Source organism: Flavobacterium sp. MR2016-29 (assembly GCF_015350695.1).
GTDB lineage: Bacteria > Bacteroidota > Bacteroidia > Flavobacteriales > Flavobacteriaceae > Flavobacterium.
On the sequence record NZ_JADKPU010000005.1, the window covers coordinates 173015 to 230685 of the forward strand.

51 protein-coding genes (1 of these 51 cut by a window edge) are annotated in these 57671 nt (G+C 33.1%); 22 read left to right on the plus strand and 29 right to left on the minus strand.

Annotated elements, in window-relative coordinates; translation table 11 throughout:
• The 3 genes from IR010_RS13130 to IR010_RS13140 form a co-directional block, all read right to left on the minus strand.
• Positions 1-574: the 5' portion of a RagB/SusD family nutrient uptake outer membrane protein gene (locus IR010_RS13130; protein WP_029272755.1), read on the minus strand. It extends 1025 nt beyond the left edge of the window; the window shows 574 of its 1599 coding nt (coding positions 1-574); its start codon is at positions 572-574; its stop codon lies off the left edge, out of view.
• An 11-nt stretch (positions 575-585) separates the two neighbouring features.
• A complete protein-coding gene (locus IR010_RS13135; RefSeq protein WP_194569998.1) occupies positions 586-3783 on the minus strand; it encodes a SusC/RagA family TonB-linked outer membrane protein in 3198 nt (1065 codons plus the stop codon).
• A 311-nt stretch (positions 3784-4094) separates the two neighbouring features.
• Positions 4095-4973 carry an AraC family transcriptional regulator gene (locus IR010_RS13140; RefSeq protein WP_029272753.1) on the minus strand — a complete coding sequence of 293 codons (879 nt, stop codon included), beginning with the start codon at positions 4971-4973 and terminating at the stop codon, positions 4095-4097.
• 306 nt (positions 4974-5279) lie between these two features.
• Here IR010_RS13140 and IR010_RS13145 point away from each other — a divergent pair, with 306 nt between their 5' ends.
• From IR010_RS13145 to IR010_RS13170, 6 genes are all read left to right on the plus strand, one after another.
• The gene (locus tag IR010_RS13145; RefSeq protein WP_194604434.1) at positions 5280-6416 is read left to right on the plus strand and encodes a glycoside hydrolase family 26 protein; all 1137 of its coding nucleotides are present in this window, start codon (positions 5280-5282) and stop codon (positions 6414-6416) included.
• A 35-nt stretch (positions 6417-6451) separates the two neighbouring features.
• Entirely contained in the window at positions 6452-7843 is a 1392-nt protein-coding gene (locus IR010_RS13150; protein WP_194604437.1) for an MFS transporter, read from the plus strand.
• A gap of 29 nt (positions 7844-7872) precedes the next feature.
• Positions 7873-9063, plus strand: a complete 1191-nt coding sequence (locus tag IR010_RS13155) for a glycosidase (RefSeq protein WP_029272749.1) — start codon at positions 7873-7875, stop codon at positions 9061-9063.
• Between the two features lie 5 nt (positions 9064-9068).
• Positions 9069-10265: an AGE family epimerase/isomerase gene (locus tag IR010_RS13160; protein WP_317174462.1), complete on the plus strand. Its 1197-nt coding sequence runs from the start codon at positions 9069-9071 to the stop codon at positions 10263-10265.
• Positions 10266-10283: 18 nt separating this feature from the next.
• Positions 10284-11570: a glycoside hydrolase 5 family protein gene (locus tag IR010_RS13165; protein WP_194604440.1), complete on the plus strand. Its 1287-nt coding sequence runs from the start codon at positions 10284-10286 to the stop codon at positions 11568-11570.
• A gap of 74 nt (positions 11571-11644) precedes the next feature.
• Positions 11645-13627 (plus strand): glycoside hydrolase family 97 protein, encoded by a 1983-nt coding sequence (locus IR010_RS13170; protein ID WP_194604443.1) that lies wholly within the window; start codon positions 11645-11647, stop codon positions 13625-13627.
• A gap of 41 nt (positions 13628-13668) precedes the next feature.
• Here the strand turns inward: IR010_RS13170 and IR010_RS13175 are convergent, their stop codons facing one another.
• The 5 genes from IR010_RS13175 to IR010_RS13195 form a co-directional block, all read right to left on the minus strand.
• Positions 13669-14214: a hypothetical protein gene (locus IR010_RS13175; RefSeq protein ID WP_194604446.1), complete on the minus strand. Its 546-nt coding sequence runs from the start codon at positions 14212-14214 to the stop codon at positions 13669-13671.
• 11 nt (positions 14215-14225) lie between these two features.
• Complete coding sequence (locus IR010_RS13180; protein ID WP_194604449.1) at positions 14226-15182, minus strand: aldo/keto reductase; 957 nt, start codon at positions 15180-15182, stop codon at positions 14226-14228.
• Positions 15183-15378: 196 nt separating this feature from the next.
• Positions 15379-17676, minus strand: coding sequence for a beta-glucosidase BglX (gene bglX / locus IR010_RS13185; RefSeq protein ID WP_194604452.1), 2298 nt, complete (start codon positions 17674-17676; stop codon positions 15379-15381).
• Between the two features lie 392 nt (positions 17677-18068).
• A complete protein-coding gene (locus tag IR010_RS13190) occupies positions 18069-19451 on the minus strand; it encodes a sialate O-acetylesterase (RefSeq protein WP_194604455.1) in 1383 nt (460 codons plus the stop codon).
• Complete coding sequence (locus IR010_RS13195) at positions 19441-20535, minus strand: SGNH/GDSL hydrolase family protein (RefSeq protein WP_194604458.1); 1095 nt, start codon at positions 20533-20535, stop codon at positions 19441-19443. Before IR010_RS13195 ends, IR010_RS13190 begins: the two co-directional genes overlap by 11 nt.
• A 221-nt stretch (positions 20536-20756) precedes the next feature.
• Between IR010_RS13195 and IR010_RS13200 the strand changes: the two genes are divergently transcribed.
• Positions 20757-21266: a C40 family peptidase gene (locus tag IR010_RS13200; protein ID WP_194570018.1), complete on the plus strand. Its 510-nt coding sequence runs from the start codon at positions 20757-20759 to the stop codon at positions 21264-21266.
• Positions 21267-21394: 128 nt separating this feature from the next.
• Here the strand turns inward: IR010_RS13200 and IR010_RS13205 are convergent, their stop codons facing one another.
• Both IR010_RS13205 and IR010_RS13210 read right to left on the minus strand, forming a co-directional pair.
• Entirely contained in the window at positions 21395-22972 is a 1578-nt protein-coding gene (locus IR010_RS13205) for a murein L,D-transpeptidase (protein ID WP_194604462.1), read from the minus strand.
• A gap of 177 nt (positions 22973-23149) precedes the next feature.
• Positions 23150-23557, minus strand: coding sequence for a DUF1573 domain-containing protein (locus IR010_RS13210; protein ID WP_194570022.1), 408 nt, complete (start codon positions 23555-23557; stop codon positions 23150-23152).
• Between the two features lie 164 nt (positions 23558-23721).
• On the opposite strand from IR010_RS13210, the gene IR010_RS13215 reads away from it, so the two are divergent.
• From IR010_RS13215 to IR010_RS13230, 4 genes are all read left to right on the plus strand, one after another.
• Entirely contained in the window at positions 23722-24984 is a 1263-nt protein-coding gene (locus tag IR010_RS13215) for a sensor histidine kinase (protein WP_194570024.1), read from the plus strand.
• A complete protein-coding gene (locus tag IR010_RS13220) occupies positions 24981-25667 on the plus strand; it encodes a response regulator transcription factor (protein ID WP_194604464.1) in 687 nt (228 codons plus the stop codon). The genes IR010_RS13215 and IR010_RS13220 overlap by 4 nt, the downstream gene beginning before the upstream one ends.
• A 111-nt stretch (positions 25668-25778) precedes the next feature.
• The gene (locus IR010_RS13225) at positions 25779-26543 is read left to right on the plus strand and encodes an MBL fold metallo-hydrolase (RefSeq protein WP_194604466.1); all 765 of its coding nucleotides are present in this window, start codon (positions 25779-25781) and stop codon (positions 26541-26543) included.
• Between the two features lie 84 nt (positions 26544-26627).
• On the plus strand, positions 26628-27164 hold the full coding sequence (locus tag IR010_RS13230; protein WP_194570027.1) for a hypothetical protein: 537 nt from the start codon (positions 26628-26630) through the stop codon (positions 27162-27164).
• Positions 27165-27178: 14 nt separating this feature from the next.
• On the opposite strand, the gene IR010_RS13235 is transcribed toward IR010_RS13230, so the two are convergent.
• Together IR010_RS13235 and IR010_RS13240 are read right to left on the minus strand one after the other, a co-directional pair.
• Complete coding sequence (locus IR010_RS13235) at positions 27179-29383, minus strand: B12-binding domain-containing radical SAM protein (protein ID WP_194604469.1); 2205 nt, start codon at positions 29381-29383, stop codon at positions 27179-27181.
• Between the two features lie 230 nt (positions 29384-29613).
• Positions 29614-30891: an MFS transporter gene (locus IR010_RS13240; protein WP_029272733.1), complete on the minus strand. Its 1278-nt coding sequence runs from the start codon at positions 30889-30891 to the stop codon at positions 29614-29616.
• Positions 30892-31162: 271 nt separating this feature from the next.
• On the opposite strand from IR010_RS13240, the gene bshC reads away from it, so the two are divergent.
• From bshC to IR010_RS13255, 3 genes are all read left to right on the plus strand, one after another.
• Positions 31163-32752, plus strand: coding sequence for a bacillithiol biosynthesis cysteine-adding enzyme BshC (gene bshC / locus IR010_RS13245; RefSeq protein ID WP_194604472.1), 1590 nt, complete (start codon positions 31163-31165; stop codon positions 32750-32752).
• Positions 32753-32921: 169 nt separating this feature from the next.
• Positions 32922-34193 carry an acyltransferase family protein gene (locus tag IR010_RS13250; protein WP_194604475.1) on the plus strand — a complete coding sequence of 424 codons (1272 nt, stop codon included), beginning with the start codon at positions 32922-32924 and terminating at the stop codon, positions 34191-34193.
• 219 nt (positions 34194-34412) lie between these two features.
• On the plus strand, positions 34413-34832 hold the full coding sequence (locus IR010_RS13255) for a nucleoside-diphosphate kinase (RefSeq protein WP_026984871.1): 420 nt from the start codon (positions 34413-34415) through the stop codon (positions 34830-34832).
• Positions 34833-34954: 122 nt separating this feature from the next.
• Here IR010_RS13255 and IR010_RS13260 read toward each other — a convergent pair whose 3' ends face one another.
• Together IR010_RS13260 and IR010_RS13265 are read right to left on the minus strand one after the other, a co-directional pair.
• Positions 34955-35251 carry a DUF721 domain-containing protein gene (locus IR010_RS13260; RefSeq protein WP_029272730.1) on the minus strand — a complete coding sequence of 99 codons (297 nt, stop codon included), beginning with the start codon at positions 35249-35251 and terminating at the stop codon, positions 34955-34957.
• Positions 35232-35672 carry a hypothetical protein gene (locus tag IR010_RS13265; protein ID WP_029272729.1) on the minus strand — a complete coding sequence of 147 codons (441 nt, stop codon included), beginning with the start codon at positions 35670-35672 and terminating at the stop codon, positions 35232-35234. Before IR010_RS13265 ends, IR010_RS13260 begins: the two co-directional genes overlap by 20 nt.
• A 316-nt stretch (positions 35673-35988) precedes the next feature.
• On the opposite strand from IR010_RS13265, the gene IR010_RS13270 reads away from it, so the two are divergent.
• Together IR010_RS13270 and IR010_RS13275 are read left to right on the plus strand one after the other, a co-directional pair.
• Positions 35989-36498, plus strand: coding sequence for a hypothetical protein (locus IR010_RS13270; protein WP_194570039.1), 510 nt, complete (start codon positions 35989-35991; stop codon positions 36496-36498).
• A gap of 86 nt (positions 36499-36584) precedes the next feature.
• Positions 36585-37646 carry a serine hydrolase domain-containing protein gene (locus IR010_RS13275; RefSeq protein WP_194604479.1) on the plus strand — a complete coding sequence of 354 codons (1062 nt, stop codon included), beginning with the start codon at positions 36585-36587 and terminating at the stop codon, positions 37644-37646.
• A gap of 189 nt (positions 37647-37835) precedes the next feature.
• On the opposite strand, the gene IR010_RS13280 is transcribed toward IR010_RS13275, so the two are convergent.
• The 13 genes from IR010_RS13280 to IR010_RS13340 all read right to left on the minus strand — a co-directional run bounded on the left by IR010_RS13280 (position 37836) and on the right by IR010_RS13340 (position 48921).
• Positions 37836-38015 (minus strand): hypothetical protein, encoded by a 180-nt coding sequence (locus IR010_RS13280; protein ID WP_194604482.1) that lies wholly within the window; start codon positions 38013-38015, stop codon positions 37836-37838.
• 6 nt (positions 38016-38021) lie between these two features.
• Positions 38022-38975: a signal recognition particle-docking protein FtsY gene (ftsY, locus tag IR010_RS13285; RefSeq protein WP_029272725.1), complete on the minus strand. Its 954-nt coding sequence runs from the start codon at positions 38973-38975 to the stop codon at positions 38022-38024.
• A 270-nt stretch (positions 38976-39245) separates the two neighbouring features.
• Complete coding sequence (locus tag IR010_RS13290; protein ID WP_071634818.1) at positions 39246-39398, minus strand: DUF4295 domain-containing protein; 153 nt, start codon at positions 39396-39398, stop codon at positions 39246-39248.
• A gap of 74 nt (positions 39399-39472) precedes the next feature.
• Positions 39473-39655 carry a 50S ribosomal protein L33 gene (gene rpmG, locus IR010_RS13295; RefSeq protein ID WP_008253902.1) on the minus strand — a complete coding sequence of 61 codons (183 nt, stop codon included), beginning with the start codon at positions 39653-39655 and terminating at the stop codon, positions 39473-39475.
• 27 nt (positions 39656-39682) lie between these two features.
• Positions 39683-39919, minus strand: a complete 237-nt coding sequence (gene rpmB, locus IR010_RS13300) for a 50S ribosomal protein L28 (protein WP_008468080.1) — start codon at positions 39917-39919, stop codon at positions 39683-39685.
• 71 nt (positions 39920-39990) lie between these two features.
• On the minus strand, positions 39991-41244 hold the full coding sequence (locus tag IR010_RS13305; RefSeq protein WP_029272723.1) for a CinA family nicotinamide mononucleotide deamidase-related protein: 1254 nt from the start codon (positions 41242-41244) through the stop codon (positions 39991-39993).
• A gap of 196 nt (positions 41245-41440) precedes the next feature.
• Positions 41441-41785, minus strand: coding sequence for an Hpt domain-containing protein (locus tag IR010_RS13310; protein WP_029272722.1), 345 nt, complete (start codon positions 41783-41785; stop codon positions 41441-41443).
• Positions 41785-42396 carry a fumarylacetoacetate hydrolase family protein gene (locus IR010_RS13315; protein ID WP_029272721.1) on the minus strand — a complete coding sequence of 204 codons (612 nt, stop codon included), beginning with the start codon at positions 42394-42396 and terminating at the stop codon, positions 41785-41787. Before IR010_RS13315 ends, IR010_RS13310 begins: the two co-directional genes overlap by 1 nt.
• 91 nt (positions 42397-42487) lie before the next feature.
• On the minus strand, positions 42488-43258 hold the full coding sequence (locus tag IR010_RS13320; RefSeq protein ID WP_029272720.1) for a 3'-5' exonuclease: 771 nt from the start codon (positions 43256-43258) through the stop codon (positions 42488-42490).
• A 214-nt stretch (positions 43259-43472) separates the two neighbouring features.
• Positions 43473-44819 carry a dihydrolipoamide acetyltransferase family protein gene (locus tag IR010_RS13325; RefSeq protein ID WP_194604485.1) on the minus strand — a complete coding sequence of 449 codons (1347 nt, stop codon included), beginning with the start codon at positions 44817-44819 and terminating at the stop codon, positions 43473-43475.
• An 84-nt stretch (positions 44820-44903) separates the two neighbouring features.
• Positions 44904-46067 (minus strand): glycosyltransferase family 2 protein, encoded by a 1164-nt coding sequence (locus IR010_RS13330; protein WP_194604489.1) that lies wholly within the window; start codon positions 46065-46067, stop codon positions 44904-44906.
• A 30-nt stretch (positions 46068-46097) separates the two neighbouring features.
• Entirely contained in the window at positions 46098-47279 is a 1182-nt protein-coding gene (locus IR010_RS13335; RefSeq protein WP_228515163.1) for a hypothetical protein, read from the minus strand.
• A 451-nt stretch (positions 47280-47730) separates the two neighbouring features.
• Positions 47731-48921 carry a DUF5009 domain-containing protein gene (locus IR010_RS13340; protein WP_194604491.1) on the minus strand — a complete coding sequence of 397 codons (1191 nt, stop codon included), beginning with the start codon at positions 48919-48921 and terminating at the stop codon, positions 47731-47733.
• A gap of 138 nt (positions 48922-49059) precedes the next feature.
• Here IR010_RS13340 and IR010_RS13345 point away from each other — a divergent pair, with 138 nt between their 5' ends.
• The 5 genes from IR010_RS13345 to IR010_RS13365 all read left to right on the plus strand — a co-directional run bounded on the left by IR010_RS13345 (position 49060) and on the right by IR010_RS13365 (position 54140).
• A complete protein-coding gene (locus tag IR010_RS13345) occupies positions 49060-49797 on the plus strand; it encodes a tyrosine-protein phosphatase (RefSeq protein ID WP_194604494.1) in 738 nt (245 codons plus the stop codon).
• A 17-nt stretch (positions 49798-49814) separates the two neighbouring features.
• Complete coding sequence (locus IR010_RS13350) at positions 49815-50780, plus strand: T9SS C-terminal target domain-containing protein (RefSeq protein ID WP_194604497.1); 966 nt, start codon at positions 49815-49817, stop codon at positions 50778-50780.
• Positions 50781-50872: 92 nt separating this feature from the next.
• On the plus strand, positions 50873-52735 hold the full coding sequence (locus IR010_RS13355) for an ABC-F family ATP-binding cassette domain-containing protein (protein ID WP_029272713.1): 1863 nt from the start codon (positions 50873-50875) through the stop codon (positions 52733-52735).
• Positions 52736-52890: 155 nt separating this feature from the next.
• Positions 52891-53364, plus strand: a complete 474-nt coding sequence (locus IR010_RS13360) for an FKBP-type peptidyl-prolyl cis-trans isomerase (RefSeq protein ID WP_194604500.1) — start codon at positions 52891-52893, stop codon at positions 53362-53364.
• A gap of 233 nt (positions 53365-53597) precedes the next feature.
• The gene (locus IR010_RS13365; RefSeq protein ID WP_051662775.1) at positions 53598-54140 is read left to right on the plus strand and encodes a hypothetical protein; all 543 of its coding nucleotides are present in this window, start codon (positions 53598-53600) and stop codon (positions 54138-54140) included.
• A 106-nt stretch (positions 54141-54246) separates the two neighbouring features.
• On the opposite strand, the gene IR010_RS13370 is transcribed toward IR010_RS13365, so the two are convergent.
• A complete protein-coding gene (locus tag IR010_RS13370) occupies positions 54247-55797 on the minus strand; it encodes an SDR family oxidoreductase (protein ID WP_194604622.1) in 1551 nt (516 codons plus the stop codon).
• Positions 55798-55947: 150 nt separating this feature from the next.
• Between IR010_RS13370 and IR010_RS13375 the strand changes: the two genes are divergently transcribed.
• Positions 55948-56739 (plus strand): O-methyltransferase, encoded by a 792-nt coding sequence (locus IR010_RS13375; protein WP_194604503.1) that lies wholly within the window; start codon positions 55948-55950, stop codon positions 56737-56739.
• A 50-nt stretch (positions 56740-56789) separates the two neighbouring features.
• Here IR010_RS13375 and IR010_RS13380 read toward each other — a convergent pair whose 3' ends face one another.
• Positions 56790-57449 carry a DUF6565 domain-containing protein gene (locus IR010_RS13380; RefSeq protein ID WP_029272707.1) on the minus strand — a complete coding sequence of 220 codons (660 nt, stop codon included), beginning with the start codon at positions 57447-57449 and terminating at the stop codon, positions 56790-56792.
• Between the last annotated feature and the right edge of the window lie 222 nt (positions 57450-57671).

Genomic DNA, 57671 nt, shown 5'->3' on the forward strand with positions numbered 1-57671 from the left:
AGTCATTTTCTATAAACTTATAAACATCTTCAGTAGGATTACTTGGAATAACAAAGTTTTTAGAATAATCAGCATTGTTTTCGATGATTGGCACATTTCCCCATAATCTTACCAAAAAGAAATATGAAAAAGCTCTAATGAAATGCGATTCTCCCAAAGCATTATTCAAAGCTTCCTTGCTAACATTTGGACCAACACTTTGCGGCAAATTATTAATATAAGCATTAGAATTTGCAATAGCTCCAAAACAAGATCTCCAAGCGTCAGAAATAAAAGCTTGTGAATTAGTAAAACTTAAATCGGTAAATTTCCCGAAATCATTGTATTGACTGGCATACATATTACCAGAAATTACATCTGTAATACCATAAAAAGCCGATTTATTCATATTAAACCATACAATACCGTATAATCCGTTACTGGCGTTATCCAATTTTGTATCTGAATCGTAATAATTACCAATGGTAGGCGCTCCTTCCGCAGGCACTTCGATAAAATCCTGAGAACAAGATGATGAGATTAACAGCAGCATTGCCATAGCAACAACACCGTTTATTTTTAGTATATTTTTCATATTAATTCGTATTAAAATTCAACATTAAAACCAAACGTTATTTGTCTAGGCGTTGGGTAACGTCCGTTATCGACACCAGACAGTAATGCGTCTTGGTTAAAAGAACCTACTTCAGGATCATAACCTGTGTATTTTGTAAACGTAAATAGGTTTTGTCCAGAAGCATAAAGTCTCAATCTTGATAATTTTAGTTTTGAAATCATATCAGATGGCAATGAATACCCTAAAGTGACATTTTGAATTCTCAAATAAGATCCGTCCTCAATATTGCGTGTTGATATCGCATTGTTGATATTATCATAAGTTGATGGTCTTGGCAAAGATGCATCTAGATTTGAAGGCGAATAAAAATCTGCTGCTTCTGTCAGATAGTTTGTTCCCAAGTTGCTGTTCATTGTTCCAGACAAACGAGTTAAATTCATTAACTTATTTCCAGCTGTTCCTTGAATAAAAATAGACAAATCGACATTTTTATATTTGAAATTATTTGTAAATCCATAAGTAAATTTAGGGTTTGGATTTCCAATGGCAACTAAATCTTTTAAGTCGATAATACCATCATTATTTTGATCTTTATAAATAACATCTCCTTTTTGAAAGCTTGGCAATAATGAATTGGTTCCGTTTTTCAAAACTACTTTAGTGCCTGTAGCATCTGAATGCCCATAAGTTAACAAATCATCATCTGTTCTATAAATTCCTAAAGCTTGATAACCTATAAAAGAACCAATTGGCAAACCTTCTTGGGTTCTTGAAACTGTTACTGTATTATAAGCAAGTGTATTCATTGTTTTTACAATGTTTAATCCTGCCATATTAGTAACTTCATTTTCGTATTTCGTAAAGTTTAAATTAGCATTCCAAGAAAAATTTTCTGTGAATTTCTCTGTGTATCCAAGTGTAATCTCAATACCTTTATTTTGCATGCTTCCAAGGTTAAAGTACGGCGGATTTACTCCTCCCTCGTAATCGCCACCACCAGAAAGGTAGTTTGGCAATGGCACTTGGTACAAGAAATTTTTTGAAACTTTTTTATACAAATCTACAGAAGCAGAAAGTTTAGATTTAAATAATGTAAAATCCAATCCAATGTTGGTTTGATCCTGAGTTTCCCATTTCAGATCTTTATTTGGCGTGTTCGATGGCAAATAAGAAGTTCCCATTGTACTGTTAACCAAATGCAGATTAGAATCATATAAATTATTACCAATTTGATTGTTTCCTGTTTGTCCCCAGCCAAATCTAAGTTTAATACCATCAACATATTTTTTAGTGTCTTCCATAAAACTCTCATTCGAAAGTTTCCAAGAACCGCCAACTGAACTAAAAACGCCCCATTTATTTCCAACAAAGAATTTTGAAGATCCATCTGTTCTTACGGCAGCTGAAACGGAATATTTATCAGCATAATCGTAAACAACCCTTCCTAAATAAGAAGCTAAGGTTTGAGTTCCAGAATATACACCGCTGGTAACTGCTTTAGACAAATCTGAAGCGGCAAGTGATTTATCATTATTATCTTTATATCCGTAACCTGTTATAGAATAACCTTCCCAATGTGCTCTGTTAGATTCTTGCACAGCCAAAACTGTAAAATTATGTTTACCGATAGTATTTCTATAGGTAAGCATGTTTTTTAAGTTCCAAGAGTTACCGCTAGATGGTCTGTAATATAAATTCGCATAACTTTTTACTGCATTTCCTAAAGAATACATAGGATCAAATTGCTGTCCTAAATTGTCATATATATAACCGCCAGCCTCAAAACGATAATCTAAACCTTTAAATAAATCAATTTGAGTATAGAAATTTCCAGAATAGTTTTTTCTGACTAATGTATTTGAACCTAGTAAAGAAGTAGCAACCGGATTTACAAATGAAGTCGCACCACCAGCAGGAGGTCCGGCGAAAGCACCTGATAATTCTCTAACTGCAACATCTGGTGTCGCTAATAATGAAGTAGCAACAACTCCGTTAAACTGGCCGTTTAATGTTAATTTTTCATCTGTAATAGCGCCACTGATATTAACACCTACTTTGATGAAGTTATTAACCTTTGCATCAATATTTGTTCTAAAATTATATCTCTTAAAACCAGATTCTATCACAATACCTTCTTGATTTAAGACACCGCCAGATACGTAATAATTTACACCTTCTTTACCTCCAGAAAAAGACAATTGGTTTGAAGTCATAATTCCTGTTTCATAAATAGCATCTTGCCAGTCTGTTCCCTCTCCTAAAAGTTCAGGATGAGCAAATTCAGGACGTTTAGATGTAGGATCATAAACATCTGATAAAGCATTTTGATGTATTGCATATTGTTGCAAATTCATAGAATGCAATTTTTTAGGCAGATTACTTATTGAGTAAGAATTTTCGAAAGATAATTTCCCTGTACCTTTTTTACCAGATTTTGTAGTTACTATTACAACACCATTTGCACCGCGAGAACCATAAATTGCTGTTGCAGAGGCATCTTTTAAAATGTCAATCGATTCAATATCACTTGGGTTAATTAGTGATAAAGGGCTTTGTGTAATATTACCAGCATTAGAAAAATTAGAATTTCCTGATGCATTTCGTCCAGATGTAGATGAATTTCTTGCATCACCAGAAATTGGCACACCATCAATTACATACAAAGGTTCATTTGTTCCTGTTAAAGAAGAAACACCTCTAATTTTTACAGAAACGTTACTTCCTGGCTCACCAGAATTACTGCTTACGACAACTCCCGCAGCTTTACCCTGCATCATTTGGTCAAAAGAAACTACTTTTAAATTTTCAATATCTTTTGAGCTGATACTAGAAATCGCGCTGTTTACATCTTTTCTTTTTTGAGTTCCGTAACCAATTACAACTACATCTTTTAAGTCTTCAGCATTTGTTTTTAAAACTACATTTATAGTTTTTTTTCCTCCCACAGGTATTTTCTCTGTAATAAATCCAATAAATGTGAACACTAGAGTAGCATTTGCAGGAGCGTCAATTGTATATTTTCCGTCAAAATCAGTCGAAACAGTTGTTTTTGAACCTTCAATCGAAATATTCGCACCCGGAATAGAGAGTCCTCTTTCATCAGAGACTACTCCTGATACTTTTACTTGAGCAGCAATAAAATTACTAGTCAGCAACAAGAATAAGATCAAAGGAATTGCTCTGTGGTTAGCATTCCAATGAATAAAGTTAGTCATTAGTTTTTTCATAATAAATGTTTGGTTGGTTTAAATTTGTTTACTTATAATCAAGTAATAAAGGGTATTATTTATTTTCTAAATTATTTAACAAATCTATAACAGAACAAAACATTAAATCGATAGTATTATATCATTTAATGATAATATTTTTACTATATCATCTTAAAAAAACACATATGAAAATAAAATACATGAAAAATTACACATTTCGCAATAGCACTCCCCTAAATCATCAAGAATTATAAATAAAAATTAATGAATTCACTAAAAATCAAACGATTTCGTTAAAAATAATATTTGTTTATGCAAAAAAAGTATCACTATAAGATCCTCTTTAATCCAGAAAAATCTTCTCTATATTGACTCGGAGTACAATTTTTAATAGCTTTAAAACTACGATTGAAGTTTGCAATATTATTAAAGCCTGATTTAAATGCAACTTCAGAAACACTCATATCTTTTTCTACAAGCCAGCGCGCCGCATATCCAATTCGGATGTCATTTATATAATTGACAAAAGTTTTACCGGTTCGTTTTTTAATAAATCTGTTAAATGAAATTATTGACATACTCGCCACATTCGCGACATCTTCTAAAGTGATTTTTTCTGCAAAATGTTTTTGCACATATTCATATACTAATTTCATTTTATCATAATCATCAAACGTATCATAATCTACTGTATAAGTCGAAAGCAATCGCTGATTTCTCGAATTTGCAAGATCATACAATAAGGAAGTGATTTCTAAAAAATAATCCATACCATCTAATTTAGAAAGCCTTACAAGTCTTGGAGTTAATTCTTCGGCTACTTTTTTAGAAAATAAAATTCCGTGAATAGAGCGATTAAACATATCTCGAATTGGGTTCATAATTCGTCTCGAAAGAAGAGATTCATGAAATAAATCATTATGAAACTGAATGGTAATTTCATGAATTTTTTTGCTTGTACATTTATTCAATTCCCAGCCATGGTATAAATTTGGTCCAATTAAAACCAATTCAACATTATCGATTTCTTCAATATTATCTCCAACAACACGCTTTACTCCTTTTCCATTTAAAATAAAATTAATTTCAAATTCTGGATGATAATGAACCGGAAAATCAAAACTATCTTTAACCCTGTCGAAAACCAAAAAACTGTCTCCAGCTGCAAGCGGTGCGATTTCTCTATAAAAATTTTTAGAACTGCTCATCTTATAAAAGTGTATTATGAAAGTGATATTTAGATTTTTTATTTGCAATAATATGATATATAATTGATAAAATAATATTAAATACACGATAAACATCCGATTATCTTTGAAAAATAGAATTATCATTTTTACAAAAAGAATATTAATAATAAACATTAATCATTTTTAATACAATATCTTTTTAGAGTTTTAATAATTTTAGCGTAAAAACAGTACTGAATTACAGATCAGAAATTTTACATCAAAACACTGGCTTCTAACTTTGTGAATTTGCAGTTATGTGACTTAAAAACAATAAAAATCCTAATGAAAAAAAACATACTATCCCTCTTCATAACAGTATTTATAGGAACTTCATGTTCCTCTCAAGGTATTGTTGCTAATACTAATTTGTCATTATCAGATAAAAAAGCAACAGCTGAAACCGTTTCTCTTTATAAAAAACTAAACCAATTAACGCAAAAAGGATATTTATTTGGTCATCAGGATGATCTTGCATACGGCGTAAACTGGAAATATGAAAACGGCCGAAGCGATATAAAAGATGTTGTTGGCGATTATCCTGCAGTTTATGGCTGGGATATCGCAGGTTTAGAAAAAGATGACAAAAAAAATATCGATGGGATTCCGTTTGACAAAATGAAACAATATATCGAAGAAGCCAATGAGAGAGGCGGAATATGCACAATAAGCTGGCATTTTGATAATCCTGCAACCGGAAAAAATGCATGGGACAACACGCCAAATGCCATAAAAACGGTTTTGCTAGGCGGTCAAAATCACGCAAAATTCATTTCTTGGCTCGATAAAGCCTCAAATTATCTTCTTTCTTTAAAAGATAAAAAAGGAAAAAACATTCCGATTCTTTTCAGGCCTTATCACGAACTTACCGGAGGCTGGTTTTGGTGGGGAAAAGGAAATGCTACGCCAGAAGACTTTAAAGCTTTATGGAAATTTACTTTTGAATACCTTCAGAAAAAAGGTGTCCATAATTTAATATACATTTACAACACCAGCAGTTTCAACTCAAAAGAAGATTTTTTAGCCAATTATCCGGGTGATAATTTTGCCGATATTTTAAGTTTTGATTCGTATCAGAACAATGACGACAAAGAAGGCAAAAAATTTATTAATGAAGTGCAGAATCAACTTAAAATTTTAAACGAAATTGCCATAGAAAAACACAAGTTATTTGCTGTTGCAGAAGCAGGTTATGAGGCTGTTCCCGACCCAAAATGGTGGACAGGAACTTTGACCCAAGCAATTGGTGATTATAAAATATCTTATGTTCTGCTATGGAGAAACCATGGATGGCAGGAAAAAGAACAAAAAATGCATTATTACGCTCCGTTTTCAGGCCAAGTGAGTGAAAAAGATTTTGTTGATTTTTATAATCTCGACAAAACATTATTTGAAAAAGACATTAAAAAAGTATTAAAATAATAAGCAAACTAAATTAAAACCTTAAAAAAAACCCAATGCACGACAAAATTAGTTTAAAAGAAAAAATAGGTTATGGTCTTGGAGATGCTGCATCTTCGATGTTCTGGAAAATTTTCAGCATGTACCTTTTATTTTTCTATACCGATGTTTTCGGATTGGCACCTGCTGTTGTAGGAACCATGTTTTTAATTACTAGAATCTGGGATTCCTGCTTTGATCCGATCGTTGGAATTATTGCTGACCGAACAAAAAGCAAATGGGGAAAATTTAGACCTTATTTACTTTGGGTTGCCGTGCCTTTTGCCGTAATTGGAGTTTTAACTTTCTATACACCTGACTTTGACGAAAAAGGAAAAATAATTTATGCGTATGTAACCTATTCCGCCATGATGATGATTTATTCCTTAATCAATGTGCCGTATGCATCGCTTTTGGGCGTCATGTCATCTGACAGAAAAGAAAGAAATACGTTGTCATCATACCGAATGGTTTTCGCCTTCGGAGGAAGTTTATTGGCACTTTGGCTTATTGAACCTTTGGTAAATTACTTCGGCGGAAGCCTAAATTCTAAATCGGGCTGGTTAACCACAATTGCGGTTTTTGGAGTTATTACTACTGCTTTTTTCTGGGGCTGTTTTTTCTTTACAAAAGAAAGAGTAAAACCAATCTCTGATGAACAGTCAAATTTAAAAGAAGATTTAAGAGACTTATTAAAAAATAAACCTTGGTGGATTTTACTGGGTGCTGGAATTGGCGCTTTGGTATTTAACTCGATCCGTGATGGTGCTGCAGTTTATTATTTTAAATATTTTGTAAGCAGCAGTATAAACTTTGATTTTTCGCTTTTCGGAACTGATTTTCACATGACGCCAACTTCAATTTATTTGGTTTTAGGCCAGGCCGCAAACATCATCGGGGTTATTATTGCCACGCCAATTGCAAATAAAATTGGCAAAAAGAAAACCTTTTTTGGTGCGATGGCATTAGCCGCAATTTTGAGCTTAATTTTCTATTTTTTCGGAAAAGAAGATATTTTCTTAATTCTGAGTTTTCAGGTTTTAATCAGCATTTGCGCGGGTTGTATTTTCCCTTTAATCTGGTCGATGTACGCTGACAGCGCGGATTATTCAGAATGGAAACAAGGTAGAAGAGCTACTGGATTAGTTTTCTCCGCTTCTTCTATGTCACAAAAATTTGGATGGACTATCGGAGGAGCTGGAGCCGGATGGCTTTTAGGATATTATGGTTTTCAAGCCAATGTCGAACAGACTGCTGTTGCGCAAAACGGAATTCAATTAATGCTAAGTATTCTCCCGGCCGCAGCCGCTTTAATATCAGTAATTTTTATCCTATTTTATCCCTTATCTGAAGAAAAACTTCAAATAATTGAACAGGATTTAAATGAAAAAAGAGACCAGACAAATTAAAAAATATACAGATACAGAAATCGATGAATATGACAACAATAGCCACTTCAACTACATTTCAGGATAGAAAAGTAGCATTAGAGAAAGAACATAAAACACTGATAGAGCAAAAAAATGCTCCAGAAGAAAATGCTGGAAACGGTATCTATCAACGCTATAAAAACCCCGTAGTTACAGCATCTCATATCCCCTTAAACTGGCGTTTTGATTTGAACGAAAAAACAAATCCGTTTTTGCAGGAAAGAATTGGCATGAACGCCGCATTTAACGCTGGCGCAATGAAATGGAACGGAAAATACCTTCTTGCTGTACGTGTTGAAGGAATTGACAGAAAGTCTTTTTTCGCTATTGCGGAAAGTCCAAACGGAGTTGACAACTTTAAGTTTTGGGAAAAGCCATGCGTAATTCCTCAAACCGAAGAACCGGACACAAACGTGTACGACATGCGTTTGATTAACCACGAAGATGGCTGGGTTTACGGAATTTTTTGTACAGAAAGAAAAGATCCAAAAGCTCCAAAAGGAGACACAAGTTCTGCTGTAGCCAATGCAGGAATTGTGCGTTCTAAAGATTTAGTAAACTGGGAAAGACTTCCTGATTTAATTTCGAATACCGGACAACAGCGAAATGTCGTTTTGCATCCAGAATTTGTAAATGGCAAATATGCATTATACACACGTCCGCAAGATGGCTTTATCGATGTTGGTGCGGGCGGTGGTATTGGTTTAGGTTATGTTGAAGATATGACAAACCCAGTTGTAAAAGAGGAGAAAATCATTTTTGGCAAACAATATCATACGATTTACGAATTGAAAAATGGTCTTGGCCCTGCTCCTATTAAAACAGAGAAAGGCTGGTTGCACTTGGCACACGGAGTTCGTAATACTGCAGCAGGCTTACGCTATACTTTATATATGTTTATGACCGATTTGCATGACATTACAAAAGTAACTCACGTTCCTGCCGGACATTTTATGGGTCCAGAAGGCATTGAAAGAGTTGGCGATGTGTCAAACGTTTTATTTTCTAATGGATGGATTGAAGATACTGACGGAACAGTTTACGTATACTACGCATCATCAGATACTCGAATGCATGTTGCCGTTTCATCTGTAGAAAAACTAATTGATTATGTTACAAATGCTCCTTCAGATACTTTTATTTCTGCAGGTTCTGTAAAAACAATCATCAGCCAGATTGAAAAAAATAACGCAATATAAATATCGTGTCAAAACTAAAGCAACTTAAATCTGAACTGTCAGCAGAACTTGATTCTATTTTAAAATATTGGTCAAAACATACTATTGACAATCAAAATGGAGGATTTATTGGCCAAATCGATTTCAATGAACATCTTATTGCAAATGCCGAAAAAGGTTCTGTTTTAAATGCACGAATTCTATGGTCTTTTTCAGCCAGTTATCAGATTACCAAAAATGAGGAACATAAAAAATTAGCAGAAAGAGCTTTTGACTTTCTTTCAAAATATTTTTACGATTCTGAATTGGGCGGTTTATTTTGGAGTATTAATGTTGACAAAACACCAAAAGACACTAAAAATCAAATTTATGCTTTAGCTTTTGCTATTTATGGATTATCTGAATATTATGCCATTTCTAAAGAGGAAAAAGCTTTAGACATAGCTATAAATTTGTATTTACAAATACAAAGACACAGTTACGATCCAGCAAATAAAGGATATCTCGAAGCTTTTTCTCGTGATTGGAAACTAATTAAAGATTTACGCTTAAGCGATAAAGACGCCAACGAAAAAAAAACCATGAACACGCATTTGCATATTGTAGAAGCATATGCAAATTTGTTTAAGGTTTGGAGAGATAACAAACTGCAAAGTGATATTATTGAGTTGCTTGAAACAATTGAAGAGCATTTCATTAATACTGAAAACGGACATTTACGTTTGTTTTTTGATGAAGAATGGAACGAAAAACCAGACGTTATTTCATACGGACATGATATTGAAGCAGCTTGGCTTTTATTGCAATGCGCCGAAATTTCTGAAGATGAAAAACTGATTGCCAATTATAAAAAACACGCCATTCACATGGCAGAAGCTACACAAGAAGGTTTGGACAAAGACGGGGGGTTATGGTACGAATTAGATCCTAAAAACAATGAATTAATTGCCGAAAAACATTGGTGGGTTCAGGCCGAAGCTTTAATTGGTTTTTACAATGCTTATCAATTAACGAATGATGAAAAAATTTTAGACATTGTTTACAAAAATTGGAAATTTATAAAAAAACACATTCTCGACAAACAAAACGGAGAATGGTTTTGGGGAATTTACAGTGATAATTCAATCATAAAAAAAGACAAAGCCGGTTTTTGGAAATGCCCATATCATAACAGCCGCGCTTGTTTAGAGCTTATTCAGAGAATTGAAATAGAGAGTAAATAGCTCCTAAAAAAATAAACCATGACAAAATATTTTCTAAAAACACTCTCATTAGCTTTAATTTTCACTGCGATTTCTTGTCAAGCGCAGGAAAGAATTACAGTAAAAGGAACACAATTTTACAAAGGCGCCAAACCCTATTCGTACATTGGAACCAACTACTGGTACGGAAGTTTGCTGGCTTCTAAAAAAGTGGGCGACAGAAAAAGACTTTTGCGTGAACTAGATTTGATGCAGAAAAACGGAATCGATAATTTACGAATTTTAGTTGGCGGTGATGGCGGAAAATATGATTTTACGGTGCGCCCTGCACTGCAGTACGAACAAGGAAAATACGATGAAGATTTACTCGACGGATTGGATTTCCTGATCAATGAAATGCGCAAACGAAAAATGTACGCTGTTTTGTACTTAACAAACAACTGGGAATGGTCTGGAGGAATGTCGCAATATCTAGAATGGAACGGCAAAGGAGCAATTCCAGTTCCGAATATTCCGCCGAATACTTGGCCCCAATTTATGTCGTATACAGCACAATTTCATAGCTGTGATCCTTGTATGAAAGCTTTAGAAAATCATGTAAAGTTTATTATGACCCGTACAAATGCTTATTCTAAAAAGAAATATACAGAAGACAATACGATTATGGCGTGGCAAGTTGGGAACGAGCCGAGAACATTTACACCAGAAAACGAAGCTAAATTTACAGCTTGGCTAAATAATATTGTAAATTTAATGAACAGTTTAGACAAAAATCATTTGATTTCGACAGGTTCTGAAGGAAAAAACAGTTCAAACGACAGCATGGAAATCTTTGAAAGAACGCATCTGAATCCGAATATCGATTATCTTACGATGCACATCTGGCCAAAAAACTGGAATTGGTTCAAAGCAGATAATGCCGAAAAAATGCTACCTACAACCTTAGAAAACGCCGGAAAATATATTGATGATCATATTAAAGTGGCAAACAATTTAAAGCGACCAATTATTATTGAAGAATTTGGTCTTCCGAGGGAAAATGAAAATTTAAACGCAGGTGCTTCTTCAATCTACAGAGATAAATTTTACAGTTATATTTTTGAAAGAGTTCTCGAAAGTCATAAAAATGGAGGTCCGTTGCAGGCAGCGAATTTCTGGGGATACGGCGGTGAAGGAAAAGCCGTTAATGAAACTGGAAAATGGAATCCAGGCGAACCACTTACAACAGATCCTCCGCAAGAACCACAAGGTTTGAATTCTGTTTTTAACGGCGACAAGTCTACTCTTGAAATCGTTAAGAAATACAATCTAGAATTGAAGAATTAAAAAATTATTCAACCGTATTTTCTGTAGAGACGCACAGTTGTGCGTCTTATGCGTAAAGAACAAACCAAAAATTGATGAAAAAATCTGTAACAATATTGCTGCTTTTATTTTTCGTAAACCTATCTTTTTCGCAGAAGAAGCAGGATTTTATTTTGAAATCCCCAAACGGAAAAATTGAAGTTAAAATTAATGTTGATGATAAAATCAGCTGGACAATTTTGCATGAAAACGATGTGATTTTGGCTCCATCGGAAATGTCTATGACTTTGGAAGGAAATATTGTTTTAGGGAAAAATGCTGTTGTTTTAAATTCAAAAAAGGAAACTGTAAACACTTCTTTTGAAACACCTTTGTACAAAAAGAAATCAGTTCAAAACAATTACAATCAATTGACTTTAAACTTCAAAAATGATTTCAGCATTGAATATCGCGTTTTTGATGACGGCGCCGCGTATCGTTTTATAACTAAAAAGAAAAAAGATATTACCGTTAAATCTGAAGAAGTGGTTTTAAACTTTGATCAGGATTACAATACTTTGATGCCTTACGTCCGCGATTTACGAAATCCGAAAGATCCATTTATTTCATCGTTTGAATCGCATTATGAAAACAAAAAAATCAGCGAGTTCAAAAAAGATACTTTAGCCTTTTTACCTTTTTTAATTGATTATAAAAATCATAAAAAAGCCGTTTTTTTAGAAGCGAATTTGGAAGATTACGCTGGATTGTTTGTAACCAATAATAAAAACAATTCTGGTTTTGAATCTCGATTTTCTAAATATCCGTTAAAGGAAACCAACGGCGGATTTAATTACCTCAACAAATTAATTACAGAAAGAGCCGATTATTTGGTAAAAACCAAAGGAACAAGAACTTTTCCGTGGAGAGCAATTGTGATTTCTGAAAATGATGCGGATTTAGCCAATAATGATATGGTTCAGAAATTGGCCGAGCCATCCAAAATAAAAGATGTTTCGTGGATAAAACCCGGAAAAGTAGCGTGGGACTGGTGGAACGACTGGAACATTTATAATGTTGATTTTAAAGCCGGAATTAACACACAGACTTATAAATATTATATTGATTTCGCTTCTAAAAATAAAGTGGAATATGTGGTTTTAGACGAAGGCTGGAGTGTAGAAACCGATATTATGAAACATAATCCGAATGTTGATCTCGAAGCTTTAATCGTCTACGCGAAAGAGAGAAACGTTGGAATTATTTTGTGGGCTTCATGGATGGCTTTGCATGAAAATATTGATGACGTTTTTGACAATTATGCAAAGCTGGGCGTAAAAGGTTTTAAAGTTGATTTTATAGACCGCGACGATGCTAAAATGGTCAGTTCCGTTTACGATATTGCTCAAAGAGCATCGAATCATAAATTAATTATTGATTTTCATGGAATGTACAAACCAACCGGGATTCAGCGAACTTATCCAAACATTCTAAATTTTGAAGGTGTAAAAGGTTTAGAAAATAATAAATGGACACCAAATGACGATGTTCCTTTATATGATTGTACGATTCCATTTATCAGAATGATGGCCGGCCCAATGGATTATACGCCTGGCGCAATGCGAAATGCCACAAAAAGCGAATTCAAACCAAGTCACTCCAACCCAATGAGTCAGGGAACAAGATGTCATCAACTGGCACTTTACACCATTTTTGAAGCGCCTCTTCAAATGATGGCCGACAGTCCAACGGCTTACATGAAAGAGCAGGAAAGCACTGATTTTATTGCTAAAGTTCCCACCACTTTTGATGAAACCGTTTCATTAAATGGTGAAGTTGGTAACTACATTTCCATTGCCAGAAGAAAAGACAATACTTGGTATTTAGGCGTCATCACAAATTGGGATTCCAGAGATATTACTATCGATTTTTCTTTCCTTGAAAAAGGCAAAAAATTCCAAGCCGAGATTTTCTCAGACGGTTTAAATGGAGATAAAGCTGCAACTGATTATAAAAGAGAAATCATTACCGTCGATTCCACAACGAAATTAACGTATCGATTAGCAAGCGGTGGCGGATTGGCGATGATTATAAAATAAAAAATGGGACAAATTGTCCCATTTTTTATTTTATAATATATTTATTCTAATTCTATTTTTTTATCTATAATCTGATTTTCATTTTTTCTATCTAATTTTCTTTTCTCAGATTTGACCTTTTTATTCCATTTAGATTTATCCGAATAAAAATGCATTTCCATTTCTAAAAAAGAAGAACCTTGCTTTAACATTAGTCCGTTATAAATACAATCTTCCTGACCACAATTATGCTTCGAGTAGACACCAAAATTTCGATGTTTTATCTTTTTGTCTGCTAATATTTTTTCTTGTTGTACAATTATCTTTTTCCATAATTGTTCAACATCTCCACTAGTTAATTCTTGTCCAATTGTTGTCACATTAAAAAAGGTCTTAGGATCTTTGATTTGTAAAAATTCAAATGTTTTTAGAAAAATCTTATTAGCATAATCTCTAATTCTAATTTTATCTTGGACATCCAATTTATCATTTTCAATAATTGAACGGTAAAGCCCCAGAGTATTAAAATTAGTATACTTTTTGTAATTATCTATATAAAAGAAATATTCTTCTACATTAAGTAAATTAAATTGTTTTCCTATTTCCATCATATTAAAGTTTACGCTAAAATACCTTCAATCGCATTCAATTCATCATTCGAAAACTCCGTATTCTGCAAACAATCAATATTATTACACAATTGTTTCACAGAACTAGCTCCAATTAAAACTGAAGTAATTCGTTTATCTTTCTGCAGCCAGGCCAAGGCCATTTGTGCTAAAGACTGATTTCTATTTTGAGCAATTTCATTCAGCTGAATTAATTTCTGAATACGTTCTGCCGTAACCTCATCTTCCCTCAAATGCCCGTTTGGGTTATGCGCTCTTGAATTTTCTGGAATTCCGTTTAAATATTTATCTGTTAGAAGTCCTTGTGCTAAAGGCGAAAATGCGATACAGCCTACTCCTTTTTCTTCTAAAACATCTAATAAACCATCTTCTACCCAACGCTGCAGCATCGAATATTTAGCTTGATGAATCAAGCACGGCGTTCCTAATTGTCTTAAAACATCAACCGCAACTCGAGTTTGTTCTGCTGAATAATTACTGATTCCAACATACAAAGCTTTACCGCTTCTAACAGCGTGATCCAAAGCCATCATCGTTTCTTCAATCGGAGTTTCTGGATCTGGACGGTGCGAATAGAAAATATCAACATAATCAACTTTCATTCTCTTTAAACTCTGATCTAAACTTGAAAGTAAATACTTACGAGAGCCCCAATCGCCATAAGGTCCGTCCCACATGGTGTAACCGGCTTTTGTCGAAATAATGATTTCATCACGCAGGTTTCCCTGAAAATTATGCCACAATATTTTACCAAAATTAGTTTCAGCAGAACCTGGCACTGGTCCGTAATTATTTGCTAAGTCAAAATGAGTAATTCCTTTGTCAAAAGCTTCTACGGCAATACTTTCCGCATTATCAAAATTATCTACTGAACCAAAGTTGTGCCATAATCCTAAAGAAATTTCAGGTAATAATAACCCGCTTCTTCCACATCTGTTATATTTCATTATTTTAATTTAAGGGTTGGAGTTTTTATAGGTTTTAAAGGTAGAAAAAAATACTAAGTTTTGCCACAAAGACACTAAGACAGAAAGATTTTTATCCAAAAATGAAATCGCCACGAATTCACGAATTTTAACAATTAATTCGTGAATTCGTGGCGAAATAAAACTTAGTGCCTTAGTGTCTTTGTGGCAAAACCTTTTAGTCTTTAATTTCAAAACCACCAAGTAAACCTTTATCAGAGCTTCCTCCAACCATAATTTTAAAAGTTCCCGGTTCAACTAAATAATTTCCTTCGTTATCGTAAAAACCTAATTCTTTATTGGTTAAAGTAAAAGTAACTGTTTTAGTTTCCCCTTTTCTAAGACTTATCAATTCAAAACCTTTTAACTCTTTAATAGGGCGAATGATACTTGCAAATTCATCATGAATATACAATTGCACTACTTCTTTTCCATCATAATTTCCTGAGTTGGTTACTTCAACACTAACTTGGACATTTTCTCCTTTTGCAAAAGCAGTTTTGTTCAATTTCAAGTTTTTATAATCGAATTTCGTGTAACTCAATCCAAAACCAAACGGAAATTGAGGCGTTTTTTCCACATCCATATAATGCGACCAGAAAACGTTTTTATCACTGTCTATTGGTCTTCCTGTGCTGTATTTGTTATAATAAATTGGCACTTGCCCTACATTTCTAGGAAACGACATTGGCAGTTTTCCACTTGGGTTATAATCGCCGTATAAAACCTGCGCAACTGCATTTCCGGTCTGAGTTCCCAAATGCCAGGCTTCTACAATTGCGGGAACATTTTCTGCTGCCCAAGGAATACTCAACGGACGACCATTATTCAGAACCAAAACCACATTTGGATTTACTTTGTAGATTTCTTCTAACAATTCCTGCTGTAAACCTGGAAGATTCAAATCTGTTCTACTTCTTCCCTCACCGCTCTGGAAACCGTATTCGCCCAAAACCATTACGACAACATCAGCATTTTTTGCTGCAGTTTTGGCCGCTTCGAATCCGCTTTTATCTGTGGTGTTGAAAACTGTTTCTGTCAAGAAAGTCGCTTTTTGTTTTAATAAATCAACTCCTTTCTCAAAAACCAGTTGATTGTCTTTATATTGCTGCATTCCTTCTAAAACTGAAACTGCAGTATTATCATCAGCCGCAATTCTCCAGCTTCCCAACGGACTGTTTTTATCATTTGCTAAAGCGCCAATCAAAGCGATTTTCTGTCCAGATTTTTTCAGCGGAAGCAAGTTCTTATCATTCTTTAACAAAACGATTGATTTTTTAGCTATATCCAAAACGCCTTCGTTGTTGGCTTTACTCCCCACAACTTCTTTTTCGCGTTTTTCATCACAATATCTGTACGGATCATCAAATAATCCTAACTCAAATTTTACTCGTAGAATTCTGCGAACAGCATCATCAACCAAAGCTTCTTTCACTTTTCCAGATTTGACCAAATCAACCAGTTTTGCCACATATAAATACGATTCCATATCCATATCAGAACCCGCAATTACAGCTTTTGCAGTTGCATCTGCTTCGTCTTTTGCGTAGCCATGCGCGATCATTTCACGAATCGAAGCATAATCAGAAATTACAAATCCGTCAAACTTCCATTTTCCTTTTAAAATATCTCTTTGCAGAAAAGCATTTCCAGTTGCTGGAACACCATTCAGGGTATTAAACGAGTTCATAAACGTACGAACTCCCGCTTGAACCGTAGCTTCAAAAGGAGGCAAAACGGAGTTGTACAATTTAGAATTGCTGATATCCACAATATTATATTCCAATCCAGCTTCAACATAACCGTAGGCTGCAAAATGTTTCGCACAAGCCGCAATTGTATTTACTTTTTGAAGATCTGCAACAGTTTCTCCCTGAAAACCTTTTACTCTTGCATACCCTACTTTACTTCCTAAATAAGGATCTTCTCCTGCACCTTCCATCACGCGTCCCCAACGCGCATCATTTGCAACATCTACGTTTGGTCCAAAAGTCCAGTTAATTCCAGATGCCGAAGCTTCATCCGCCGCAATTGCTGCCGATTTTTTTATGGCTTCCAAATCCCAGCTTGCCGCTTCTGCCAACGGAATCGGACTTAACGTTTTATAACCATGTATAACATCAAATCCAATTATTAACGGAATTCCCAATCTCGTTTCTTCTACCGCAATTTTCTGTACGGCACGAACTTCTTTCACGCCACGAACCGTCAGCATCGATCCGACTAATCCTTTTCGTAAATGTTCGTATTTTAATTCGGCCGTTCCGCCTTTTGGTGCTGGTCCCGTTACATCCCAAAAACCGTTGTATTGGTTCATCTGCCCCACTTTTTCCTCCAGCGTCATTAACGGCAAAAGCAAATCTATGCGCTGCTCAACAGTTTTATTTTTATCCAGATACGGCTTTTTTTGTGCATTCATATTTCCAATCGTAAAAAGGGCAAAAAACCCAATAGTTATTATTTTTTTATTTTTCATATGTGTGGTTTAGTTAGTTTTTTTTTAAAAGATGCTATCCCGTCCCGAAGTTTCGGGATCGGGACGGAGATGCTGAGATTCTAAGGTTTCTTTGGGCGTGTCCCGCCGAAAAAGGCGGGCCGGGCTATTCGTTTCAAGTCCTCGCACTTCCTTCGTCAGGCTGTGGGCTTTCCACTGCTATCCCTCACGCGAACGTTCTTAAAAGAACTTTTTTGGTTTTAAACATAATCTTGTCATCCTGAGGAACGAAGGATCACACTAGTAATTCCGCACAGAACTTCTCCAATCTTTGTCGAGCCTCTAGTGTGATCCTTCGTTCCTCAGGATGACAAACTTTGCGCAAAAAATCTAAAATCTATCCCGTCCCGAGGTTTCGGGATCGGGACTAAAATCTAAAATTCTGACGTAAAACAAGAAGCCGGTAAATTCGCTTTATTAAACAAATCAGACTGTATTGTATTTCCCCAAGCAAATCTCACTTTTGCCGGACTTACAACTTTTTTACTTGTCACAATCACTTCATTATTTTTGATTGAAGCCTCGGCTGGATAAAAGACTCCATCTGCTCCCGCTACTTCAAATTGATTTGAAATTTTATTTTTGAAATACAAGCCATCAGCATAATCAAAAGAAACTATCGCTTTGTTTTTTTCAATTTTGACTTCTTTAAAAAGCGGGCCATTTACTAAATTTGAATTGACTTTATATGTTTCCGCCAAAGCCAGATTTGCCAAACGAATTCCGACTGATTTTTTATTTTTTGGATGAATATCAATTGTATCCGAAATATCAGAAGTCAGAACCATTCCGGTTTTTGAGACTTCTTTTAAAATTTTTCTTTGAGAATTTCTTACAGCAACATTAGAGAAATTATTACTGCCTGTTTTAAAAGGCGCAATTTGAACGAAGTAAAAAGGAAATTCATCATTCCAAACTTTTCTCCACGAAGTAATTAAAGCTGACAATGTTTTATCATAAACCACAGATCCAACGTTCGACTCTCCCTGATACCATAAAGTTCCCGCAATTTTAAATCCTACAATTGGATAAATCATAGCGTTGTAGGCACGTCCAGGCTGACGCGGTCCGTATTCCTGTTCGTTTAGTTTTTTAGCATTTTCCAATAAAACAGGATCATTATTTACCACTTCTTCCGGCATCCAGATTTCGGCAGGAGTTCCGCCCCAGTTTGAAGATATTAATCCGATTGGAACATTTTTTAAATCTTCACGCAAACGCTTGGCAAAGAAATAACCAATAGCGCTAAAGTATTTCATAGTTTCTGGAGTCGATTCTGTCCAGTTTCCTAAAAGATTATTTTGTGGTGTTGTTGCAGTTAATTTCGGAACTGTAAAAAAACGAATATTAGGATCCGTTGCCTTTTTCATTTCTTCTTCACCATTATCAATTCCCCAGCTTGCCGACATTTCCATGTTCGATTGTCCCGCGCAGACCCAGACTTCGCCAATTAAAATATTTTTAAGAATGATTTCGTTATATCCTTTTATTGAAATAGTAAAAGGTCCACCCGCTTCTTGAGTTTTTATATTTAGTTCCCATTGCGCCTGATTATTCGCGACAATCTTATATTCTTGATTGTTCCAACTTGAAACCAATTTGATTTCTTCTTTTGGATTTGCCCAACCCCAAATTTTCACTTCGGAATTGCGTTGTAAAACCATATTATCGCCAAAAATATTCGGAAGAGAAACGTTTGCCATCATAGTAGTGGAAATCATCAGAAAGAAAACAAACTTAAATATATTATTTTTCATTTAGCAGCTTTTTTAAAAACGGAGCATATTGGTCAGCCATAACCTTTTGATCTTCCACATCAGGATGTTCCAAACAGCCTTTTGGTGTCATAGGCTTAAATTTGAAAATCTGAATTTCTTTGTGTGATTTATCAGAAGAAAATGCTGCTTTTACCTTGTTCAAACAATCTTCAAAAACTATTGCTCTTTCTCCATTTACCATCGGGCTGTTTGTGATAACAATCTGTGCTTTTGGATTATGCGTGTACAACATTTTAATAAAGTTGATGTAGTTTGAGACATACTTTTCTGGATTAAAAGGCAAGCGTTCTTTTTTGCCGTCTCCGCCCGAAAAATCATTAGTTCCTAAAGCGATACTGATAATATTTGGCTGAAAAGCAAAATCATATTTAGGTTTTGATGCGTCTTTTGTCAAGTATAAATTCTCATAAACTTGCGGCATTATGGCTTCGTCTTTGTTCTCGTCATTCCAATTTCTGTACATTCCGATTCCAGACACAGAACTGGTCAAATAATCTGCGCCAATTGCTCTCGAAAGCGTTGGCCCGTATGCATAATAACCATTATGATGGTCGTAATATTCGCCTTTGTCACAAGGAACTTCTGAGGGATCGCTTGCAGCACCGCACGTAATAGAATCTCCAATAAATTCGATTTTCTTTTTCTTTTTTGATGAAATTGAAGTCAGTTTTGCGGTTGTTCCAGCAAATAAAACACCTCCTGTGTGTGCTTCTGTATCCTTATAAATTTGAAGATTATGAACTTTTTTAGCTACAGTTGATTTTATTGGAAACGATTGTACTTCACCTTTTTCGATTCTTATTTTTCCAATATATTTTCCGTCTAAAACTAAAGAAACATAATTATGATGTGCATAAGAATCAACACTTTGAAGAAAAATATCACATTGATTTCCGGTAAAATTAAATGAAACCGAAGAAGCTGTTCCGATGAGCATAACTTTATTATTCTCAAGTTTGTCAACTCGGCCAGCATATAAAAAAGTATTGCTTTTGTTTTGAGAAACAGAAAATGCTGAAATCATCAAAAACAAAATTAAAATGGTTATTTTTTTGATAAACATAATTTATTTGTTAAAATATAAATGTGATTCACAAATATATCCGAAATAAACTATTCAAAAAGATACTAAAACATCAAAAAGTAATAAAAAAACACCACATAAATACATCAATTTTTAGGTTTTTATTCCTAATTCTTACAAAACACAAGAAACCATTCCTTTGATATTCAAAAACAACGGCCTATCTTTATAAAATTAAACCCCATTATTACTTACAAAAAATGAAATCAACCCTTTACATATTATTTTTCTCAGCTATATTATGTTCTTCTTTCACTTGCAAAAAAGAAACCAAAACAGAGGTCTACGCCATTAACAAAACGAAAGGGCAAATTGAAAGAGATTCAATTGCTGCATATGCTAAAAACTTTTTAGGAACACCTTATGTATATGCTGGAAGCGATCCTGAAAAAGGATTTGACTGTTCTGGATTTGTCAGCTATGTTTTTCATCATTTTGATGTAAACTTGCCTAGAAGTTCAGGCGAATATAAAAATATTGGCAAAAAATTAAATCCAGAAGATTTTAAAGTTGGAGATATTTTAGTTTTTTACGGATACAAAGACAAAACAATTATTGGCCATCTCGGCATTATTTGCGAGGCCAACGGCATGCAGTCTAAATTTATTCATGCTTCTTCTGGAAAAGTAAATAGCGTAACGATTACCTCACTTGATACAGAACATTATACTAATCGTTTTTATAAATGTATTGATGTTTTGAGTAAATAGTTTTTTTACGCAGATTTAAAAAGATTTAAGCAGAAAGTACGCAGATTTATTTATTGTGAGAAACTTAATAAAATCTAATTAAATCTGCTTTAATCTGTCAAATCTGCGTGAAAATTACTGTAAGTTTTTTACTCTTCCGTCAATAATTTTATCAGGCTTTCATCTCTTTTATAAATGTCATTGTAGAAATTTATTTGTCCTTTTCTGTCTACCCAAGCCGTAAAATATCCAATATACACTGGAACTTTCTTTTTTAGTGTGTACCAGCTTTCTTTGCCGGCGTGCATCGCTTTATCAATTCGCGCTGGTGTCCAATTAGGATCTTGTTTTAATAATTCGATAGCCAATTCTCTTGGTTTTTCGACACGTACACAACCGTGGCTAAAAGCTCTGCTTTCTCTTCCAAATAAACTTTTCGCTGGCGTATCGTGCAGATAAATATTATTCGAATTCGGAAATAAAAACTTCACCAAACCAAGCGAGTTGTTTTTTCCCGGTAATTGTCGCACGGCGCCATTATTCCATTCAAGATTTTTTTGAGCCAGATAGTTTTTATTTTTTGCCATTCCGGGTTTTATCTCTTTATTGATAATACTTGTAGGAACATTCCAGTATGGACTAAAGACAATATTATTCATCATACCACTGAAAATAACTGTTTTCGTCATTGCTTTTCCAACAACAACTGGCGAAACAAAGGCGATTTCTCGATTTCGAATCAAGTATAATTTAAATTCCGGAATATTTACTTCAATAAATTCTTTTCCTTTTTCAAGTTCAGGATCAATCCATCGGCATCGTTCCATGTTTGCAATAATAGTTTTAATTCTGTCTGAAACCGGAATATTCATTTCAGCAATATGTTCTGGCAGGATTTTTTCGTTTACAATATTCCCGTTGTGCAATTTAAAATCCTTAACAGCATCAATCAAAGCATCATCATAAATAGAACTTTTATTGTTTTCCTTAATTTCGCCTGTTAAAAAAAGTCTTTCTCTGATTTGTGCAATTGCAGCAGCAGAACCTCCTTTTTTAAAGCTTTTAAAATCTTCTGCTGTTTCAATATTTTTCCAGCCTCCTTTTTTCTCGATTTGTCTGTATTCATGAAGTGCATCGCGAAGTTTGTAATACTGGCTGAACATTTTGCTTTTTTTATCATCACTGATCGTTGATTTTTTATGAATCGAATCTGAAAAAACCTGATAATTTACTTTTTTTCGAGGTAAAAGCCATTCTAATGATTTAGTTGTTTTTTCATCCACTCCAGAAACTTTTTGAACATAGTAAAAGTATAAATTGGTAATCATCAAATCAGTATCCTTTTGAGATAATTTGTTTTCGGCAATTTGCTCAAAGACAGGACTAATTTTTTCATTGTAAGGAAAATTAGCTTTAAGACCTTCTTCTTCTAAATTTTTATATTTATTAAATAATGTATTGGCAAATTCGACTACGCCTTTATTGTCCAGCCATAATTGAGTCGAATTATTTTTCTTGTATAAAGCTAAAACCTCGTTTTGAAATTTATTCAGTTTTGGATAAGTAGCATAAAAATTAGAAATCTGAGTACTATCAATAAAGATTTTAAGTTCCGGCACTACTTTTTCTGCAGTTTGCTTTGCATCTTCTTTTTTTTCTGATTTAGAATTACATGAAAAAGCCAAAAAAAGAACGATAAAAGCTACGAGCGAATAGAAAATTTTCATAATAATATTTTTAATAAAAATAGAAAAGTTTTACTGAAAACAAATCTTTTACATGAAAATTAATACTGCCTTTACAATACCATTTTTAAACTGAATTTACTTTCAGTTTAACGTATAAAAAAACTCCAAATACATCACATATTTGGAGTTTTTCGCTTTATAACCAACCTTTTATTTTTAGATTACAGTTCCTTTTAAAGTAAGGATTTTTGGAGCAGTTTCAGCGCTTGTTGTAACTGTTACTGTTTTTGTAAAAGCTCCTTTATTTGCCGCATTATATGTTGCTGTTACTTTAGCAGTTTTGCCAGGCAAAATTGGCTCCTTAGTATAATCTGTTGCAGTACAACCACAAGATCCTTGAACGTTTGTAATTACAACAGCTGTTTTTCCAGTATTTTTAAATTCGTAAACAATTGCTTTTGGAGTTCCTTGTGGAATTTCTCCAACATCAACAGTTTCTACTTTCCAAACAATTGTTGAAGCTGTTGCTTCAATTTTAGAAACTAGTGTTTTTACAGGAACAATTGCTGAAAAAGACATTAAGCCTAGAGCTAAAGCTAACATCGAGATTTTAATAATTTTCATAGTTATATGTATTAATGGTTTATAGTTCGAAATTTGTATTTCAAAAGTACCTCAGATAAAATCGAATCGCTGTTAACCGCTATCAAATCTTTGTTAACGACTTGTTAATAGCTGTTTTTAAGTCTAAATTTGATTAATATTACATTTTAAAAAAGACATTTTTCTTGAAAATAAACAAACTCAACAGCATCATCCTTTTAGGATTAATCGCCATTATCAGCATATTGGTGGCGCAATTGCTGTGGACAAAAGAGGCGTTTACTTTAGAGCAAAAAAAACTGAGTCAAAAGGCGCATATTGCACTGCTTGAAGTTGCTAAAAAATTGTACGAGGGCACTAATCACGAATTGCCGGCTCAAAATCCTGTTCAGAAAATTGCCAACGATTATTATATCGTAAACATTGACAATGATTTTGAACCGGATATTTTAGAATTCTATTTGAAAACAGAATTCAAAAAAATGAATATTACGACCGATTTTGAGTACGCCATGTACAATTGTCAAAGCGACGAAATGGTTTATGGAAATTACATTTCTTTATCTGAAAAAGGAAAAGCAAAAAAGACAGTTTATTTTCCAAAACATAAAAATCTGGTTTATTACTTTGCCGTTCGTTTTCCTAACGAAACCACATATTTATTCAGTTCGATGCGCTTTTGGTTCGTACTTTCGATCGCTTTAATTTTGATTTTACTGATTTACGTTTATTCCATTTTCACACTTTTGCAGCAAAAGAAATATTCTGAATTACAGCGCGATTTTATTAATAATATGACCCATGAATTTAAAACACCTCTGTCTTCTATTTTGATTGCATCAAAATATTTAAGCGAACAAAACCCGATTAAGGAAGACAAAAAACTACATACGTATACCAATATTATTATAAATCAAAGTCACAAACTGAACAATCATATTGAAAAGATTCTAAATATTGCCAAATCAGATTATGCTCCTTTAGAACTAAAAAAAGAAACAGTTTTAATCGTCCCTATTATTGGAGAAACGATTGAAAATATTCAATTGAAATATCCTGAAGCCATTATTAATATTGAAACTTTATCAGCTGATTATCAAATCGAAACAGATGTTTTTCACTTTAATAATCTAGTCTATAATTTATTAGATAACGCTGTAAAATATTGTAATGAAAAACCTGAAATTCTAATTCGCATAACAGTAGAAAATCAAATTTTAAAATTAGCTTTTGTTGATAACGGAATTGGTATTTCTCCTAAAAATATTTCTTTTATATTTGATAAGTTTTACCGTGCGCAAAACGAAAAAAGCAACGAAGTAAACGGTTTTGGACTCGGCTTATATTATGTAAAAGAAATTTGCAACCTTCAGAATTGGAAAATAAAAGCCGAAAATAACCCAGAAAACGGCATAACTATAACTTTGTCAATTCCTTATAAAAAATGAAACACTTCAAAATACTTTATGCCGAAGACGATGAAACTTTAGCATTTTTAACCAAAGATAATTTGGAGCAAAACCATTATGAAGTTGTGCATTGCTGTGATGGAAAACTGGGTTTAGAAACTTTTAAAAAAGACAATTTTGACATTTGTATTTTCGATATCATGATGCCAAAAATGGATGGATTTGAATTGGCTACTGAAATCAGAAAAGTGAATACTGATATTCCTATAATTTTTCTTTCTGCCAAAACTTTAAAAGAAGATAGAATTAAAGGTTTGCGATTGGGTGCCGATGATTATTTGGTAAAGCCTTTCAGTATTGAAGAATTGCTGCTGAAAATTGAAATTTTCTTAAAACGTTCGCAGAAAAATATTCCGATCGAAAAATCAGTTTACGAAATTGGAAAGTATCAATTTGATACCAACAATTTTATTCTTTTTAATGAAAACGAAAAAATAAGTCTTACGCAGCGTGAGGCCGAATTGCTGAAATTGTTTCTTGATAATAAAAATTCTGTTTTAAAAAGAGAACAAATTTTAACTTCGCTTTGGGGTACCGACGATTATTTTATGGGAAGAAGCTTAGACGTTTTTATTTCACGTTTGCGTAAAATTTTAGTCAATGAAAAAGGAATTTCTATAGAAAATCTGCACGGCATCGGGTTTCGGTTCTCGATTGAATAAACAGCTTAAAATTTCATATCACAATCAACATCGATTCTGTTAAAAATAAAGAAAAATCTGTAAATTAAATTTGAAAAATCTTCGTATTTTTAAGTTCTAATTTTCCCCGATATGAAATTACATCATTTACGTAACGCGACTTTAGTTATTGAAACGGAGCAACATGTGATTTTAGTTGATCCGATGTTAGGAAAAAGAAAAACGATTCCGCCCTTTACCATTTTTAGATATAATCCTCACAGAAATCCATTGGTTTCTTTGCCAAAAAACAGCAGAGAAATATTGAGCAGAGTGACGCATTGCATTATAACCCATCTGCATCCGGATCATATTGACAAAGCTGGTGAAGTTTTTTTAAGACGAAAAAGCATTCCGGTAACCTGCAGTGTACAAATTGAAAAAGAATTAACAAAAAGAGGATTAAATATTACTCAAACTCTAAATTATTGGGAACCTCAGTCTTTTCTAGACGGTAAAATAACAGGAATTCCTGCCATTCACGGCTATGGATTTATAGCAAAATTAATGGGAAATGTTATGGGATTTTTTATTGAGCTAGCCAACGAAAAATCTATTTATATAAGTTCAGATACCGTTTTCACGGAACATGTACAAAAAGTTTTGGTTGAATTTAAACCCGATATTGCAACTGTCGCCTGCGGAACTGCGAGATTAGATATTGGCCAGCCTTTATTAATGCGAATGAATGATATTTTAAAATTTACTGCACTTGCGCCGGGAAAAGTCTTTGCAAATCATTTAGAAGCTTTAAACCATTGCCCCACAACAAGAAAGCAATTAAAAAATGCATTAGCAGAAAATAATCTTTTATCAAAAACTGCGATTCCTGCTGATGGAACATTTGTGGAATATTGATTTTTCTACTTTTAATTAATTATTATGGCTTATTTGTTATTTCACTAATAATATTATATTTGGTCTTCAAATCAATAAAAAGACATGAATAATTTTTTAAGAAAAATACATCTAATCAAGGATCTTACTATACAGTTGCCTGTTTCAAAAACAGATTTCATTCAAAAATTCAGAATGCATGTAGATGAATCTAATTTAGGGTATGTGCCTTTTGAAGTTTTTCAATCTAGTACAAATGAATACAAAGGCAATATTGAAAACAATTTTTTTGAATTAAAAAAGAGAAAAAAATTGTTTGACACTAATTATTCGTTTGCAAAAGTAACCGGGCATTTCGCTGAAGATAATAGCCAGTTAAATATAAATGCTGAAATTAATGGCTTTAAGAAAAGAATGATTCTATTTTTAGGAATAATGCTTATTTTCTATTCATTTTTTATTTTTGGTTCTCTTTTTTTTGTTGACAACAATCCTAGTCCTGCACCTTTTTTCTTCTTTCCTTTTATTTTAATTCACATGTCAGTAATGTTAGGAATTCCTTATTTTATTATTAGAAGAAGTGTAAAAAGAATGGCTTATGATTTAGAAAGAGATTTTCATTATTGGGTAACTAAAAACTAGAAAGTCTTAAAAATCTACAATACCAATAACCCAAACTCACGCAAAGTATTAATTGGTTTTGAATACCAAAACAATTCAAAATCATTTAATTCCGTTTCGAAATCTGCTTTTACTTCTTGAAAAGTATAGTTTTTTGTATTTGAAATTGTGATTTTCTTTAAAATCTCGACCAGCCATTCGCCTTCATTTTTATTGGTCTGGATGTTGAAACTTTCCTTTTTATCATGAAAAGTAAAAGTCATCATTTCCCAAGTTTGGCCTTTTTTAGATTTTGTAAAATGCTCTACAGAAGGTTTTCCTCCAAGCCAAACTACTTTTGCATTTGGTTTGGTAGTAAAATCATTTTCTTCTTCGAGTGCATTAAAAATAAAATCGGGGTCAATTGTAGTCTTTGGAATCTTAAAATCGAACCAATCTTGAAGGTCATAATCGAAACAAATTCCGTGCATGAAATTAAAGAGCGATTTCTTTAATCCAAAACTAAATTTATCATGATTGATTCCGGTTGAATCTGTATAATCGATGTCGTTATTGGCGAAATTTCCTATTGTTTCTGTTGTTTTTGTTACTCCAAATTTCTCTGGATACAAACCAACCGGACTGTGAGCCGTCATCGCAAATTGATGCCAAAAACCAGATTGCAGAATTCCGGCCTCAAACAATTGACGTACCATTTCGAGACTGTCAACCGTTTCCTGAATGGTCTGCGTTGGATATCCGTACATTAAATAGGCGTGCACCATGATTCCGGCTTCGGTAAAATTTCGGGTGACTTTTGCTACTTGTTCAACCGTTACACCTTTGTCTATTAATTTTAATAATCGATCTGAAGCTACTTCTAAACCGCCAGAAACGGCAATGCATCCAGAGGCTTTTAAAAGCAGGCATAAATCTTTAGAAAAACTCTTTTCAAATCGAATGTTAGTCCACCATGTTACCGCTAATTTTCGGCGTAAAATTTCTAAAGCTAAAGCACGCATCAGTGCCGGCGGTGCTGCTTCATCAACAAAATGAAAACCATTCTGCCCAGTTTGCAGCATCATTTCTTCCATTCGGTCGCAAAGTAAATTCGCCGCAACTGGTTCATAAACCTTTATGTAATCTAATGAAATATCGCAGAAAGTACATTTTCCCCAATAACAGCCGTGCGCCATTGTCAGTTTGTTCCAACGTCCATCGCTCCACATTCTGTGCATAGGATTTACGATTTCGATAACCGAAATATATTTATCCAAAGGCAAACCAGAATAATCTGGCGTTCCGACATAAGCTTGTTTGTAATCGTGTTTTAGGGAATTATTTTTATAGACAACTTCTCCGTTTTGTAATAAAAAAGTTCTTTTATAAGAATTGTAATTTGGATTTTCTAAATTGAAAATTAATTCTTCTATTGGAACTTCGCCGTCATCTAAAGTAATAAAATCAAAGAATTCAAAAACACGCTTATCAGAAAGAGAACGCAATTCGGTATTCGGGAAACCGCCACCCATCGAAATTTTAATTTCAGGATGATTTTGTTTTAACCATTGTGCACATCTAAAAGCGCTGTACAAATTTCCTGGAAAGGGAACAGAGATTAAAAAGAATGTAGGTTTTACAGCTTCAATTTTTTCTTTTAATATCGAAATTAAAATCAAATCGATATAAGTTGGTTTTTGCTGTAAAGCATCATATAATTCATCAAAAGAATTTGCACTTCGGCCAAGACGCTCTGCATATCTGCTGAAGCCAAAATTTTCATCAACACATTCTACTATAAAATCTGAAATATCTTCAAGATATAAAGTGGCCAAATGCTTGGCTTTGTCTTGCGTTCCCATTGTTCCAAAAGCCCAATCCAATTCTTCTAATTGAGCAAAACGAGATGCTTCTGGCAGAAAATCTTCCTGACAAATCTGCAATGCCAATGTTGGATTTTTTCCCTGCAAAAACTGAATTACAGCATCAATAGTTTTGATGTATTCGTCTTGTAAAGCAAAAATACGTTTAGAATTATCAGAAACTTCAGCGTTTGCAACTTCAAACCTGAAACTTGAAACTTGAAACAAATCAACTAATCCTTTTTTTGAAAACAATTCCAAAATCACATCAATACCTAAATCAGCCTGAGATGATTCGATATTTTTAGTATTTAAAAATCCCTTTATATAAGCTGTTGCCGGATAAGGCGTATTGAGCTGTGTAAAAGGAGGCGTGACTATGAATAGTTTAGTTTTCAAGGATGCATTATTTTTTGCAAAAATACGGGATATTTAGTGACTTTTTATGAAAAGATTTTATTGGTTGGGGTTTTGGTTTTAATTAAAAATAAAGGCTGACCAAATAATTTTGGCCAGCCTTTATTTAAGCTATAAATTTCATTGGGTTTGTTTTTTTATCTTCAATAAAAGTCAGTTAAAAAAAAAGCAGTAATTTTTCAATTACTGCTTTTTATATATCTGTAAAATATTTAAAATTTATGTTCTTTTTTGCTAATTACCAATAAAGAAAACAAGGAAATACAAGCTGCAATAGTCAAATAAAAACCTACATAAGTTAAACCATACGTGCTTGCCAGCCAAATTGCAATCATTGGCGCAAAAGCCGCACCTAGAATTCCTGCCAGGTTAAAAGTTAAAGATGCTCCTGAATAACGAATGGTTGTTGGAAACAATTCTGATAAAAAAGTACCTAGAGGCCCATAAGTAAATCCCATTAAAGCCATTCCTAAACACAAAAAGAAAGTTACCATGACAGAATTACCAGAATTTAAAAAATAGGAAAAGAAAAATCCAAACACAGCGATAACAGTTGTTGTAATAATTAACACTTTGCGTCTTCCAATTCTATCCGCCACAACAGCCGAAATTGGAATAAACAAGGCGAAAAACAATACTGAAAACAATTGAATCAATAAGAAATCTCTTTTCGCATAACCTAAATCTGAAGTAGCCCAGCTTAACGTAAAGACAGTCATTAAATAAAATACCAAAAATGTTGTAATGGCAGCGAACGTACCGAAAATTAATTGATTTTTATAAGATTTAACCAAAGTTAAAAACGGAACTTTTACTTCTTCGTGTGCATTTTTAGAATTTTCAAATGACGGTGTTTCTGTAATTTTAGTTCGGATATAAAAACCCACAACAACTAAAAGTGAACTTGCAATAAAAGGAATTCTCCAGCCGTAATTCATAAAATCTTCATTATTCATTGAATCAGTCAGGAATAAAAAAGTACCTCCTGAAAGTAAAAGTCCAATTGGAGCACCCAATTGCGGAAACATACCATACCATGCACGTTTGTTTGGAGGTGCATTTTCTATAGCCAATAAAACTGCTCCGCCCCACTCGCCTCCTAAACCAACGCCTTGCCCAAATCGGCATAACATCAATAATAATGGAGCGGCAATGCCAATACTGGCATAACTTGGCAAAAATCCAATGGCCACTGTCGAAATACCCATTGTCAATAAAGCTGCAACTAAGGTAAATTTACGTCCAATTTTATCTCCATAATGTCCAAAAAAAGCAGAACCCAAAGGACGAGACAGAAAAGCGATAGAAAAAGTAGCTAAAGATTCTAAAGTTGCCATAGTGGAATCAGCACTAGGAAAAAATAATTGCGGAAAAACTAAAACGGCCGCATTAGCATAAATATAAAAATCAAAAAATTCAATTGTGGTTCCAATCAAAGAACCAAAAAGAACATGTCGTAGGGAATTCTTCTGGTTTGGGTTATTTTTCATGTAAAATGGATATATCTTTTTTTGGTTACAAAAATATAATTTCGTTATTAATAATTCACATTTCAAGCAATTACTTTCAGAACTGACGTGTATTTTTAACAAATTTAATGTGTTTTGTATTTCAAAAAACATTCTTCCAATTCAATATTAAAAACTTGATTATATGAACTTTAAAATAAAAATAAAAAATCAGGTAATAAGCAATTGTTAAAACCGCTTTTAACTGTATATTTTCATTAAATTTACTGCTGTCAAAAATAAATTTAAAATTATGCCTACCGACTGTATCAGCTATCAAACTTCTGGATATTTTTCTAAATTGATAAACGATTATTTAGATCAAAAATCAGAATTAAAACCGCTGTACAATCATTTTCCTACTTTGGAGAACTTTGAAAAACAAATCATTGAAAAGCAATCTAATTTTGATAACGCCAACCGAATTCCTTTGGTTGAAACTTTAAAGAAACAATATCAAAACATAGAAATTTCAGATGCTACAAAACAAAACATCGAGCTTTTATCACACGAATGTACTTTTACAATTACAACTGGGCATCAATTAAATTTGTTCAGTGGTCCTTTATATTTTCTTTATAAAATCATTTCGACAATAAATTTGACTAAGGAATTAAAATCGAAGTATCCGACATATAATTTTGTGCCAATTTATTGGATGGCAACGGAAGATCATGATTTTGAAGAGATTAATTATTTTAATTTTAAAGGAAAAAAATTCAGATGGAATAAAGAAAGTACCGGTCCGGTTGGAAGACTTTCTACAGAAGGTTTAGCGGAATTTTTCGAAATATATTCAAAAGAACTCGGTTCAAGCACAAATGCTAATGTTCTTAAAAAACTGTTTGAAGAAGCATATCTAAAACATGAAAATCTTGCCGACGCTACACGATTTTTAGCAAATAGTTTATTCGCTAATTATGGTTTAGTCATTTTAGATGCAGATGATGCCGATTTAAAACGTGCTTTTATTCCTTTTGTTAAAGAAGAATTAGAACAGCAAACTTCTTTTAAAACCGTTCAGCAAACCATTGAACACTTAAAAGACTACACAATTCAAGTAACCCCGCGCGAAATTAATTTATTTTATATTGAAGATGATTTGCGTGAACGAATTATTTTCGAAAACAATAAATACTTCGTAAACAATACTAAAATCTCGTTTTCTAAAGAAGAAATTTTAAAATTATTAGAAAGCAATCCAGAGAAATTTAGCCCAAATGTAATTATGCGTCCGCTTTATCAGGAAATCATTTTGCCTAATTTGTGCTACATTGGCGGAGGTGGAGAAATTGCGTATTGGTTAGAATTAAAATCATTTTTTGATGCTGTAAATATTACTTTTCCAATGCTTTTGGTTCGTAATTCTGTGCTTTTAAATACTGAAAAACAAACTCATAAAGCAGACAAATTAGGTTTAAACTGGAAAGATCTGTTTACAAAATCATCTGATTTAGTAAATACAATTACCCATAAATTATCTCCGTTTCCGATCGACTTAACACCTCAGAAAGAAACTCTCGAAAAACAATTTGAATATCTTTACGAGCTTGCACAGCAAACCGACAAATCATTTAGTGGAGCAGTAAAAGCGCAGGAAACCAAACAGAAAAAAGGCTTAGAAAATCTTGAAAAAAGATTATTAAAAGCACAAAAACGCAAATTAGAAAATGAATTACAGCGTGTAATTGATTTGCAGTTAGAATTATTCCCTAACAGAAGCTTACAGGAACGCCAAACTAATTTTTCTGAATTTTATTTAGAAAAAGGCGAGCAGTTAATTCCGATTTTGATTCAAAAATTAAAACCATTAGAAACTAATTTTAATATAATTACAATATAAAAAGATAGCCACGAATTTGCGAATTATTCAAATAATAATTCGTGAATTCGTGGCTAAAAACAATTAATAATTCTTGAGAAACAAATAACCACATATCTCTCAAATTTATTATTCTCCAAACCAAATAGCGATTTTTTAAATTATTAATTAACCAATTTACCCAAAACCAATGGTAAAAGAACGCTTAATTTCGCTAGATGTCTTTCGTGGACTGACTATTTTATTGATGACTATTGTAAACAACCCTGGAGACTGGGGAAATGTTTATCCTCCCTTATTACATGCTGAATGGCACGGATGTACATTAACCGACTTAGTTTTTCCATTTTTTATCTTTATTATGGGAGTTGCTGTTCCGCTTGCAATGCCTGAAAAATTTTATGACAGTACGACTTTTAATAAAATTTTAGTGCGTTCACTGCGAATGCTTTGTCTGGGGATTTTCTTTAACTTTTTTGGCAAAATTCAATTGTTTGGTCTTGACGGCATTCCACTTCTTGTTGGCCGATTAGTGATAACAATAGCTGTTGGTTATGCCTTAATGGGAAATTTCAGTTCTAAAATTAAAAATATTTTGGCTTTTTCTATTTTAGTTATTTATCTATTTCTTGCTTACAGTGGCTTAGAAGCCTATCATGATGTACGTCTTCCGGGAGTTTTACAGCGAATTGCAATAGTATATTTTGTAGTTTCTCTATTGTATCTAAAAACCTCCCAAAAAACTCAAATTATAACTGGAGTAATCTTATTATTAGGATATTGGGCAATAATGACTTTAATTCCAGTTCCGGGAATTGGAGCTGCAAATCTGGAGAAAGGAACTAATTTAGCATCATGGCTTGACAGCATTTTATTGAAAGATCACATGTACCGTGAAACTATAACTTGGGATCCAGAAGGAATTTTAAGTACCGTTCCATCAATCGTAAATGGAATTATTGGTTTGCTGATTGGACAGTTATTACAGCGTGAAATTGCTAAAACTCAAAAAGTGCAAAAAATGATTATTGCCGGTGTGGCGCTTATTATTGCCGGTTTGCTTTGGAGTATTGTTTTTCCACTAAATAAATCGATTTGGACTAGTAGTTATGTTTTATACACTACTGGATTAGCAACAACTTTTCTGGCCATATTATATTATGTGATTGATATAGCAGATTACAAAAAAGGTTTTAAACCATTGTTAATTTGGGGAGTTAATCCAATGATTGTGTTTTTTACTTCGCAGATTATTCCACAAGTTTTGGTAATGATTGAGTTTGAAAACCCACATAATCCTGAAGAACAAATTAATCTTTTAAGCTACTTATACAGTTTTTGTATTGCGCCATTTTTTAATAATCCAATGACAGCTTCTTTGGCTGGAGCGTTAGTTTATGTCGCAATCTGGACTTTCATTTTATGGATTTTCTATAGAAATAGATTAATATTCAAAGTTTAAAAAATATTTTCCAACATTAGTAATATAAGTTTATTTTAGGATGTTTCATAATTCTGGAATATGTTCTACAAACAATTAAATGAACTTATATTACTGATATGATTTTAATAAAAAGCTTTTCTTATCCAAAACGCCATTCTATCGTGTTTTAATTATGAATTTATTAAAATCAATTCATAAAAAAAGTCTACTTTTGCACAAAATTTAATAAAATATAAAATGGCAACAAATAGAACTTTTACAATGATTAAACCAGATGCTGTTGCAAACGGACACATCGGGAATATCTTAGCAATGATCACTAATGGTGGTTTCAAAATCGTTTCATTAAAATTAACTCAATTAACTGTAGCTGATGCTCAAGCATTTTATGCTGTTCACGCTGCAAGACCTTTTTACGGAGAATTAGTTGAATTCATGTCTCGCGGACCAATTGTTGCTGCAATTTTAGAAAAAGACAACGCGGTAGAAGATTTCAGAACTTTAATTGGAGCTACAAATCCAGCTGAAGCTGCTGAAGGAACTATTCGTAAAGCATACGCAACTTCTATCGGAGAAAATGCAGTTCACGGTTCAGACAGCGACGAAAATGCTGCAATCGAAGGTGCATTTCACTTTGCTGGAAGAGAGCAGTTTTAAATTTTAGACTTCTTAGATTTCTTAAAATAGTATAAAAAAACCCGTTTCAAATGAAGCGGGTTTTCTTTTATAAGTTAGATGCTATTGTATATGAGTGTAAGCTATCTAAAAATCTAAGAAGTCTATCTTAAAATAACATCCTTCACAACCTCACGGCCTAATTCTTCATTTATCATTTTTACGATTTTAGACTTTCCGTGGCTTAATTCTTCTCGTAAAACCGCAGATCCAAGTTCAACATACAGTGTACTTCCTTTCAACACAACATTTTTGGTGTAAGTATTAACTCCATTTCCCATTAATTGTCTCCACGCTTCTTTCACATCAATCTGATCCATTCCAGGCTGTAATTTATTTACCTGAATAATCTGTTGCAAAACATCCCCAATACTACTTTGATTATTTAGTCTTTTTGCCATCGTTTAATATATTTACTGGTCCAGCTTTTTTATAATGATATTCTTTTTTCTGTTCATTTCTCACAACAAATTCTTTGTCCGAAATCGAAATTAATTCTTCACTCCATTTTGCGTAATCTGTTTTGTAATCCAAAAAAGTTCCTTTATCTGTAAATCTAATCGAAACATTTTCAAAAGTATTCGTCGTTAAAAACGTTCCGTCAAGCTGCGCCATAACTTTCGTTCGCGTCCCTTTATTCCCTTTAATTTGAAAAAAATCAAAATTCTCATTCATTGCATATGCCTTCTCTTCCCCCTTATCAAAAACCACTTTTTCGATTTCCCAGTAACCATTTAATTTTGCAACATCTGCCGGTTTTATTTCTTGCTTGCAACTTACTAACAAAAGGGATAAAACCAAAATCATAAAAGTTTTTTTCATAAGTATAAAAATAATTAAAAGGAATAATTTCCTGTTGTTCGCTATATTTTATGCCTTCCCAAGTTTCGAGACTGCCATAAAAAAATTCGTTTCCATCAGGGCTAGACTTCCGTTTTCAAAAGAATATTTAGTAAAGTACAAAGTTAACTTTATATCATTCAAAAGAAATATTTTTATAATAATATTAAAATCTAAATTTAATAAAATCCCTTAACTATACTTTTATGTCTTATTAAGGCAACTACTCAAATTTCTATTAAACATTTTTGCAATTTAACTCTTCATTATATTATAATTCAAAAATAAATAATCAAAAATGAGAAGAATATTAATTTCGTTTATAATAATGATTATCAGCGGATGTGGCAAAACAAATAAAAAAGAACCGCAAAATAACGTAGAAATAATACCTAAAACAGAAACAAGTGTTGAAACAGAAACGACAGATAGTTTAAATTTAAAAGAGAAGTTTTTAGACACAACAAACATCAAAACCTCACCCGTTAAAATTCTTTCTTCTAAACTTTTTAAAAATGAATATTCTGATCATAAAGACATACAGCTGATTTACAAAAATGTCAGCAAAACAGATATTAAAGCTATAAAATTTGAATGGTATTGCGAAAATTCCTTTGACAAACCTGCATCTGGAAGATCCTTTTTTATAAAAGGAGAATACACAGGCGAAACAACTTTTTTATTAAAAAAGCAAAATACAGCATTTAAAATCTGGGAAGATTTCTCTACGGATGCCAATACAATTATTGCTGCCAGAGCCTATGAAGTAATATTTACTAACGGAACTAAATGGAAACTAAGACAATAAAACATTAATACTAAAATCTTTTTTTATAAACTCATTAAACTATTTTGCATATTTTTGGTCAAACCCCAAACCAAAACCAAAAAACCATGTTTAAAAATATTTGTAAAATCTTGATTATTGTATTGTGCATTAGCTGCAGTAAAGAAGACAATAATACCCCGACTCCAACAGAAAGTATGTATTTCCCACCATTAACTGGAAATACTTGGGAAACAAAATCCATAGCCGATCTAAAATGGAATCAAAATGCTGTACAGCCTCTTTTAGATTACTTAGAATTAAAACACTCTAAATCTTTTATTATTTTAGTAAATGGCCGAATTGTTTTAGAAAACTATTTTAACGGGCACAATGCCGCTACAAATTGGTATTGGGCAAGTGCGGGAAAAACATTAACCTCAACCACAACAGGGATCGCACAACAGGAAAACCTATTAAATATTAATAATAAAGTTTCTCAATATTTAGGAACAGGATGGACCAGCGAAACTCTTACACAGGAAAGCCTAATTACCTGCAAACATTTACTAACCATGACATCTGGATTAGATGATTCAACAGATGATGTAAAACCAGCAAATTTACTTTACAAAGCAGATGCAGGAACTCGCTGGGCCTATCATAATGTATATGTAAAACTGCAAGATGTTGTTGCTAAAGCTAGCGGACAAACGTGGGAAAACTATTTCAATGCCAAATTAAGGGACAAAATTGGTATGGATGGAAATTGGGTACAGCTTGGCGTAAATAGTGTTTACACCAGCACATCAAGAAGTATGGCTCGTTTTGGACTCTTAATGCTGAATAAAGGAAAATGGGAAAACAACATTATTCTTAATGAAGCATATTTCAACGAAGCAACAGCTACTTCACAAAACATCAATTTAGGATATGGATATTTATGGTGGTTAAATGGTAAAACTTCTTATCATTTACCTCAATCACAATTAACTTTTCAAGGAAGCATCATTCCAACTGGGCCTAGTGATATGTTTATGGCTTTAGGAAAAAATGATCAGAAGATATATGTAGTTCCCAGCAAAAACATGGTCATTATCAGAATGGGCGACGCAGCCGACGATGTCAACTTAGCTTTATCAGATTTTGATAAAACTTTATGGCAAAAGATTAGTGCTTTGTATCAATAAATTAAATAGTTGCCAGCTTTTAGTTTTAAAAAGCTTACAGCTATTAAAAGTTCTAGTGGGTTTCGTACTTGATCATCTCGTATTAAACATGTTTTGACAGCAAATGTGCCAAACCCGCTGAATTAATTATCTAACTTCTGCAAAACCAACTCATAACATGCTGTTTTTAGCATAAATGCATTAGCATAGCTATCTCTTAGTTCTAGTTCTTTTTGCCATGCCAGCAAAAAATAAACCAAGACCCAAAATCAATAAAACATAATAGAAAGGTAAACTCTTATCTTTTATTACACTTGCAGCAACAAAAGATACCACACTTGCAAAATAAAATGCAACTGGTGAAATGTTTTTAAAGGAAGAAAAACTCATTGTAATTTATTTAAAGAAACTGTCTACGAATTCATATTTATTAAAGACTTGCAAATCTTCAATTCCTTCACCAACTCCAATATATTTAACCGGAATTTGAAACTGATCTGAAATACCTATTACAACACCCCCTTTTGCAGTTCCGTCTAATTTTGTTACCGCTAATGAAGTTACTTCAGTTGCTGCAGTAAATTGTTTAGCCTGCTCAAAAGCATTTTGTCCTGTAGAACCATCTAAAACCAAAAGTACATCATGAGGCGCATCGGCAACAACCTTTTGCATTACACGTTTTACTTTTGTAAGTTCGTTCATTAAGTTGATTTTATTATGAAGACGTCCAGCAGTATCAATAATGACAACATCTGCATTTTGAGCGACAGCTGATTGTAAAGTATCGAAAGCTACTGAAGCAGGATCACTTCCCATATTTTGTCTTACTATTGGCACATCAACGCGATCTGCCCAAACTTGCAATTGATCAATCGCTGCGGCGCGAAAAGTATCTGCGGCACCTAAAACAACTTTGTAACCTGCTTTTTTAAACTGATAAGCCAGTTTACCAATTGTAGTTGTTTTTCCAACTCCGTTTACTCCAACGACCATTAAAACGTATGGCTTTTTGTCTTTTGGAATTTCAAATTCAGTTGCCTCACCTGTATTGGTCTCAGACAATAAAGAACCTATTTCTTCGCGAAGGATTTGGTTTAATTCTTCTGTGCCTAAATATTTATCTTCTGCAACACGTTTTTCGATTCTTGAAATTATTTTCAGGGTTGTATTTACACCAACATCTGAAGCTACAAGGATTTCTTCCAGATCATCTAAAACATCATCATCGACTTTAGATTTTCCGGCAACGGCTTTACTTAACTTTGAAAAAAAAGTAGTTTTTGATTTTTCAAGACTTTTGTCTAAAGTCTCTTTTTTATCAGTAGAGAATAATTTTTTAAAAAAACTCATTTTTATAGGTTGTTAGTTTTTAGATTATACGATTTTTTGACAATCTAAATAATCCCAATGTTTAAAGAAGGCCAATTGCTTTTATCTAGTCCCGACAGAAGTGATATCCTTTGCTTTCCTTCTTTAGGAAAGTAAAGATATAGTGCATGGCGGGAACTATTGCTTAAAAAAAAGCCAATTGTTATGCTTCTATAAAATTTTAGACAAATATAAAAAATAAAAAAGCTACTTCCGAATGAAAGTAGCTTTTCTATATACTGTAATTTGTAATTATTTCTTTTTCAAGAAATTATCAACTTCTTCAGGAGCCATAATAGATTCTACGAATGTATATGCACCAGTTTTAGGAGATTTTACCATTTTGATGGCTTTTGATAATCTCTTAGAAGATGTTTGTAACGATGCTACGGTTTTCTTTGCCATGATTCAAATGTTATTTGAAGCTTTTATAAAACTCTAATGGCAAAACCATTGAGATTTACAAAAATCTCTAATTATTACTTAATTTCTTTGTGAACAGTTACACGTTTCAAGATTGGATTAAATTTTTTAATCTCTAATCTATCTGGTGTATTTTTTTTGTTCTTAGTTGTAATGTATCTAGAAGTTCCTGGAACACCAGAAGTCTTGTGCTCAGTACATTCTAAAATTACTTGGATTCTATTACCTTTCTTTGCCATCTTGCTATATATTTATTTAGGAAAAGATTATTTGATAAATCCTTCTGACTGTGCTTTTTTCAAAACAGCAGTGATTCCATTTTTATTAATTGTTTTTATCGTAGATGCTGCTACTCTAAGAGTAATCCATCTATCTTCTTCTGGAAGATAAAAACGCTTTTTAACTAAGTTTACAGAAAACTTTCTCTTAGTTTTGTTCATAGCGTGAGAAACGTTATTTCCTACCATCGCTCTTTTACCTGTAAGGTCACAAACTCTTGACATTATACTTATCTTTTATCGTTATTCAAAATCAGGGTGCAAAGAAAAGAAAAATAAACGATTGAAACAAAAAATTATAGCACATTTTTTAAAATTTCTTTCTGTAATATTTCTAAACTCTTAATCGTGGCTCTATCTATCACTTTTTCACGTGGTTGACCAAAATTAAATTCTTCAACAATTATATCATTTGGAGTTGCTAAAGCGATAAAAACAGTACCAATTTCAGCATCTGAATCTCCTTTAGACGGTCCGGCGTTCCCAGTTGTTGCAATCGCATAGTCTGTTTTGAGTATCTCTTTCACATTCAAAGCCATAGCCGATGCAACTTCTCCACTAACTACTGAATATTGATCTATTAAATCTTGCGAGACACCGAGAACATTCACTTTCACCGCTGTTGCGTACGAAACTACACTGCCCCTAAAGTAGTTAGATGCTCCTGGAATGGCAGACAAAATTGAAGCAATTTTTCCACCTGTAAAACTTTCAGCAGTTGAAATGGTTTTATTTTGCTTTGTCAATATCTTCCCTACTACAGATTCGATTGTTTCATTTTCTTCGTAACCTACAATAATATCATGAATTATAGCATCGAGAGATTTTACATTTTCTTCGATTGCTGTTTCTAGCTCTTCTTTATTTGTCCCTCTTGCAGTTAAGCGCAAACGCACTCTTCCCGGATTTGGCAAATAAGCTAATTTTATAAAATCTGGAAGATTATTTTCCCAATCCTCAATGCGTTCTGCTACTAAACTTTCTCCTTGACCATATGTCAAAATAGTTTTATGAATAATATAAGGACGTTTGTATTCGCGAACAATCTTTGGAATTATTTCGTTTTCTACCAAATATTTCATTTCGTAAGGAACTCCCGGAAGCGAAATAAAAACTGTGTTTTCTTTTTTCATCCACATTCCTGGTGCTGTGCCTACTTGATTGTGAAGCACAGTACATTTTGACGGCACTAGGGCTTGATCTTTATTTAACTGTGAAATGGGTCTTTTATAAAAACCTTCAATCAATTCAGTTACATGCGCTAAGACTTCTTGATTTACAACCAGCTCATCGTCAAAATATTCGCAGAACGTTTTTTTGGTTACGTCATCTTTTGTCGGTCCTAAACCTCCCGTTACAATTACAACATCAACCTTGTTTTGTAATTGTGCAAAAGTATCTAAAATATGTTTTTTATCGTCGCTTATCGAGATCATTTCTGTGATTTCGACTCCAATTCGATCAAGCGATTTGGCAATAAAACCAGAGTTTGTGTCAACTATTTGACCTATTAAAATTTCATCTCCAATTGTAATGATTGTTGCTTTCATGCAAATGTTAGTTTTTACTTACTGTTAATGTAAGTCATTATTAGAAAGTAGTTTGTTGCAGTTTCGTGCTAAGAGGCAATACCATTTAATACAAGCATATAAACGGAATTTCAGATTAAAAACCATTCTTGCTGTAAAAAAACAACCCAATTCAAGCTTTAGATTATAAAGAACAAGAATTGGGTATTTTTAAATTTTATAAATCAAAATCTTTTTTGATTTCCTTGATCGCATCTTTTACCTGTATTTTTATACTTTTAAAAGTTTCGACAATTTCTTTTTTCTTGCCTTCAGCTTTTGTCCAGGCTTCGACCTGCAGAATTTCTTCAAAAGCCACATTTAAACCCATTAAATCTAATGTCGGCTTTATTTTGTGCGCATATGAATAAGCGTATTTATGATCCTTTTTTTTGATTCCTTCTTTGATTTGTTTTAAATCTTCAGGAACTTCGGTAACAAATAATTTTAGAATTTCGTTTACAAATTCAGGATCATTATCTGAAAGCGCATACACTTTCGAAAGGTTATATTTTAAAGCCATTATTTTACTTGTATTCTGAATAATTTTTTATCTTCTAAAAAGCCTTCTAAAACATCATTTGGTTTAACCGCGGCAACTCCTTCTGGCGTTCCTGTAAAGATTATGTCTCCGATCTTTAATGTAAAAAACTGCGAAACATACGAAACAAGCTCATCAATCTTCCAAAGCATAAAACTTGTATTGCCTTTTTGAACCGTTTTAGAATTGTTTGTTAATTCAAAAGTAAGATTTTCCATAGAAACGAAATCACTTTTCGGCAAAAAATCTCCAATCACTGCAGAGCCGTCAAATGCTTTTGATTTTTCCCAAGGCAATCCTTTTGCTTTCAATTTATCTTGTAAATCTCTAGCAGTAAAATCGATACCCACACTAATTTCGTCATAATATTTATGCGCAAACTTAGGCTCTATATACTTTCCTACTTTATTTATTTTAACAATTATTTCTATTTCGTGATGAATTTCTTCAGAAAATTCCGGAATCACAAAAGGATGCTGTTTCAACAAAACTGCCGAATCCGGTTTCATAAAAACCACAGGTTCTGTAGGACGCTCGTTTTTTAATTCTTCAATATGATTGGTATAATTTCTACCGATACAAATTATTTTCATTTTTTCTAAGTTGCTAAGTTGCTAAGATACTAAGGCTCTAAGAAACTATGCGAAAAAACTTAGCATCTCAGAGCCTTAGCAACTTAGGACCTTATTTCGTATTTAGTTTTCTTAATTTAATTGCCGTTAAAACCTTTTTGGTATATAAAGGAAAATCAGCATTTTGAATCCAGCTGAAATATCCAGGCTCAGATTCTAGAATTTTATCGACTTTGGCACCTTTGTGTTTTCCGAAGGTAAATATTTCTTCATTATCTTTATCAAAGGCAATCATTCCGGCAAAATCAGCAATTTTTTTTCTGGTTGTAAATTCAGACAATGATTTCATATCATTTTCTAATTCCGGATAACGATCTAACTGTGCTTTTAGAATTTCATAAGTCGCCATCGTGTCTGCTTCTGCAGAATGCGCATTTTCAAGACTTTTTCCGCAATAAAATTTCAAAGCAGCACTTAAGGTACGCTCTTCCATTTTATGAAAGATAGTCTGAACATCTACTGAAACTTTATTTTTCATATCAAAATCAACTCCGGCGCGAAGCAATTCTTCTGCCAGCAACGGAATATCAAAACGATCCGAATTAAATCCGCCCAAATCACTATCCTTAATCATATTGTAGACTTGCGGAGCCAGTTCTGCAAAAGTAGGCTCATTTGCTACTTTTTCATCGGTAATACCATGAACAGCTGTTGTTTGAGGTGGAATTGGAATCGTTGGATTTACTAACCAAGTTTTACTTTCTTTATTTCCGTTTGGAAAAACTTTGAATATTGAAATTTCTACGATTCGATCTTTTCCGATGTCTATTCCTGTCGTTTCAAGATCAAAAAAGCAGATTGGTTTGTTGAGTTTGAGTTCCATTTTTAGTTTTTATAAGATTGCAAATGTAATTTTTAAAGCCGAATTTTCCCGCTTCTTACTGATTTTTTTTAGTTAAAATGGGCATTCCTTTGCGATTATATCCTGAAAAATAATAGAATAACAAAAGAGATTTGCATCAAATTGATTTTTATAGAAAATAAAAAACCCGAGAAATTAATAAAATTTTCTCGGGTTAGATTTATTTATAGTTGATTTAGAAATCTCTATCTACATCAAAAGCTTCTAAATATTCTGCTACTCTTTTTACAAAACTTCCTCCTAAAGCCCCGTCTACTACTCTATGATCGTACGAGTGGGACAAGAACATTTTTTGACGAATTCCGATAAAATCACCTTCTGGAGTTTCAATAACTGCCGGTACTTTACGAATAGCACCAAGCGCTAAGATTCCAACCTGAGGCTGATTGATAATAGGGGTTCCAAAAACACTTCCAAAAGTTCCAACATTGGTAACTGTATAAGTTCCGCCTTGTGTGTCGTCTGGTTTTAGTTTTCCAGCTTTTGCACGGTTTCCTAAATCGTTAACCGCTTTTGCCATTCCAACTAAATTCAACTGATCTGCGTTTTTAATTACAGGCACAATTAAGTTTCCGTTTGGCAAAGCCGCTGCCATTCCTAAGTTTATATTTTTCTTTTTGATGATGTATTCGCCATCAACAGAAATGTTCATTCCAGGGAAATCTTTTAAAGCTTTTGCAACTGCTTCCATCATAATTGGTGTAAAAGTCAGCTTCTCGCCTTCTCTTTTTTCAAAAGCTGTTTTAACCTTATCTCTCCATTTTACAATGTTTGTAACATCCACTTCAATAAATGATTGTACGTGAGCCGAAGTCTGAACCGAAGCAATCATGTAACCTGAAATAAGCTTACGCATTCTATCCATTTCGATAATTTCGTCGCCTCCATTTACAGAAACCGGAACTGTCTGCTGGCTTTTTTGAACAACAGGTTCCACTGCCTTTGGAGCTTGAACAACAGCTTTTGGAGTTTCTTCAACCGCTTTTGGTGCTTGTACTACACCCAATTTACGGTCTTCGGTATATTTTAAAATATCATCTTTGGTTACTCGGCCATCTTTTCCTGAACCTTGAATGTTTTCAAGTTCTGCAATAGAAATACCTTCTTCTTTGGCAATATTTTTAACTAACGGAGAAAAGAATTTATCAGATGATGTGAAATCTTGCGGAGCCGAAACATCCTCTTTTACTGCTTCAATTGTTTTTTCTCCCGAAGTTTCGGGATCTGCAACTTCAGCAGGAGCGGCAGTTTCTTCAACTATTTTTACAGCTGGCGCATCACCTTCAGTTTCAATAATCGCAATGGTTTGCCCTACCTGAACTAAATCATCTTTACCAAATAATTGTTCAACTAAAACACCTGATACTTCGCTTGGCACTTCACTGTCAACTTTGTCAGTTGCAATTTCAAGTACAGCTTCATCAGCTTCAATTCTGTCTCCAACTTCTTTCAACCAGTTTGTAATGGTTGCTTCAGCGACACTTTCTCCCATCTTAGGAAGTTTCAATTCAAATCTTGCCATATTGTTAACCTCAAAGGTGATTTTGATTTTCCGATTGCGAAATTACTGAATATTTTAAATATAAATTACATTTAATATAATTTTTTACTCGATTTTTACAATTTGCCCCCTGTCATTTGGAGAATCACTTCCAATAATAAAATTTGCATTTTTGGGGAAAATCTTAAAAGTAATACGCTTATCTTTAAGAGTTTCTATGATTTTGATACATTTTTTGAATGAAACATACTGATTATCCAAAATAATCTCAACTCTTCTTCCCTTAAAAATCAGGGACGAATTTACCATTTTTTCTTTTTTGAAATCTATAAATTGAACTTTATTTTTTAGAATAAAAGACAATTTTTCAGACAAAATCAAATTTAAGGAATAAAAAATATAGGTTTCAGGTAATGATTTTACTTTCGTTTTTCCTTGAAACATTTTTGCGAAAGAAAAAAACCAAATTCCGATTTGAATAAAAAAAGTAAAAAACCATGATTTCCTGAAATGTTTTTGATAAAAGAAATTCATCGCTTCCTGAAATCGTTTCATGTATTTTTCATCTTTTACAGTGCTTTCACCTTTATAGTGCAAAACCGTCGTTTCATGAAAATAATAATTCGATTTCTGTTTGAGCAGTGCGCGGTATGACAAATCGATGTCGTCTGCATACATAAAACAATTTTCATCAAAACCGTCGAGTTCAAGATATAAATCGCGTTTCATAAACATAAAAGCACCCACTAAAATAGCCACTTTTCCTGTTTCATCTTCCCTTAAATGCTGTGCGTAATATTGGTTGAAAAGATGCCAATTTGGAAAAACCTTATACAAACTAAAAATCTTGGTAAAAGCAATCCAAGGTGTCGGAATTCCGCGTTTGCTTTCTGGCAGAAAATTTCCTTTTCCATCAATTAATTTACAGCCCAAAATTCCGAGATCGGTTTGTTTTTCGGCGAAAGCCAAAACTTTTGTAAAAGTATCTTCTGCTACAACAGTATCTGGATTTAAAATGCAAATGTATTTTCCATTTGCTTGAGAAACTCCAATATTATTGCCTTTTGGAAAACCAAAATTTTCTTTGTTTTGAATTAATTTGACCGTTGGAAATTTTTCTTGCATCATCAAGACACTTTCGTCTGACGAATTATTATCGACTACAATAATTTCGGCATCAATTGCAGAAAGCGCTTCTTGAACGCTTAATAAACATTGTTCCAGAAAGTAACGCACATTATAATTCAGAATAATTACCGATAATTGCATGAAAATTTGTTCTGTTGATTTTTTGGAAAGTTAGAAATTTTCAGCCAAACCTAATCGCAAAGACCAATCGTTTTTGCTCACTCCAAAATCAAGCACTAAATTACTGTTGTTTTGCTTGTTCCATTTAATACGCAAACCTGTTCCAACAGCGGGATTCCATTTTTTAAATTGATAGGTATTTAATTTAGAAACCGAAGAAAGATTGATGAAAAATACTGCTCCCCAAAATCCGTTTTTAGAAATATCTGTCCGATATTCTGTTTCAAAATAAATCAAGGCATTGCTTCTAAATCTATTTCTCGTAAAACCTCTTCCTGTTTTACCATCTCGATCCCAGCCAATACTTGGCAAATCCAGATAATGAGGTTTCCCTCCAAAAGTAGACCAATAAAAACCTCTGTAAGCTAAAACGCTGTGTTTGTTTTTATTGAATGAATGGTATTTTCGGGCATCAAAATAAACTGAATTCCATTTTTTGCCGTCTACTCCGGTGGTATTCATTCTAAAATCGGTTTCTACATATAAACCTTGTTCCGGATTTACATTATTTTCTCTTGAATCGTACAATCCCTGAATGGCAATCCCAAAAGAGGTTTCATCGGAAAAATCACCGTCCATATATTTAACATAATCCGTTTGATCGTCTATATATGATTCTTCAGAAATATTTTGATAATTATCTAACAAAACACCTAATCCCAATCTGTAATTACCAATTATTTTGCGTGTTGCAAACTGATAAAAACGCCATTGCTGATAATCTAAAGTCGACATTTTATCATCTGTATTATTGTCTCCCAAACCATAAGTAGGCTGTGGATAAATCATGTAGCGGTAATCTCCAATAAAATTCCAATTATTGTCTTTTGTATATATATAAGACTGAACCGGAAAAACATATTGTTTCGTAAAACTAAAATAAGGCGAAAAAGTAACTTGCGACATTTTTGTGGTTTTACTTTCTCCAAGATAAAATGTAGTTAAAAATGAGACAACCAGTCCAGCACTTTTATTGGCGTCTACAGGAACTGGAAGCAAAGAAAAAGCAACCTTTTTTTCAGGATTTATGCGAAGGGAATCGTTTTTATGAAAAATTTTATACAGTACATCTAAAATATCTTTCTTATTGTTCGAAATTGAATCTGTTTGCGAATAGCCAAATTGCATTAAAAAAAAGAAAAACAAAATGAATAGCAATTTTACATTTTTCATAACGTAAGATTTTCATAGACAACTTCTTACAAATTTAAAATTTTATTTAAGATAGAAATAACTTTTAGAAATAATAAAGAATAAAAAAAAAAGCCTATTATTAATTTAATAAAAAACGAAACATTTATGAAAAGTAAGGAACTGGTTGTGTACAAGGAGGTTCGCACCCACGAGTTGATTTGCGTGCTTCGCCAAAAAATTTTACAACTATAAGAATTCCTTGGTCAGATTTTAAACAAAACGGATTGCCACACGCAAAACCTTTAAATATTCACAATCTCTGTAAATTCAATTTTGTGAATTACCATGCGGTTTGAGGAGACATATCTAGAAATAAAAACTGGTATTGTTGAGACTTAGAATGGTTTCAGGTTTCAGGTTTCAGGTTTCAGGTTTCAGGTTTCAGGTTTCAGGTTCTTTACAGAACTTGAAACCTGAAACTTGAAACCATTTACAAGTGCAGTTGAATTTTATATTTATTGCAGATTTTCATCACAAATAACATAATCGTCGAAAATACCAAACTCCAGATGATTCCTGGTAAACCTTCACGAAAATATTCTGGAATTATTTCAATTTTGAAAGCTAGGTTAAAATAATAAATAACACCAGGCAAAATATAAATCAATAACGGATTTGCGGCTGCAGGCATAATAAATTCACTCCATTTTGTTTGTTTTTTAATTTCCATAAGCCAATACAGAAAATAAAATAAAACCGTACAAATTGTTGCTGAAAACATTGTCCACGACGGTGTTCCTTTTATTTTTGAAATTCCGTAATAAGGACGAAGCAAATAGCCAATAATAAAAAACAAAACAGCAAAACCAATGACCGCCCAATTAATTTTAAGCGCAATTTTTCGGTCAAAAAACAATAACGAAATAATAACTCCCGTAGTTATTAACGAAGCGTGTGTTAAATGTCCTGCAATAAAACTAGCCCAAGACGATTGCTTAATGATGCTTCCCTCTGTCAAATTAAAAGCATTCGCTGTAACACAGACAATCAAGAAAACAATCATTGCCCATAATTTTCCACAAACCAGCCAATAATAAACGACCGTAAAAAAATAAGCCCATCCAATTAAGCCTAGAATTCCCCACCATTTTGGCGTCATTCCTATTTCTCCCGTATCTTGAACATACAGAAAATACAAGGCAATCAAAACCAGCATTCCTCCGTATTGAAGTGTGTATTTTAACCAAATCGAAAAGTCTTTTGGGTACTTATTCCAAATTGGGATCGGCATTGCGTACGCTAAAAGTCCCCAAAATGCCGGAGTAATAAGCATTTTGGCAGCATCATAACCATATTCTGCGTTAACCATAAAAACACCAATAATGATCAAGGCAAGAGCTCTTTTTAAAGTATGCGCCCAAATCGTTTTTGGACTGTCGCCTTTAATTAATCTGGTATTGAAGGCAAACGGAATCGACATGCCAACGATAAATAAAAAGGCCGGAAAAACAACATCAACAAAAGTCATTGCATCAGCTTCTGCAGGCATGTGTTTCATCCATTGCGGTACATTTTTAACACTGGCAAGTTCATTTACAAAAATCATAATAAAAATAGTAATGCCACGTAAAGCATCTATAGAAACAATTCTTTGATTGTATAAATTTTCTTTAATTTTCATAAATTATTACATTATTGGTAACAACAAATATAAAATATTAGCCGACGTGGCAAATTAGATTTTACAACAAAAACTAAATACGGACAACATCAAAATCTTTTAACAAACTTTGCAAAATCTTTTATTTACTTTTACAGCATGTTTTCATTCTTCAAATCAAAACCGTACTTAAAAGATCTTCTTGGCGGGAATTATATCGACATTCATTCGCACTTATTACCCGGAATTGATGATGGTGCCAAAACTTTTTCCGACACGAAAAAACTTGCTGTTTCTTTTCAGGAAATGGGTTTTTCGCAGTTTATTACAACACCGCATATCAGTCATTATATCTGGAATAATTCGCCTGAAATTATTATTGAAAACCACGCAGCAACTAAACTTTTATTACAAAAAGAAACTATTAAAATTCCGTTTCAGGCTGCTGCCGAATATTTTATAGACGACAAATTTGAAAGTTATTTTAAAGATGCCAAATTGCTGACTTTAAAAGACAATTATGTGCTGGTTGAAATGTCGTATATGAACGCGCCTGTGCAATTGTATAAAACACTTTTTGATCTGCAGGTTGCAGGATATACTCCTGTTTTAGCACATCCGGAAAGGTATTTATTTTATCACAAAAACTTTGACGAATATCATAAATTGAAAAAAGCAGGTTGTTTATTTCAGCTTAATTTGCTTTCAGCGGTAGGATATTATGGTACAAGAATCACTAAAATGGCAGAACAGCTTTTGAAAAAAGGAATGTATGATTTTGCTGGAAGCGATGTGCATCATAAAAATCATATTGAAGCTTTTAATGAAAAAATAAAAATTGATGAGAATTCGGCTTTAAAAGAAGTTATAGAGAACAACCAATTCTTTAAATTCTAAAAAACAAAATTGGTACAATGAAAAAATCAATTTTATTTTTCTTCTTAATTATAACTTCTTCGTATTCGCAGATTTCTGGATGTACAGATCCGCTTTCTAAAAATTATAATTCAAATGCGACGACAAACGACGGAAGCTGTATTTATAAAACAATAAAAATAAGACCTCAATTTTCCAAGAAATTGTCTGACTCAATCAAGGAAACTTCAGGTTTAATTGCTTTTAATAATTTATTTTGGACGCACAATGACGATCACGATAAAACGATTTACGGCTTAGATTCTTTAGGTAATATTCGAAAAAAAATTACGCTGGACAAAGTCATTAATAATGAATGGGAAGAAATTTCACAAGACGGTTCCTTTATTTATATTGGAGATTTCGGAAATAATTATGCTGGAAACAGAAGCGATTTAAAAATTCTTAAAATCGAAAAAAACTCTTTTTTAGAAGGAAGTCCGAATATCGAAACCATTTCATTTACGTATTCAGACCAAACTGATTTTTCCAAGAAAAAAGGAAACACAACAAACTTTGATTGCGAAGCTTTTATAGTTTCAAAAGACAGTATTTATCTTTTTACAAAACAATGGAGCACGTCTAAAACTGCTATTTACGCACTGCCAAATCAACCGGGAAATCATATCGCAAAATTCAAAGAGAATCTTGATGTAAAAGGCTTGGTTACAGGTGCAACTTATTTAGAATCAAAAAAACTGATTGTGCTTTGTGGTTATTCTAAAGTTGGAAAACCTTTTTTATATCTTTTATATGATTTTAAAAACTATGCGTTTTTATCTGGGAATAAGCGAAGAATCGAATTACCGCTTTCGTTTCATCAAATAGAAGGAATTGCAACAAGTAACGGACTTAATTATTATTTAACGAATGAAAATTTAGTTCGAAAACCTATTATTAATGTTCCGCAGCAAATTCATCATTTTGATTTAAGTTCGATATTGAAATCCTATCTCCATAAATAATTCGCAAATGGCAAGATAATAACTTACTTTTGCAAAAAAGTTGTGATTTGTAAAGCATTCATAACTTATAATTTAAACTTATAATTTACAAAGTGAATTACTTATCTGTAGAAAATATATCGAAGTCTTTTGGCGAAAGAACGCTTTTTGACAACATCTCTTTCGGAATCAATAAAGACCAAAAAATTGCTTTTATCGCAAAAAACGGTTCAGGAAAAACAACCATAATGAGTATTATCAATGGTTTGGATGAACCTGATACGGGTCAAGTTGTTTTAAGAAAAGGAATAAAAATGGCATTTCTATCTCAAGACAATAACCTGCAGGAAGAGCTGACTATCGAGGAAAGTATTTTCGCCTCAGATAATGAGACACTTAAAGTAATCGAAGCATACGAAAAAGCACTTGAAAATCCAGATGACGAAGAAGCGTATCAAAAAGCTTTTGACGGAATGGATCAGCACAATGCATGGGATTTTGAAACGCAGTACAAACAGATTTTATTTAAATTAAAACTAGAAGATTTTAAGCTTAAAGTTAAAAATCTTTCGGGAGGGCAAAAAAAACGTCTTTCCTTGGCTATTATATTGATTAATCGCCCTGATTTGTTGATTTTGGATGAGCCAACCAATCATTTAGATCTTGAAATGATCGAATGGCTGGAAAGTTATTTTGCTAAAGAAAATATTACGTTGTTTATGGTAACGCACGACCGTTTCTTTTTAGAACGCGTCTGCAACGAAATCATCGAATTAGATAACGGAAAACTGTATCAATACAAAGGAAATTATTCCTATTATTTAGAGAAAAAAGAAGAAAGAATTGCTTCTGAAAACTCAAGTGTTGACAAAGCCAAAAACTTATTTGTAAAAGAATTAGAATGGATGCGCCGTCAGCCAAAAGCGAGAACGACTAAATCGAAATCGCGTCAGGATGATTTTTATGTAATTAAAGAAAAAGCACAAAGCCGACGCCGTGAAAATAAAGTCGAGCTAGAAATTAATATGGAACGTATGGGAAGCAAGATTATCGAGCTTCACAAAATTTCCAAAAAATTTAAAGATCATGTCATTCTGGACAATTTTAGTTTCGATTTTCAGCGTGGAGAACGTATCGGAATCATTGGTAAAAATGGAACTGGAAAATCGACTTTTTTAAATCTTTTAACAGGAACACTTCCGTTGGACAGTGGCCGTGTTGTAAAAGGTGAAACAATAAAAATTGGGTATTATACACAATCTGGAATTAACCCAAAACCAAATCAGCGTGTAATAGATATTATTAAAGAATACGGAGAATTTATTCCACTTGCAAAAGGCAGAATGATTTCGGCTTCGCAATTATTGGAGCGTTTTCTTTTTGATGCTAAGAAACAATACGATTTTGTCGAAAAATTAAGTGGTGGAGAATTAAAACGTTTGTATTTATGTACCGTTTTAATTCAGAATCCAAACTTCTTAATTCTAGATGAGCCAACAAACGATTTAGATATTGTAACACTAAACGTACTTGAGAGTTTTCTTTTAGATTATCCCGGCTGTTTGCTTGTAGTATCGCACGACCGTTATTTCATGGATAAAATTGTAGATCATTTATTTATTTTCAGAGGAAAAGGTGAAATCGAAAATTTCCCAGGAAATTATTCTGATTTCAGAGCCTATGAAGATAGTGCCGATGTTGCTCAAAAAGAAGAAAACAAAGCTGAAAAGAAAGATTGGAAACAAAATAATCCAACAGGAAATCTAACTTTCAATGAGCAAAAAGAATATCAAAAACTAGAACGAGAAATTAAAGATCTAGAAATTGAAAAAACTAAAATCGAACAATTATTCTCTGACGGAAAAGTTGCCGATGCCGATATCGAGAAAAAAGCAAACGAACTGCAAAACATCATCAATAAAATAGACCAGAAAGAAGAACGCTGGTTTGAGCTTTCTGCTAAAATTGAAGGGTAGTTATTCCGCAGAGATACACAAAAGAATCACACAGAAACACAAAGCATCTTATTTTTAGAGAATCTTTGTGTTTTTTTTCTTTGTGAATCTCTGTGAAATAAATTTCAACACTGCCAACTTTTAATATATTTGCGCTTCTAAAAAATACCACAACAATGAAACACATTTTATCTGCACTATTAATTTTAACGCTTTTTATCTCTTGCAATAGTGATAAAGAAACAAACCAAGAACCACAAAAAACAGATTACACTGTTGAAAACGAAAAAGAAATCACAGATTATATTGCTAAAAACAACTTAACAGCAAAAAGAACTGATTCTGGATTATATTATGTGATTAATGAACCTGGCACTGGAGCGCAGCCAACATCAACATCTACTGTAACTGTTGCTTATAAGGGTTATTACTCAAGCGGAAAAGTATTTGATCAAAGTACGGCCCAAGGACTTACTTTCGGATTAAACCAAGTTATTAAAGGCTGGACGGAAGGTATTCCTTATTTTAAAGTTGGCGGAAGCGGTGTTTTATTAGTTCCGTCTCATTTAGGATATGGCCCTTATGATTATAATGGAATCCCTGGCGGCTCTGTACTTATTTTTGATGTAAAATTACTTGCTGTAAAATAGTTTATACTTTATAAAATCACTTTTATTAAAAGCCTCAACAGATAATAGTTGAGGCTTTTTTTATTTTATAATACATTAGACATAGAAGATAATCATTAAAAAATCATATTTAATTTTAAGAAAACCAAAATTCTATTATGTAATAAATAGGAAAAATTGTGTAAAAACTATTAATTAGGTTTTTACGAGCTTTGTTAAAGTGAAAATGAATTCACACTCTAAATATCTATAAAATGGAAAATTTACATAATCCCGACGGAACAAAACGTGAAATGCTAACTGGAATGTTTTCAGACCGCGACAGCATCGAAAGAGCATATGACAATTTAAGTGAGAGAGGTTATACAAAAGACGAAATTAACCTTATTATGTCAGATGAAACAAGAAAAAAACATTATTCTGATAAAGATGATCATTCAGAATTAGGAACAAAAGCTGCTGAAACTGCTGGAGCAGGTTCTGCAATTGGAGGAACTATCGGAGCGATCGTTGGTGTTGTTGCTGCATTAGGAACTAGCCTTGTTATTCCTGGTTTAGGATTAATCATTGCTGGACCATTAGCTGCAGGATTGGCTGGTGCTGGTGCAGGAGGAATTACTGGTGGTATCATTGGTGCTTTAGTAGGATCTGGTATCCCAGAAGATAGAGCAAAGGTTTATGAATCAGGAATTAAAGACGGACATGTAGTTTTAGGTGTTCATACTCGTAATGACGAAGATGCAGAATACTTTGAACAACAATGGAGAGCCAATAAAGGTCAAAATATCTACAGATAAGTGATCTATTTTTCAGAAAAAAAAAACCACAAGAGAATTAATTCTGTTGTGGTTTTTTTTTCTTGTATTAAAATCCTAGACTGAGTACAAAACTAAGATATTAAAACTACCAAGGAATCGGGTTATAATCTTTCAAGAATTTACCGCACCAGTGTTTTCCAGTATTTATTCCATCAAACAAAGGATCCATAACACGTGCTGCACCATCTACAATATCTAATGGAGGTTGAAAATCTTCTAATTCCTGTTTTTTCTTTGCCAGTTCAGCCGGATCTTCATCAGTAACCCAGCCGGTATCGACTGCATTCATAAAAATACCATGTTTTGCTAAAGTTCCAGACGAAGTATGCGTTAACATATTCAAGGCCGCTTTTGCCATATTCGTATGCGGATGTCGATCTTCTTTAAAAAAACGATGGAATTTACCTTCCATAGCCGAAACATTTATAATGTGTTTTTTTCCTGTATTATCTTTCTTCATCACTTCTGAAAGTCTATTACATAATACAAACGGCGCAACAGAATTTACCAATTGCACTTCAATCATCTCTGTAGTTTCAATTTGTCCTAAACACAATCGCCAGCTGTTTGTTTTTCGCAAATCGACTTGCTGTAAGTCGGCATCTAACTCTCCTTCCGGAAAAACTTCGGTTGCTATCAAAGCATTGTCAAAAGAATACGGAATTTGCGATAATTTAGCAGACGCGCGCAATCCAATTCCAGGTTCTGGTCCGTGCCACGTAACTGGCATATTTTCATTTGAAGAAACTGCACTCGTTAAAACTTTCAATTCATCCAGACAACTAATATGATCTGACAATAATTCCTGAGCTTGTTTAGGAAGCGCAGTAATTGGAAGTTCTTCATTCTCCATTAAATGGGAATAAAATCCAGCAGGCCTTCTAACAGTTTGTGCAGCATTATTTATAAGAATATCAAGGCGTTCGTATTTTTGCTCTATAAAATTGCAAAAAATCTCAACACTTGGAATATGCCTTAAATCTAAACCATGAATTTTTAGGCGATGTCCCCATTCCATAAAATCCTCCTCTTTACCAAAACGCAAAGCTGAATCTACCGGAAAACGAGTTGTAGCAATAACAGTTGCTCCGCCACGCAAAAGCATTAATGTGACATGATAGCCAATTTTTAAACGAGAACCTGTAATAATTGCTATTTGTCCTTTTACATCTGCCGTCTGAAAGCGTTTGGCGTAATTAAAATCGCCACAATCAGTACACATTGTATCATAAAAGTGATGCATTTTAGTAAACTCTGTTTTACAAACATAACAATTTCTTGGTGTTTCAAGTTCTAATTGTTCTTTATGAGCAAGATCAGTATAAGCTAATAATTTAGGAGCAACAAAAATGCTTGCTTCTCGCGCGTGACGAATTCCGGTTTCTTTACGTGACGTTTTATCTTTTTTCTCTTTTTTACGTTTCGCTGCTAGTAATCCATCTTTAATCCTTCTGGAAAACTCAGTTCTATCAGGGCGTGAAAACATTCCTGCTTCTTTAATCAAAGCAATTCGCTGTTCTTTCGGAATTTCAAATATTTGATCTGTATTATTATTTAATTGTGCCAAAACAGCAATACAACGATTAATTTCTTCAGAAGATATTTTGCTTGTATCTTCTATTTCTTCCTTCAACATCATAAAAAATGTATTACTACTGTTAGCTTAAATTTAAAGTCAGCAAATATAGTCTTTTTAAGATCCGGAAAGTATTGCTTTATCTCTTTAAAACTTTCGACTTTACGACTTTCGACTTTTTTGTATCTTCGCGTCAGATTTAACTTTTTTATGCTATTTCAAATAAGAGCCTATTTAAAATTCCTTTGGAACTCCAAAAACGAACATGGAGTACATTCGCCGTTTGTTTTTAATTTGCTTACAAAATGCTTTTACGATCGTAAATCAAAACCAGAATATGCAATCCTAAAAAAATACAGAAAATCGTTCCTTGATAATAAAAACTTTATCGAAGTGACAGATTTTGGATCAGGTTCCAGAGTTTTTAAATCAAACAGAAGACAGATTTCAAAAATTGCCAAAACAGCGGGAATTTCTGAAAAACGAGCTGAATTGTTATACAGAGTTACAAAATATTTCAAGCCAGAAAGTATTTTAGAAATTGGAACATCGTTAGGCTTAGCCACTTCTGCCCTAGCGTTAGGCAACATACATGCAAAAGTAATTACGTTAGAAGGATGTCCTCAAACTGCAAATGAATGTCAATCACAATTACAAAAATTCAATTTCAATAACGTAGATTCGATTGTAACAGAATTTGAAAAATATTTTCAAGATATTAAATTAAGATTGAAAACTGAGACTGAAAACTTTGATTTAATATACTTCGACGGAAATCACTCAAAAAAAGCCACTTTAGCTTATTTTCAAGTTTTACTTCCAACAATAAAAAATGATTCCGTTTGGATTTTTGATGATATTCATTGGTCTCCAGAAATGGAAGAAGCTTGGGAAGCCATCAAAAGCCATCAAAAAGTTACTGTAACAATCGACACATTTCAATGGGGATTTGTTTTTTTCAGGTATGAACAGAAAAAAGAACATTTTGTAATTCGGGCATAAAAAAAATGGCAACCATTGCTGATTGCCATTTTTTATTAATTGAATTTCTTTTATTTTTTAGCTGCAGCTGTTTCTTCAGACTTAGCTCCCATTCTATTTAAAGTATACATTGGGGCAAATTTCAATTTCAAACCTGCAATTTTTCTATTATCTTCAGATGTTAAACCTTCTTTTTCAACCGTATTTTTTCGGCTGTCAAGTGCTTCATACATCAATTTAATTTCATCCCAGTCTTCACGAGTGTAACTATCTTTATTATTCTCAACTGTATGAACAAATTGTTGGTAAACACTATGAATGTTGTTCGCATTCACCCATGCAAAACTCATATCTTCTCCAATTTTTCCTTCACCAAACAAGGCGTTTCTTAATTGTTGTTTTGGACTTGGAGCTGGTGGAGCAAGAACAGTAGTCATTTCTTTTTTAAATTCTTCGTATTTTACTTTACTAGTATTTATTTTTTCGGTCGCTGCCGAATTATCTTTAAGATCTGCCAATGCTAATTCAGCTTCTTGTGCTCTTCTGTCGTATTCAGCGTCAACATCTTTCCAATCTGCTTTCAATTCGTCAGCTTTGACATTTTTTACTGAATCAACGTAAGTTACATAAGCGTCAATTTTCTTTTGAGCTTGTTCTTGTTTTTCGTCTTTACAAGATGTAAGACATAATGCAATTAATGCAATTCCCGATAATAATTGTATGTTTTTCATAATTCTGCTTGTTTAATATTACATGACAAATATAGTTAAAAATTTGAATAATTATACATTTTTATTAATTTTTTAATTCTTTTGTTAAAAATAATTTACTAAAAATTAAATAATATGATAATTATGTAAAAAGTCTTTAAAATTATATAACAAATTTTTTATTCAAAAAAATATATTTTATTTAATTCATTATATATCCCGGATTATGATTAGTTAATATTA

Excerpts from the sequence above, each read along its gene's own strand:
- bglX (WP_194604452.1), bottom strand. The coding sequence starts at position 17,676 with ATGAAAAATAAAAAAATAATAACTATTGGGTTTTTTGCCCTTTTTACG.
- IR010_RS13220 (WP_194604464.1), top strand. The coding sequence starts at position 24,981 with ATGAAACACTTCAAAATACTTTATGCCGAAGACGATGAAACTTTAGCA.
- IR010_RS13315 (WP_029272721.1), bottom strand. The coding sequence starts at position 42,396 with ATGAAAATAATTTGTATCGGTAGAAATTATACCAATCATATTGAAGAA.
- IR010_RS13350 (WP_194604497.1), top strand. The coding sequence starts at position 49,815 with ATGAAAAAATCAATTTTATTTTTCTTCTTAATTATAACTTCTTCGTAT.
- IR010_RS13230 (WP_194570027.1), top strand. The coding sequence starts at position 26,628 with ATGAATAATTTTTTAAGAAAAATACATCTAATCAAGGATCTTACTATA.
- IR010_RS13320 (WP_029272720.1), bottom strand. The coding sequence starts at position 43,258 with ATGGAACTCAAACTCAACAAACCAATCTGCTTTTTTGATCTTGAAACG.
- IR010_RS13165 (WP_194604440.1), top strand. The coding sequence starts at position 10,284 with ATGACAAAATATTTTCTAAAAACACTCTCATTAGCTTTAATTTTCACT.
- IR010_RS13335 (WP_228515163.1), bottom strand. The coding sequence starts at position 47,279 with ATGAAAAATGTAAAATTGCTATTCATTTTGTTTTTCTTTTTTTTAATG.
- IR010_RS13275 (WP_194604479.1), top strand. The coding sequence starts at position 36,585 with ATGTTTAAAAATATTTGTAAAATCTTGATTATTGTATTGTGCATTAGC.
- IR010_RS13195 (WP_194604458.1), bottom strand. The coding sequence starts at position 20,535 with ATGTTTATCAAAAAAATAACCATTTTAATTTTGTTTTTGATGATTTCA.
- ftsY (WP_029272725.1), bottom strand. The coding sequence starts at position 38,975 with ATGAGTTTTTTTAAAAAATTATTCTCTACTGATAAAAAAGAGACTTTA.
- IR010_RS13280 (WP_194604482.1), bottom strand. The coding sequence starts at position 38,015 with ATGAGTTTTTCTTCCTTTAAAAACATTTCACCAGTTGCATTTTATTTT.
- IR010_RS13360 (WP_194604500.1), top strand. The coding sequence starts at position 52,891 with ATGAAACACATTTTATCTGCACTATTAATTTTAACGCTTTTTATCTCT.
- IR010_RS13240 (WP_029272733.1), bottom strand. The coding sequence starts at position 30,891 with ATGAAAAATAACCCAAACCAGAAGAATTCCCTACGACATGTTCTTTTT.
- IR010_RS13290 (WP_071634818.1), bottom strand. The coding sequence starts at position 39,398 with ATGGCAAAGAAAACCGTAGCATCGTTACAAACATCTTCTAAGAGATTA.
- IR010_RS13190 (WP_194604455.1), bottom strand. The coding sequence starts at position 19,451 with ATGAAAAATAATATATTTAAGTTTGTTTTCTTTCTGATGATTTCCACT.
- IR010_RS13325 (WP_194604485.1), bottom strand. The coding sequence starts at position 44,819 with ATGGCAAGATTTGAATTGAAACTTCCTAAGATGGGAGAAAGTGTCGCT.
- IR010_RS13265 (WP_029272729.1), bottom strand. The coding sequence starts at position 35,672 with ATGAAAAAAACTTTTATGATTTTGGTTTTATCCCTTTTGTTAGTAAGT.
- IR010_RS13345 (WP_194604494.1), top strand. The coding sequence starts at position 49,060 with ATGTTTTCATTCTTCAAATCAAAACCGTACTTAAAAGATCTTCTTGGC.
- IR010_RS13305 (WP_029272723.1), bottom strand. The coding sequence starts at position 41,244 with ATGAAAGCAACAATCATTACAATTGGAGATGAAATTTTAATAGGTCAA.
- IR010_RS13260 (WP_029272730.1), bottom strand. The coding sequence starts at position 35,251 with ATGGCAAAAAGACTAAATAATCAAAGTAGTATTGGGGATGTTTTGCAA.
- IR010_RS13205 (WP_194604462.1), bottom strand. The coding sequence starts at position 22,972 with ATGAAAATTTTCTATTCGCTCGTAGCTTTTATCGTTCTTTTTTTGGCT.
- IR010_RS13330 (WP_194604489.1), bottom strand. The coding sequence starts at position 46,067 with ATGCAATTATCGGTAATTATTCTGAATTATAATGTGCGTTACTTTCTG.
- IR010_RS13210 (WP_194570022.1), bottom strand. The coding sequence starts at position 23,557 with ATGAAAATTATTAAAATCTCGATGTTAGCTTTAGCTCTAGGCTTAATG.
- IR010_RS13250 (WP_194604475.1), top strand. The coding sequence starts at position 32,922 with ATGGTAAAAGAACGCTTAATTTCGCTAGATGTCTTTCGTGGACTGACT.
- IR010_RS13135 (WP_194569998.1), bottom strand. The coding sequence starts at position 3,783 with ATGAAAAAACTAATGACTAACTTTATTCATTGGAATGCTAACCACAGA.
- IR010_RS13225 (WP_194604466.1), top strand. The coding sequence starts at position 25,779 with ATGAAATTACATCATTTACGTAACGCGACTTTAGTTATTGAAACGGAG.
- IR010_RS13255 (WP_026984871.1), top strand. The coding sequence starts at position 34,413 with ATGGCAACAAATAGAACTTTTACAATGATTAAACCAGATGCTGTTGCA.
- IR010_RS13375 (WP_194604503.1), top strand. The coding sequence starts at position 55,948 with ATGCTATTTCAAATAAGAGCCTATTTAAAATTCCTTTGGAACTCCAAA.
- IR010_RS13150 (WP_194604437.1), top strand. The coding sequence starts at position 6,452 with ATGCACGACAAAATTAGTTTAAAAGAAAAAATAGGTTATGGTCTTGGA.
- IR010_RS13380 (WP_029272707.1), bottom strand. The coding sequence starts at position 57,449 with ATGAAAAACATACAATTATTATCGGGAATTGCATTAATTGCATTATGT.
- IR010_RS13140 (WP_029272753.1), bottom strand. The coding sequence starts at position 4,973 with ATGAGCAGTTCTAAAAATTTTTATAGAGAAATCGCACCGCTTGCAGCT.
- IR010_RS13200 (WP_194570018.1), top strand. The coding sequence starts at position 20,757 with ATGAAATCAACCCTTTACATATTATTTTTCTCAGCTATATTATGTTCT.
- IR010_RS13310 (WP_029272722.1), bottom strand. The coding sequence starts at position 41,785 with ATGGCTTTAAAATATAACCTTTCGAAAGTGTATGCGCTTTCAGATAAT.
- bshC (WP_194604472.1), top strand. The coding sequence starts at position 31,163 with ATGCCTACCGACTGTATCAGCTATCAAACTTCTGGATATTTTTCTAAA.
- IR010_RS13370 (WP_194604622.1), bottom strand. The coding sequence starts at position 55,797 with ATGTTGAAGGAAGAAATAGAAGATACAAGCAAAATATCTTCTGAAGAA.
- IR010_RS13155 (WP_029272749.1), top strand. The coding sequence starts at position 7,873 with ATGACAACAATAGCCACTTCAACTACATTTCAGGATAGAAAAGTAGCA.
- IR010_RS13340 (WP_194604491.1), bottom strand. The coding sequence starts at position 48,921 with ATGAAAATTAAAGAAAATTTATACAATCAAAGAATTGTTTCTATAGAT.
- rpmG (WP_008253902.1), bottom strand. The coding sequence starts at position 39,655 with ATGGCAAAGAAAGGTAATAGAATCCAAGTAATTTTAGAATGTACTGAG.
- IR010_RS13170 (WP_194604443.1), top strand. The coding sequence starts at position 11,645 with ATGAAAAAATCTGTAACAATATTGCTGCTTTTATTTTTCGTAAACCTA.
- IR010_RS13180 (WP_194604449.1), bottom strand. The coding sequence starts at position 15,182 with ATGAAATATAACAGATGTGGAAGAAGCGGGTTATTATTACCTGAAATT.
- IR010_RS13365 (WP_051662775.1), top strand. The coding sequence starts at position 53,598 with ATGGAAAATTTACATAATCCCGACGGAACAAAACGTGAAATGCTAACT.
- IR010_RS13145 (WP_194604434.1), top strand. The coding sequence starts at position 5,280 with ATGAAAAAAAACATACTATCCCTCTTCATAACAGTATTTATAGGAACT.
- IR010_RS13175 (WP_194604446.1), bottom strand. The coding sequence starts at position 14,214 with ATGGAAATAGGAAAACAATTTAATTTACTTAATGTAGAAGAATATTTC.
- rpmB (WP_008468080.1), bottom strand. The coding sequence starts at position 39,919 with ATGTCAAGAGTTTGTGACCTTACAGGTAAAAGAGCGATGGTAGGAAAT.
- IR010_RS13270 (WP_194570039.1), top strand. The coding sequence starts at position 35,989 with ATGAGAAGAATATTAATTTCGTTTATAATAATGATTATCAGCGGATGT.